Origin of the sequence: Microbacterium sp. SORGH_AS_0428 (genome assembly GCF_031453615.1) — a bacterium.
GTDB lineage: Bacteria > Actinomycetota > Actinomycetes > Actinomycetales > Microbacteriaceae > Microbacterium.
Window position 1 is genome coordinate 112,603 of record NZ_JAVIZT010000001.1, and the last position, 54,893, is coordinate 167,495.

The following is a 54,893-nucleotide window of genomic DNA, read 5'->3' on the forward strand; positions in this document are numbered from 1 at the left end:
TGACCTGCGCGAGGAAGCCGGCGATCGGAACGGCGAGCGTGACGACCGGGAGCACGAGGCCGGCGGGGTCGGCGCCGAGGCTCGTCGCGGGCAGGACGCGCCAGGTCGCTGCGAACAGCAGGATCAGCACCGCCCCCAGCCAGAACTGGGGCATCACGGTGGCGACCGTCTCGACGGAGCGCAGGACCGTGGACACGACCCGCGCCGCCCGCCCGCGCACCACCGTCACGATGACCGCCCCGATCAACGCCAGCAGCCACGCGAGCACAAGGGCGAGGGTTGCGAGCAGGAGGGTGGAGGGCAGCTGCGCGGCGATGAGCTCGCCGACGGGCTGCTTTCTGGCGTAGGAATCGCCCAGCTGCAGGGTCGCGATGCGCCCCAGCTGCAGCAGGTACTGGACGATCAGCGGCTGATCGAGCGCGTAGGTGCGGGTGGCCGCCGCCACGGTGTCTTGCCCCGCCTGGGATCCCGGGCCGCCGAGGATCGCCTCGAGCGGGTCGCCGGAGGCGCGCAGCGCGAAGAACACCACGGTGGCGACCAGCCACACCACCAGCAGCGCCGATCCGACGCGCGCCGCCACCCAGCGAAGCACCCGCACCGAGCGCTCAGCCGTTCAGGCGCGCGTCGATGAAGGTCGGTGTCGCCACCGTTCCGAGCGTCGTGACCCCGCTCGCGCCGCGCACCAGGAAGTGGTTCTGCTGGTCGTAGAGAGGGAGGATGGCGTAGCTGTCGAGGATGATGTGCTGCGCCTGGGCGTACAGATCGGCGCGCTGCTGCTCATCGGATGCGGCCGATGCCTGATCGAGAAGCGCGTCCAGTTTCGGATCTGACAGCTGCGCGTGGTTGGCGAAGTAGCCGCTGGGCGCGGGAACGATGCCGTCGGAGTCGTACAGGATGCGCAGGACGTCGGGTCCCACCTTCGTGTACGGCGCGCTCACCGCTTCGTACTCCTTCGCGCCGAGCGCGGCGTACCAGCCCGACAGGTCCAACGGCGTGATCTGGACGTCGAAGCCCGCGGCGCCGGCGTTCGCCTGGATCTGCTCGAAGAGCGACTGCTCGGCCGCCACCGACTGATTGGTGCTCACCGGGAAGCGCACGCTCAGGCGCGCTCCGTCCTTCATCCGGACGCCGTCCGCATCGCGCTCGGTCCAGCCCGCCTCGTCGAGCAGCTCTTCGGCGCGCGCCGTGTCGGTCGTGAACAGCGACTCGTCGCTGATGGCTGCGGGCTCCGTGCTCGCGAGCGGCGAGAAGGAGCGCGTGACCGTGCCCTGGTAGAGCGCCGTGATGCCGGGGTCCGGATCAGCGACTCGGACGAAGGCCTCCCGGACGCGGATGTCGTCGAAGGGGGCCTGAGCGGTGTTCAGCTCGATGCGGTTCACCGATCCGGGCCGGGGGGCGTCGATGTGGGTCGTGTCGGTCGAGCTCTCCGCAGCGACGATCGCATCCGGCTGAGGGTTGTCGATGACCTGCACCTCGCCCGACAGCAGTGCGGCTTGTCGCGTCGCGGCATCCGGGATGAAACGCCACTCGATCGCGTCGAGGTACGCGGGGCCGTCGTGCTGGGCCTCGGGGCCGGGGGAGGCGTAGTCCTCGTTGCGCACGAGGTGCACCGATTCCTGGGGCTTCCACGAGTCGACGACGAAGGGGCCCGTGCCGATGGGTGCCTTGCAGTTCTCCTCCTGCCCGCGGGCGATCCCGGCGGGGGACTCGATCGCGGTCCACTGCTGGCTGAGCGACTCCAGGAGGGCGGAGTCGGGCGCGGAGAGATGGAAGCGGGCGTGCGTCGCGTCCACCACCTCGACCTCGGTGACCTTGGCGACGGCCAGATAGCCCGTGCTGGATGCCGTGTCGGGATCCTTCAGATGCTCGATGTTGGTCTTGACCGCGGCCGCGTCGACGGGCGTGCCGTCGGTGAAGCTCAACCCGTCGCGGAGGGTGAAGTCCCACGTCAGGCCGTCGTCGCTGACCTGCCAGGACTGGGCGAGCCACGGCGTGATCGTCCCGTCCGCCGCGCGGCCCACGAGCGGTTCCAGGTACTGCGTCGAGATGAGCGCCTGCGGGTAGTTGCCGCCGACGTGGGGGTCGAGGCACGTCGGCTCGGCGTCGCCGGTCGCGTAGACCAGGGTTCCGCCGTCGCGCGGGGTGTCAGCGGTGCCGCCTGCCGCACACGCGGTGAGGGCGAGGGCGGCGGCCAGGGCCGCGGCCGCGCCGACGGCGCGACGAGGGCGGAGAGATGCAGAGATCATGGGAAGCCTTCGGCGAAGTGGGACGCACGGATGCGTGCGGACGGACTTGCTGTATCCGGTCCAAGAATGCAGCCTACCGCGGTTCTCGGGTGTCGCGCGGCCGCATCCGGGGTTCGGGCGCTGGCTAAGCTGCACGGATGACTGACGTGCCGCGCATGGGACGGCCTCGGGCGACCTCGCCCGAGACGATCGCTGAAGCCGCGTGCGAGCTGTTCTTCGAGCAGGGGTACGACGGGACCTCGATCGGCGACATCACCCGCCGTGCCGGGGTCGCGCGCGCCAGCTTCTTCAACTATTTCCGCGCGAAGAGCGACGTGCTCTGGTCGGGTTTCGATGCGCGGCTCGCGGCGGCATTCTCAGCCATGGCGGCGGGCGTACCCGTCGCGGACGCTCTTGCTCGCATCGGACGCGACCTCGCGCCCGACACACTGGCGCTCGCGATCACCAACGCGGACGCGATGGGGCTCGGCGAGGAGCTCGAGAGGCAGCGCGCGGAGCGGCTGGCGCTGCTCCAGCGTGAGATCTCCCGCCGTCTGACCGATGCGACCGGCGACGCGCTGCTCGCACAGATCCACGCCGCGGCCTACGGGGCGGGGGTTCTCGGAGCGGTGTGGATGTGGGCGGAGCGCGGCGCTGCGTCGGTGTCTGTGGAGGGACTCGTGCAGCACGCGCTGTCGCTCTGCGAACGCTTCGGAGCGTCCGGCGACTCATCCGCCGCCGCGCTCGCGTAAAATCGACGCATCATGGCGACTTTCGGCACCCTCTCCGACCGGCTCACTGAGACCTTCCGCAATCTGCGCACGAAGGGGAAGCTCAGCCCCGCCGACGTCGACGGGACGGTGCGCGAGATCCGTCGCGCCCTGCTCGACGCCGACGTCGCGCTGGTCGTGGTGAAGGAGTTCACCGGCAAGGTGCGCGAGCGGGCGCTCGGCGACGAGGTGAACCGGGCGCTGAACCCGGCGCAGCAGGTCGTGCAGATCGTCAACGAAGAACTCGTCGCGATCCTCGGCGGCGAGCAGCGTCGTCTGCAGTTCGCCAAGACGCCGCCCACCGTCATCATGCTCGCGGGTCTGCAGGGCTCCGGAAAGACGACCTTCGCCGGGAAGCTGGCACGTCTGCTGGAGAAGGACGGTCACACGCCGCTCCTCATCGCCGCCGACCTCCAGCGTCCCAACGCGGTGAACCAGCTGCAGGTCGTCGCCGAGCGCGCCGGAGCGGCGATCTATGCCCCCGAGCCGGGCAACGGCGTCGGCGACCCCGTGCGTGTCGCGCGAGACGGGGTCGAGTACGCCCGTCGTCACCAGCACGACACGGTCATCATCGACACCGCCGGACGTCTGGGCGTCGACGCGGAGCTCATGAAGCAAGCCGCCGACATCCGCACGGCAACCGACCCCGACGAAGTCCTGTTCGTCATCGACGCGATGATCGGTCAGGATGCCGTCAACACCGCGACCGCCTTCCAGGAGGGCGTGGACTTCACCGGCGTCGTCCTCTCCAAGCTCGACGGCGACGCGCGAGGCGGTGCGGCCCTGTCCGTCGCCTCGGTCACGGGCCGACCCATCATCTACGCGTCCACCGGTGAGGGTCTCGAGGACCTCGAGCCCTTCCACCCGGACCGCATGGCGAGCCGCATCCTCGATCTGGGTGACATCCTCACCCTGATCGAGCAGGCGCAGCAGACCTTCGACGAGGCCGAGGCGATGAAGGTCGCCGAGAAGCTGGCGAAGGAGCAGTTCACCCTCGAGGACTTCCTCGAGCAGCTGCAGCAGATGAAGAAGATGGGCTCGATGAAGAAGATGCTCGGGATGCTCCCGGGCATGGGCCAGATGAAGCAGCAGCTCGACAACTTCGACGAGCGCGAGATCGACCGCACCGAGGCGATCATCCGCTCGATGACTCCGGCCGAGCGCCGCAACCCCAAGCTCCTCAACGGCTCGCGCCGCCTGCGCATCGCGCGCGGATCCGGCATGACGGTCACCGACGTGAATCAGCTCGTCCAGCGTTTCGACCAGGCCGCGAAGATGATGAAGACGGTCGCGCGCGGTGGTGTGCCTAGCATGCCCGGTGTCGGATCGATGGGCCGCCCGGGGGCCTCCGCGAAGCGCGGCAAGCAGCAGAAGGCGAAGGGATCGCGCTCGGGCAACCCCGCCAAGCGCGCCGCAGAGAATGCGGGCCTGCCGGCGGCGGAGCCGACCGGGTCGGGCTTCGGCCTCGGTGGTGGCGGAAAGGCGCCGAGCGAGGCCGACCTCGCGGAGCTGCAGAAGCTTCTCGGCCGCGGCTGAGCGCGCCTCAGAGCACGATGCCTGCGTGCGCGAGCACCGCGCGCACGTGACGGGCAAGGTACTCCTGCCCCTCGGCGGTCGGATGCTCGCTGTCCCACTGCAGCAGCTCGGGATTCTCCTGCAGGGGCTGGCCGAGCCAGACGAACGTGCCGTCGGCGGCCTCCACCGCTGAACGCAGCGCGTCGGAGCTCCACGCGATCGACTGCGGCGCCTCCCACGGCTGGTTCCACAGCGTGCTGAGCCCGACGATCCGCGTCGAGGGGAGCGCCTCGTGCAGCTCCTCGACCGTCGCGCGCGTCGCCGAGTCGATGTCGTCGACGTCCTCGTCCGCGTCGTTGTCCGATGACTGCAGGATGACCATGGCGGGGTCGAGGCCGATGGCCTCCTGCGCGAGCGCGGAGAAGTTCGTGCCGCAGTCGCCGTCGACGACGAAGCCCGCGCCGCCGCACGAGAGGTTGACGATGTCGAGGTGCGTCTGCTCGCCCAGCAGTACGGGCCAGGCTTCGTCGGGGTCGAGGCCGTATCCCGACATGATGGAGTCGCCGATCGTGACGATGACGGCGTCCGAGGCGACCGTCGGGGTGCGCGTCGGAGCGGGCTTCGGAGCGGGCGACGCCGGATGCGGAGCGCTGCTCGACCCATGCGCGGGTTCAGCGGCGCACCCGGCCATCGTCAACGCCACGACGCCGACGGCGGCCCAGGCGGCTGCGCGGAGCCGGTGGCGGCGGCGGACGATCACGTGCACACCGTAGGCAGCGAGTTTATGAGTGCGGTACAGGTTCAGCCGCGGGCGGCCAGCGGCGCCCGGCGCTCGGGGCCGGCGCGGAACTCGCGGATGAGGTGCTGCACCACCTGGCGCAGGTCACCGCCCGACGCATCCGCGACCGCGAGTTGGCGCGCGTAGCTGGCTCCTTGCGCGAGCGTGGTGCGGACGCCCTCCAGCTCCTGGGCGCACTTGAGCTCGACGGCGATGTCGCCGACACGCTCGAGCGTCTCCTCCAGATGCTCGACCACGGGTTCCTGGCGTCCGGAGCGATCCACGATGACCCGTGCGTCCAGGCCGTACCGCGCGGCGCGCCACTTGTTCTCGCGCACGAACCACGGCTGGAGCGCGGGCAGTTCCTCGCCGGCGTCGAGCCGGCGCGAGAAGTCCTCGACGAGTGTCTGTGTGAGGGCGGCGACCGCGGCGAGCTCGGGCAGGGTCGACATCCCGTCGCATGCGCGCACTTCGATGGTTCCCCACCGTGGAGCGGGGCGGATGTCCCAGCGCACCTCTGTCGCATCCGCCATGACTTCGGTGCGCATCATGTCGTCGAGATAGGACTCGTACTCTGCCCAGTCGCCCAGACCCCAGGGCAGACCCGCCGTCGGCAACTGCTGGAAGACGAGCGCGCGATTGGAGGCGTACCCGGTGCGCTCGCCCGCCCAGAACGGACTGGATGCGGAAAGAGCCTGCAGGTGGGGCAGGTAGGTGGACAGGGCGTTGATGATGGGGAAGACCTTCGTGACGTCGTCGACGCCGATGTGCACGTGGATGCCCCAGATCATCATGTTGCGCCCCCACCACTGGGTGCGCTCGATGAGGGAGTGGTAGCGGGTCTTGTCGGTGACCTCCTGGTCATACCACTGTGCGAAGGGGTGGCTTCCTGCACACAGCAGCTCCACGCCGCGCGGATCCGTCGCGGTGCGCACGGCCGCGATCGCATCCGCGATGTCGTCGACGGCTGCCTCGACCGTGTCGCCGACCCCGCTGGTGACCTCGATCGTGTTCGTGAGAAGCTCGCCGGTGACCGCGAACCGTTCGGGGGCGACCGACTCCTCGAGCTCGTCGATGATCTCCGGCCCGCGGGGGACCAGATCGCCCGTGCGCCCGTCCGCGAGCATCAGCTCCCACTCGAGGCCGACGGTCGAGCGGCGCGACGGGGCGAAGGGGACGGTCACCGGCTCAGTCTGACACGCGGCGCGCGCTGGTTCGCGAGCCGCGTCATCATCTGGCAAAATAGACAGCTGGACCCCGCCCGACCCTCTATCCGGCCGGGTCCGAACCACAGAGCTTCCGCCGGGTGTGCACCCCACGCTCCAGGCGACCAGTTCGACCACCTTCCACACATTCAGGAGAATCGTGGCTGTCAAGATCCGTCTCAAGCGTCTCGGAAAGATCCGTGCGCCCTACTACCGCATCGTCGTCGCCGACTCGCGCACCAAGCGCGACGGTCGCGTGATCGAGGAGATCGGTCAGTACCACCCGACCGAGGAGCCCTCGGTCATCAAGGTCGACTCCGAGCGCGCGCAGTACTGGCTCGGCGTCGGCGCGCAGCCGACCGAGCAGGTCCTCGCCATCCTCAAGCTCACGGGCGACTGGGGTCGCTTCAAGGGCGACAAGGACGCTGTGAGCACCGTCAAGTACGCAGAGGGCAAGGCTCCCTTCGAGGTCGACGCGGCCAAGAAGTCGGTCATCAAGCCCAAGGCTGAGAAGAAGGCCGAGGAGTCTGCTCCCGCCGAGGCCGAGGCTGCCGACGAGGCTGCTGAGAGCACCGAGGCGTAATCATCGTGCTGGCTGCCGCGCTCGAACACGTCGTCAAGGGGATCGTCGACAACCCCGACGCCGTGCGCATCGTCTCGTCCACGTCGCCGCGAGGCGATGTGCTCGAGGTGCACGTCCACCCCGATGACCGGGGTCGCGTGATCGGGCGCGGCGGTCGCACCGCCAAATCTCTGCGGACCGTGGTCACCGCCCTCGCCGACGGCAGCCGCGTGCGCGTCGACGTCGCCGACGACTGATGGCGGCCGCATCCGCCGACGGAGCGCGCGCGTCCGCGCCGCGCCCCGGCAAGACCCAGCTTCGCGTCGGCCGCCTCGTCAAGGCCCACGGCCTCAAGGGCGCTCTCAAGCTCGAGCTGTACACGGACGATCCCGACGGCCGGTTCGTGCCAGGGGCGGAGTTCACCCTCCAGGTCCCCGATTCGTCGCCGTGGTTCGGCAAGACCGTCACCGTCCGCGAGTTCCGCTGGATGAACACGCACCCCGTGGCGTTCTTCGAGGGCGTCGACGACCGTGACGCCGCCGAGTCCCTCGTGCGCGCCATCCTCTGGATCGACCAGGACGAGCAGAGCACGCCTGACGAAGAGGACGCCTGGTTCGACCACCAGCTCGTCGGTCTCGACGTCGTTCGCGACGGTGTCGTCGTGGGGCGAGTCGCCCGTGTCGACCACCTTCCGGCACAGGATCTGCTCGCGGTCGCCGTGGGCGAGAGCGAAGTGCTGGTGCCGTTCGTCAAGGCGATCGTGCCCGAGGTCGACCCCGCCGCAGGGCGCGTGGTCGTGACGCCGCCCGCGGGGCTCTTCGAGGAGCTTCCCGCCGACGACGACCCCACCGGTGATGACGAAACGGCCGAGACCCGCGAGGACTGACGTGCGCATCGACGTCATCACGATCTTCCCCGAGTTCTTCGACGTCCTCGAGGTCTCTCTCCTCGGCAAGGCCCGTGGCAACGGGCTCCTGGACGTCCGCGTCCACAATCTTCGCGATTTCACGACCGACCGGCACCGCACGGTCGATGACACCCCCTATGGCGGGGGAGCGGGCATGGTCATGAAGCCCGAGCCCTGGGGTCTCGCCCTCGATGCGATCGCACGGGAGGCGGCCTCTGCCCCCACGTTCATCTTCCCGTCGCCGGCGGGAGAACGGTTCGTGCAGGCGACGGCTCGTGAGTGGAGCGGCAAGGACCACCTCGTCTTCGGCTGCGGCCGGTACGAGGGCATCGACGAACGGGTGTTCGCTTACGCGGCCACCCTCGGCGAGGTGCGACTCGCCAGTCTCGGCGACTATGTGCTCAACGGCGGCGAGGTGGCGTCGATGGCGATGATCGAGGCCGTCGGGCGTCTCGTGCCCGGCGTCGTCGGCAACCCCGAGAGCCTCGTCGAGGAATCGCACGAGGACGGCCTGCTGGAGTATCCCTCGTACACGAAGCCCTCCGAATGGCGCGGACTGGTCGTTCCCGACGTGCTCCTGAGCGGACATCACGGGCGTGTGGCCGAGTGGCGCCGGGAACAGCAGGTGGAACGCACGCGCGAGCGGCGCCCCGACCTGCTCGCCGACTGAGTCGGGATCAGTCGACGCCGAGGAACGCGCGGTCGGTCAGGACGACGGGACCGTCGGTCGTGACGGCCACGGTGTGCTCGGTGTGCGCCCCGCGCGAGCCGTCGGCGCTGCGCAGCGTCCAGCCGTCCGGGTCGGTCACGAGGCGATCTGTCGTCTCCAGGAGCCACGGCTCGAGCGCGACCACGAGACCTGCGCGCAGCGGGTAGCCGCGGCCAGGCTTGCCGTCGTTCGGGACGTGCGGGTCGCCGTGCATGACGCGGCCCACGCCGTGTCCGCCGAAATCGGTGTTGATGGAGTACCCCGCATCGTGCGAGACGGCCGCGATCGCGGCCGAGACGTCGCCGACCCGGTTGCCGACCGTCGCCGCCTGGATCGCCGCGTCCAAGGCGACGCGTGTGGTCTCGATCAGGCGCAGATCCTCGTCGCGCGGCACTCCGACCACGAAGGAGACGGCGGAGTCCGCGACCCAGCCGTCGACGGATGCGGCGAAGTCGAGGGAGACGAGGTCTCCGTCGCGCAGCGTGTAGTCGAAGGGGAGCCCGTGCAGCACGGCGTCGTTGATGGAGGTGCAGATCACTTTGCCGAACGGGCTGGCGCCGAAGGAGGGGTGGTAGTCGATGTAGCAGGACTCGGCGCCGGCCTTGCGGATCATGTCGTGCGCCCTGCGATCGAGTGTCAGCAGATTCGTGCCGACCTTCGTCTCGTCCCGCAGAGTCGCCAGCACTTCGGCGACGAAACGTCCGGCCGGTCTCATCTGTTCGATCTCGGCAGGCGTGCGCAGTTCGATCATGGTGCTCCCTCGTTCTCTCCTCCATTCTCTCCCGGCGACCGCATCGTGTGTCGCGGTCGCGACCTCCGGGTCCCGCTGGGCGTCCGCCCCGAGTGTCGGCGACGACCGGCGCCCACGCCGGACGGCCGCGTACGATGCAGTCATGTGGCTTCGTCGCGCCGGCTTCCACTGGCTTCTGCCGTCCGCCTTTCTGCTGCCGCTCTGGCTCTTCGTCGGCTGGACGGTGACGGGGGCGGGCGGTTGGGCTCTGCTGTGGGTGCTCTTCATCGCCATCCCCTCGGTGTTCCTCGGTCAGCTGCTGCTGACGCTGCTGACGCGTCTGCGGCCGACGGCTCGCGCTGAGCGCGCGCTGTCCTGGTGGGATGTGGCCGGCTACGGCCTCTGGCACGCATTGACGATCGCGCTCGGCCTCTTCGTGCAGCAATGGTGGGCGCCCGTCATGGTGCTCACGGTCCTGGTGGGTGTGGCGAACATCTGGCTGCAGCTCTGGCAGCTGTGGCGCGAGGCACGCCCGCGCGCGGCGGTGCTGCACACGAGCGACGGCACCGCCTACATCCCGTCGACGCGGCCGACCCGGCCTGCGACCGCGCCGGCGCACGAGGTCATCGTCGTCGAGGAGACGCTGCACCGCGACGCCTGAAGTTGGCGCCGCGGGCGGCGCATGGCAGAATGGTTGTTTGTGCCCTGACCGGTCTCTGCCTCAGGGGAGACAGCCGCGCATCCCGCGCGGTGCGGGCACCGCTTCAACTTTCATAAGAACAAGTTTCGCAGCCGACCTGTGGCGGTTGCAGGAAGAGATCCCTCATGCAGATCCTCGACGCCGTCGACGCGGCTTCGCTCCGCTCCGACATCCCCGACTTCGGTCCCGGCGACACCGTCAAGGTGCACGTCAACATCACCGAAGGCAACCGCTCGCGCATCCAGGTCTTCCAGGGCGTCGTCATCGGCCGCCAGGGCGACGGCGTGCGCGAGACCTTCAACGTCCGCAAGATCAGCTTCCAGGTCGGCGTCGAGCGCATCTTCCCGGTGCACTCGCCGATCATCGACAAGATCGAGGTCGTGACGCGTGGTGACGTGCGTCGCGCCAAGCTGTACTACCTCCGCAACCTCCGCGGCAAGAAGGCGAAGATCAAGGAGAAGCGCGACCGCTGATCGCGTTCTTTCACGAAGCCCCGACCGCTCCGGCGTCGGGGCTTCGTCGTGTCCGCGGCCGCGTCCGGATGTGCGACGCTAGAGTGCGGCTCGTGCCGCCTGTATCTCGAGGAACTGCATGAGCACCGACAATCCCTCCGTCGACGACGCATCGCTGCCCCGCCGATCCCGGCCCCGCCGGCGGCGCGGCGCGCTGATCTTCCTCCGCGACGTGCTGGTCATCATCCTCATCGCGCTGCTCGTGTCGTTCCTCGTCAAGACGTTCCTGGTGCGCTCGTTCTACATCCCGTCGGCGTCGATGGAGAACACGCTGATCGAGCAGGACCGCATCCTCGTCGATGAGCTGACGCCGCGTTTCGGAGGATACGAGCGCGGTGACGTGGTCGTGTTCCGCGACCCGGGTGGCTGGCTCGGCTCGTCGGTGTCCGCTCCGAGCCAGGGGCCGATCGTCGACGGCATCGAATGGGTGCTCTCGCTCGTCGGCCTCGCGGCGCCCGACAGCGACGACCATCTCATCAAGCGCATCATCGGCCTGCCCGGGGACCACGTCGTGTGCTGCAACGACCTGGGGCAGATCACGGTCAACGGTGCCCCGATCGACGAGTCCTCGTATCTGCTGCTGCCCGATCCCGGCGCCCCCGCATCGTCGCTCGACTTCGACATCACGGTGCCGGAGGGATCGCTCTGGGTGCTGGGGGACAACCGCTACCGGTCCAAGGACTCGCGGTACAACCAGGATCAGCCCGGTCGCGGGTTCGTCCCCATCGACAACGTGGTCGGACGCGCCTTCCTGATCACCTGGCCGTTCGACCGCTTCGGCGGCATCGACTTCCATCACGAGGTATTCGCCGACGTCCCGCGGCCGGAGGGGCAGTGAGCCCGGTTCAACCGACGCTGCGCCTGGAACGGCGCCTGTGGGCAGAGCAGCGCGTCGTCGTCGCCTGCGACGAGGTGGGACGAGGCGCTCTCGCCGGCCCTGTGGTGATCGGTGCGACGGTGATGGCGCCGCGGACCCGCCGCGTTCGGATCCCCGAGGGGCTGCGTGACTCGAAGCTCATTCCGGAGGCGCGGAGGGCGGATGTGGCCCGAGCCGCCGCGGCGTGGGTCGATGCGAGCGCTCTGGGCTGGGCTTCGGCTGCAGAGATCGACGCCGTGGGGATCACGCGGGCGCTCGGCCTCGCCGCGCACCGCGCTCTCGACGGGATCCGCGCGCAGGGCGTGGACATGACGGATGCGGTCGTACTGCTCGACGGCAACCACGACTACATCTCGCCGGCCGGCGCGACGCCGTACGAGGTGCGCACCGTCATCAAGGGCGATCGTGATTGCGCGAGCGCCGCGGCCGCGTCCGTGGTCGCGAAGGTCGCGCGTGACGCGCACATGGTCGCGCTGCACCCGGATGCGCCCGCGTACCTGTGGGAGCGCAACAAGGGCTATGCGAGCCCTGAGCACCGTGCCGCCATCGCCGCGCACGGGCTTCACGCGCATCATCGTGCCTCCTGGCAGATCGCCGCGGCGCCCACACTCTTCTGAGACCGCGCCGACCCGGACCGCAGCCGTAGAATGGACGCACCATGGATGACGATGTCTTCGAAGACTACGACCGCGAACTCGAGCTCGCTCTCTACCGGGAGTACCGCGACGTCGTCTCGCAGTTCCAGTACGTGATCGAGACCGAACGCCGCTTCTACCTCGCCAACGACGTCAATGTCGTGCGTCGCGACACCGAGCACGATTTCTACTTCGAGATCTCGATGACAGACGTGTGGGTGTGGGACATCTACCGCGCCGACCGCTTCGTGAAGGCCGTGCGCGTGCTGACGTTCAAGGACGTGAACGTCGAGGAACTCTCCCGCCGTGACTTCCAGCTTCCCGAGGAGCTCTCGCTCGACAACTGAGCGGCTCTCCTCACCCCGTGGGACGCGGCGGGTTCTCCCCGCCGACGCATCCGGCCTGAGGGGCGACCTCCTCGAGTCGGCACGCTGGGGGCATGGCAGCGAAAGACGACCTGGGGCGAGACGGTGAGAACCGTGCCGCATCCTTCCTGGCCGAGCGCGGGTACCGGATCCTCGACCGCAACTGGCGGTGTCCTCTGGGTGAGATCGACATCGTCGCGGCGGAAGCCGGCGAGATCGTCGTCGTCGAGGTCAAGACACGCACGAGCGAGCGTTTCGGGCATCCGCTCGAAGCCATCGACGCGCGCAAACGCGCCCGGCTGTGGCGACTCGCGGTGGCCTGGTGCATGGCGCATCCCGACGAGGCTCGAGGTCGCGCCGTGCGCATCGACGCCGTGTCGGTGCTGGGCATGGATGCGGGCACCGGACATGTCGAGCATCTGCGAGACGTGCGATGACCGTCGCGCGGACGTGGTCGATCGCGCTGAACGGGCTCGAGGGCGCCCTCGTCGAGGTCGAAGCCGATGTCAGCCAGCAGACCCCCGAGTTCCGCATCATCGGGCTGGGTGATCGGGCGCTCGGCGAGGCTGTGCAGCGCGTGCACAACGCGTGCGCGAACTCCGGGCTTCCGTTGCCCAGACGCCGTCTCACGGTCAACCTCTCACCGGCGAGCCTGCCCAAGCACGGGTCCGGGTTCGACGTCGCGATCGCGATCGCCGCGCTGACGGCAGACGGCGGATTGGATGCGGCGTCGGTCGCCGGTACGGTGCATATCGGCGAGCTGGGGCTGGACGGCCGGCTGCGGCCCGTCGCGGGCGTGCTCCCCGCCGTGGTGGCCGCCGCGCGTGCCGGGCGTCGCCGGATCGTCGTTCCTGCCGCGAACGGCGAGGAGGCCCAGCTCGTGACGGGCATCGAGGTGCTGCCGGCGGCGACATTGGCCGAGGTCGCGGCCCGGCACGGCGCGGACGTGGTCGTTCCCGACGCGCCCCCGCCGATGCGCGCCGCGGCGGCGGACGAGGAGCCGGAGCTGCTGGACCTGTCGGACGTCATAGGTCAGCGCGAAGCGGTCGAGGCGCTGGTGGTGGCCGCGGCGGGCGGGCATCACCTGCTGATGAGCGGGCCGCCCGGGGCGGGCAAGACGATGCTCGCGCGGCGCCTGCCGGGCATCCTGCCGCCGCTCGATCGCGAGGCGGCCCTCGCCGTGGCATCGATCCGGTCGCTGTCCGGCGAGGCCGTGACCTCGCTCACCCGCATCCCGCCGCTGGAGGCGCCGCACCATACGGCCAGCGTCGCGGCGCTCGTCGGCGGAGGCTCCCGCGTGATCCGGCCCGGCGCGATCGCCCGCGCCAGCGAGGGGGTGTTGTTCCTCGATGAGGCGGGGGAGTTTCCCGCGAGCGTGCTCGATGCCCTGCGACAGCCGCTCGAGCGTGGCGACATCCACATCCACCGCTCCGGGGTCAGCGTGCGCTACCCCGCACGGTTTCAGCTGGTTCTCGCGACCAATCCCTGTCCCTGCGGCAACTACGGAGTGCGTGGTGCGACGTGCGAGTGCCCGCCGGCCGCGATCCGCCGCTACCTGGGTCGACTGTCGGGACCGCTCCTGGACCGCGTGGACATCGATCTGCCGATGCGCCGCGTCGTGGCGGTGGGCGCCGACGCCGCGGTCGGGCGCGTATCGACAGCGGAAGCGGCCGGACGCGTCGCGGCTGCCCGTGCGCGCACCGCGGAGCGGTTGGCGCGGACGCCCTGGCGGCGAAACGTCGATGTTCCCGGCCGTTGGCTGCGCGAAGGACCCACGGCGCCGCCCGCCGCCGTGCGGGCGCCGCTGGATGCCGCGCTCGAACGCGGCCAGCTGACCTTGCGCGGGTACGACCGCGTGCTGCGGTTGGCATGGACGTTGGCCGATCTCGCGCAGCGTCCCCTTCCGACCCCGGAGGACATCGGCCGAGCGCTCTTCATGAAACGGGGGATCGCGGCATGAACGTCGCCGCCGCGATCGAGCGCATGCTCCCTCTGCTGGGGGAGCGGGCCACGCCGGAGCGGGCCGCCCGGGTCTTCTGGAGCGGTGTCGCAGAACCGGGCGATGCGATCGCGGGAGCGCTGCTGGCGCGCGTGCCCGCCGTGGCCGCGCTCCGCGTCGCCGCGCACGCGGCGGAGATCCAGCGGATCACCGGGACGGGAGCGCGCCCCGCGGCGGATGCGGCAGCACGCTGGCGTCCTCGACTGCGCGACGACCTCCTGAGCGACCCGCTCGAGCGGGCGGCGCGCTCGCGCGTGTCGATCCTCGTCCCCACGGACCCCGAGTGGCCCGAAGCGGTCGACGACCTGGGGCAGCACGCTCCGATCACGCTGTGGGTCCGCGGCGCTCCCGCTGCGCTCCGTGCGCCATCGATCGCGCTCGTCGGTGCACGGGCGGCAACCGCCTACGGCGAAACACGTGGCGGGTGAGCTCGCTGCGGGAGTGGCCGGCGCGGGCGTCTCCGTCATCTCGGGCGCCGCCTACGGGATCGACGGTGCAGCGCATCGCAGTGCACTCGCCACCCGCTCCGGGTCCACCGTCGCCGTCCTCGCCGGCGGCTGCGATCGCTCCTACCCCGCCGGGCATGAGCAGCTGCTGGAGCGGATCGCCGCGACAGGGGCGGTGGTCGCGGAAGTGCCGTGCGGGGCAGCGCCGACCAAGTGGCGATTCCTCGCGCGCAACCGCCTCATCGCGGCACTCTCGCTCGCGACCATCGTTGTCGAGGCGGGGCCACGGAGCGGGTCGTTGAACACGGCCGGGCACGCGGCGTCGTTGGGTCGCCCCCTGGGAGCCGTGCCGGGACCGGTCACCAGTGCGGCCTCCCTCGGATGCCACCGGCTCCTGCGCGAGTACGACGCGGTCTGCGTGACGGATGCGGCCGAGGCGCGGGAACTAGCCGGCCTCGGGATGGCTCGGCCACTCGCGGTGCCCGGGGCGCGGACGGATGAGCGGACGCGCGTGCGGGACGCGCTGAGCACGAGAGTCGGGCGCGATGCGACCGAGCTGGCGGCGCGATCGGGGCTCGCGACCGCCGAGGTCGAGGCCATCCTCGGCGTCATGCTCTTGGACGGATCGGTCGTGGGCATCGACGGCGGGTGGCGACGCGCTGCGGGGCGGTGACTGGCAAGCTGGCTGCATGTTGCTAGTGGCTGCGATCGAGGCGTGGTGCGATCACCTCGCGGACGTGCGTCGCCTGTCGCCGGCGACCGTGCGGGCGTATGGGGCCGATCTGCGCGATTTCGCCGCGCTGTCCGGGGTCCAAGAGGTCGAGAGTGCGGACCTGGAGGAGCTGCGCGAGTGGCTCTGGCAGGCCACGAACCGCGGCGATAGCCGCGCGACGATCGCCCGGCGTACCGCATCCGCCCGAGGCTTCTTCGGCTGGGCGCGCGAGCAGGGGATCATCCAGGCCGACCCGAGCCTGCGTCTCATCGCACCCAAACGCGGTCGCACGCTTCCGGCGGTCGCGAGCGCGCCCGCGCTGGGCGAGATGCTCGGCGCCATGGCCAGGGACAGCGCCGACGGTGACCCCGTCGTGTTGCGGGACCGGGCCGTGCTCGAACTGCTCTACGGCGCGGCTCTGCGCGTGTCGGAGCTGTGCGCACTGCGCAGCGGGGATCTCGACCGCGAGCGTCGCACTGTCCGGGTGACGGGAAAGGGCAACAAGGAACGAGTGGTTCCCTACGGGGCGCCCGCGGACGAGGCGGTCGCCGCGTATCTCGTCCGCGCGCGACCGGTCCTCGCCGCCCGCGCCCGGGATCAGCACGCGCAAGCCCTCTTCCTCGGGGTGAGAGGCGGCGCTCTGGGTCCACGCAGCGTGTACGACCTCGTCGCCCGCACCGTCGGCCCCGTCATCGGACGGGCTGCCGGACCCCACGCCCTGCGACACTCCGCCGCCACGCACCTGCTGGATGGCGGAGCCGACCTGCGCGCCGTGCAGGAGATGCTCGGGCATGCGAACCTCGGCACCACGCAGATCTACACGCACGTCTCGCACGAGCGACTCGCGGCCACCTACCGGCAGGCCCATCCGCGGGCGTGACGCAGACCGCGCACGACGCGTACCGTGAGGGCATGACACCGCGCCGGCTGGGCCAGATCGCGATCCTCGTCGCCGCGGCGGCGGTACTGACCGGATGCGGCGTCGTCGCCGGCCCTCGACAGACCGTCCTCCCGGAGCCGCCGACCACAGCGCGACCGTCGTCGCCCGCCCCCGCCCGTTCGACCACGCCCGCGCCGACCGCGCCGTCACCCGGAGTGGACGGTCGGCTCGTCTGCGGCAGTGGGACGACGGAGATCTCCGGCGCCGATCAGGACTTCGTGCTGTCCGGCGAGTGCGGGAGCGTGATGATCGGCGGAACGGCGCTGCGTGTGGATGCGACGCAGGCGACACTCGGCGTCGTTCAGCTCTCGGGGGATCGCAACGACCTGCGCGCATCCGACATCGCGGACCTCTCCGTGGGAGGACAGGACAACACCGTCGACGCGGGAACACTGTCGACGGTGACCCTCAACGGCGACCGCAACTCCCTGACGACAGCGGGCTTCAGCGCGCTGATCTTGTCGGGCAACGACAACACGGTGCGCGCGGCCAGCCAGGGTGCGGTGACCGACAACGGCCAGCGCAACACCGTCACCGGTCGCTGAGCTCAGCAGCACGGCAGCAGCACGGCTCCGGGTACCCCGCCCAGCAGGAGCAGCGGGTTGATGTACACGCCGTCGAGCCGAGCGCCGAGGTGGAGAGCGCCGCGGGCGGCGTGCCCGCCGTCGGCGAGCGTGCCCACGACGTCGCCGGCGGCCACCCTCGTGCCCGTCGGCAGGGAGGTGGTGACGGGCTCGAGCGTGCTCACCAGGCCCTCGCCATGGTCGATGGTGACGACGGGGCGGTCGACGACGACCCCCGCGAACAGGATCACACCGTCATCGGGGGCGACGACGGTGTCGGTGCCGGCATCGATGTCGATCCCGCGATGGCCGGCCGCGTACTCGTGCGCGGGCTGCCGATAGGCCTCGACCACGCGGCCGAGCACCGGCCACGTCCACGAGTGCTCCGCATCCGCAGCGGATGCGTCGGCCGAGGTGTCCGGTGACCATGTCGCCACGGCGGACGGGGTCGTGAGGACGAGCAGGGCGATGGCGACGGCGACGGCGCGGCGGATGCGGGTGAGGACGGACATGCCCTCACCGTGCCCGGCAACGCGAGGTGCGTGGGTCGCGGAGACGCTCGTGGGGATGGTTCGCCGGGGTGGGAGAACGGGGGAGGAGATGTCCTTCGGGTGCACCGCGGTGCGGGTCGGTGGCTGATACACTTGAGGCGCACCTCGCATGTCGAGGTGACTCCGCGTGCCCAAAGCGGCCACACCCGCGGCACATCCACCCTACGGTCCCGTCTTCGGACGGGTGGGTGCGTGCCGGGCACCAGGCTCGTCGACCGATCGGTTCGACGCGAACAACCGCAACAGAAGGAGAACGGCCATGGCCGTCGTCACCATTCGCCAGCTGCTCGACAGCGGCGTCCACTTCGGACACCAGACCCGCCGGTGGAACCCGAAGGTCAAGCGCTTCATCCTCACGGAGCGCTCCGGCATCCACATCATCGACCTCCAGCAGTCGCTGTCGTACATCGACAAGGCGTACGAGTTCGTCAAGGAGACCGTCGCCCACGGCGGCACGGTTCTCTTCGTCGGCACGAAGAAGCAGGCACAGGAAGTCATCGCCGAGCAGGCGACGCGCGTCGGCCAGCCCTACGTCAACCAGCGCTGGCTCGGTGGTCTGCTCACCAACTTCTCGACGGTCAGCAAGCGCCTCGCCCGCATGAAGGAGCTCGAGGAGCTCGACTTCGAGGACCCGGCGGCCAGCGGATTCACGAAGAAGGAGCTGCTGCTCAAGAAGCGCGAGCTCGACAAGCTGCACAAGTCGCTCGGCGGTATCCGCAACCTCACCAAGACGCCGTCGGCCATCTGGATCGTCGACGCCAAGCGCGAGCACCTCGCGGTCGATGAGGCCACCAAGCTCGGCATCCCCGTGATCGGCATCCTCGACACGAACGCCGACCCGGACGAGTTCCAGTTCCCGATCCCCGGCAACGACGACGCGATCCGCTCCGTCTCGCTGCTGACCCGCATCATCGCGGACGCCGCTGCCGAGGGCCTGCAGCAGAAGCACAACCCCGAGTCCGGCGCTGAAGAGCCCCTGGCCGAGTGGGAGCGCGAGCTGCTCGAGCAGGGTGCCCCCGTCGCCGAGGGTGCTGACGCGGTCGTCGCATCGACCGAGTCGGCCGCGGACGAGGCTGCCGCCGAGGAGCAGGTCGAGGCCGTCGCCGCCGCGTCCGGCGAGAGCGTCGAGGCCGTCGCTGAGGCCGAGGCCACCGACAAGTAATCAGCGCGTCCCCTGGACCCGCTACGATCGGCGCGGCCGCGAACCGGCCGCGCCGATCGGCATCCGCGAGAACTCTCCAACAGAAGGAGCCGCCACTCATGGCAAACTTCACCATCGCCGACATCAAGGCTCTGCGCGAGCAGCTCGGCACGGGCATGGTCGACACCAAGAAGGCGCTCGAGGAAGCCGACGGCGACCTCGAGAAGGCCGTCGAGATCCTCCGCCTCAAGGGCGCGAAGGGCAACGCGAAGCGTGCGGACCGTTCGACGAGCGAGGGCCTCGTGGCCGCGCGCGAGGTCGACGGCAAGGTCACGCTCATCGAGCTGAACACCGAGACCGACTTCGTCGCCAAGAACGAGCGCTTCATCGCTCTGGCCGACAAGGTCGTCGAGGCCGCCGCCGCCGTCTCCGCCGACTCCGTCGAGGCCGCCCTGGCTGCGCCGGTGGACGGCAAGACCGTCGAGCAGCTGATCTCCGACGAGGCAGCGATCATCGGCGAGAAGGTCGAACTGCGTCGCGTGCGCACCCTCTCGGGCGACCACGCCGAGGTCTACCTCCACAAGACCAGCAAGGACCTTCCGCCGCAGGTCGGCGTCGTCCTGATCTACTCGGGCGACGACGCGGAGACGGCGCGCAGCATCGCGCAGCACATCTCGTTCGCGAACCCCTCCTACCTTTCCCGCGACGACGTGCCCGAGGCCGACGTCGAGAAGGAGCGCGAGATCGTCACCGAGATCTCCCGCAACGAGGGCAAGCCCGAGGCTGCACTGCCGAAGATCGTCGAGGGCCGCGTGAACGCGTTCTTCAAGCAGGTCGCCCTGCTCGACCAGGACTACGCGCGCGACAACAAGCTGTCCGTCGCGAAGGTCGCCTCCGACGCGGGGCTCACCCTCACCGACTTCGCCCGTTTCAAGGTCGGCGCGTAAGTCGCTCGAAAGGCCCGCATCGTCGTCGGTGCGGGCCTTTCGCATGCCGTAGTTTTGACCCGACGAGAAGAGGACGCACACATGGACGAATCGACCGGGCGCCGTCGCGTCCTTCTGAAGCTCTCCGGAGAGGCCTTCGGGGCCGGCTCTCTGGGGGTCAACCCCGACATCGTGAGCCAGATCGCTCGTGAGATCGCCGCGGCGGTCGACGAGGTCGAGATCGCGATCGTCGTCGGCGGCGGAAACTTCTTCCGCGGGGCCGAGCTCAGCCAGCGTGGCATGGACCGGGGCCGCGCGGACTACATGGGGATGCTCGGCACCGTCATGAACGCGCTCGCCCTGCAGGACTTCCTCGAGCAGGCAGGTGCCGCGACGCGCGTTCAGTCCGCGATCGAGATGACGCAGGTCGCTGAGCCCTACATTCCGCGTCGCGCTCAGCGCCACATGGCCAAGGGGCGCGTCGTGATCTTCGGTGCCGGAGCCGGACTCCCGTACTTCTCCACCGACACCGTCGCCGCCCAGCGGGCGCTCGAGATCGGCGCGGACGAGGTCCTCGTCGCCAAGAACGGTGTGGACGGGGTCTACACGGCGGATCCCAACAAGGACTCCTCGGCGGTCAAGCTCGACCGGATCACCTACAACGATGCTCTCGTGCAGGGACTCAAGGTAGTCGACTCCACCGCCTTCAGCCTCTGCATGGACAACCGCATCGACATGCGGGTGTTCGGGATGGAGCCCGCCGGCAACGTCACACGCGCCCTGCGCGGCGACGAGATCGGCACGCTCGTCACGGCGTGACCTCCGCGTGCGGGGCTCACCCCGCCACTAGACTCGAAAACTGCTGGATATGAGGGAGTTACCGTGATCGCCGATGTGCTGACCGAAACCGCCGGACGTATGGAACGCGCCGTGGAAGCGGCCAAAGAGGACTTCTCGACCGTCCGAACCGGACGTGCGAACCCGCAGCTCTTCCAGAAGCTGAACGTGGAGTACTACGGCACCCCGACGCCGCTCGCTCAGCTCGCCTCGCTGAACAACCCGGAGGCGCGCACGATCATCGTGACGCCCTACGACAAGTCGGCACTGAAGGCGATCGAGCAGGCTATCCGCGACATGCCCAACCTGGGGGCCAACCCCACGAACGACGGCAACATCATCCGCGTCACGATGCCCGAGCTCACACAGGATCGCCGCAAGGAGTACGTCAAGCTCGTGCGCAGCAAGGGCGAGGACGCGAAGGTCCACGTCCGCGGGATCCGGCGCAAGGCCAAGGACGAGCTCGATGCGCTCAAGTCCGAGGTCGGCGAGGACGAGCTCGTGCGGGCGGAGAAGGACCTCGACGCACTGACGCGTTCCCACGTCGACGCGATCGACGAGGCGCTCAAGCGTAAAGAAGCCGAGCTCCTCGAGGTCTGAGAAGGCATGTCCGACGCATCCGATGCCGCCGGGGTCGCACCAGAGAGTGCGACACCGGGGCAGGGAGTGCCGCCGGGGCGCGATCGCGCCGGGGCGGAACGCCAGTCGTCGCCGATCCGGGCGCGACGGAACGAGTTCGAACTGCAGGTGGCGCACGCGCGCGCGGAGTTCGAAGAGGCGAACGAGCGCATCAAGCAGCGCACCGGCCGCGATCTGATCCTCGCGATCGTGATCGGTGTGGCCATCGGCGCCGTGGTTCTGGTGGCACTCGTCTTCGTGAAGTGGCCGTTCCTCATCTTCGGCGCCGGTGTCGCGCTGCTGGGGACGTTCGAGTTCGCTCGGGCGCTGCAGGCGTCGGGCCGGAAGGTCGACGTCGTCCCGCAGCTCGCGGGCGGGCTGATGATCTTGCTGTCGGCGTACTTCCTCGATCTCTGGCTCCACTGGGTGTCGCTGTTCGTCGCGGTCGTCCTCATCGTCGTGTGGCGTCTGCTCGGGCAGATGATCGCGCGGGACGGCCGACGCTACGCGGCCGTCGTCGACGACGTGCTGGCGGGCGCGCTTCTTCCCGTGTACGTGTCGTTCCTCGCGAGCCTCGCGCTGGTGCTGCTACGCCAGGATCACGGCGAGTGGTGGGTCATGGCCTTCCTCATCGTGGCGATCGCCTCCGACACGGGTGCCTACGTGACCGGTTTGACCCTCGGACGGCATCCGATGGCGCCGCGCATCAGTCCCAAGAAGACGTGGGAAGGGTTCGCGGGCGCCGCTCTCGCCGCGGTGATCGCCGGCGTGCTGCTCTCCTGGTTGATGCTCGGACTGCCCTGGTGGACAGGAATCGTCTTCGGCCTGGTGATCCTGGGCACGGCGACCGCGGGGGACCTCGGCGAATCCATGCTCAAGCGTGATCTCGGCATCAAGGACATGAGTTCCTGGCTCCCTGGTCACGGTGGCGTGCTCGATCGCCTCGACTCCATCCTCCCGTCGGCTCCCGCGGCTCTCGCTCTGTTCTACCTGCTGACACCTTTGGCGGTTTCATGACAGTCCACGACGGATCCGCGCTCGAGCAGCGAAACGACGCCGCATCGATCTCGACCTCCTCCCGTCACAACGCCTTCCCGCGTGTGCAGGGGCGGGCGAAGGGCTACGATCCCATCGCCGTGGATGCCTTCCTCTCCCGCGCGCGGGAAGCGTTCGAAGCCGACCTGCCGGAGGAGACGGCGGTTGCCGCATCCGACGTCCGCGACGTGTCGTTCGCGCTCGTGCGCGGCGGGTATGCGATCGCGCCGGTGGATGCCGCGCTCGGCCGTGTGGAGGACGCGTTCGCCGCGCAGGAGCGTCAGCGGAAGATCGCCCGGATGGGCGCGCGGGCCTGGGTGCAGCAGCAGCGTCAGGACGCGCAGGTCGTGCTCGACCGGTTGGGACGCGAGCGTCGGCACCGCTTCGAACGCGTCTCCTTCGTCCACTACGGATATCGCGTGGACGAGGTCGACCTCGTGGCCGATCGGATCGCCGGATACCTGGCGGACGGCACCGGTCTGACGGTCGAACAGGTGCGATCGGTCGCCTTCCGGATGCAGCGTGGCGGATACCGCGAGACCCAGGTGGATGCGGTCCTCGACGCCGTCGTCGAGATCATGCTGGCGGTCGGTTGAATGCCGGCGAGCGGGCCCGCATGGCGTTCTCAGGACCGAATCGTTACAATCGGGGGATCGTGACTTCCGGAGATGACACCCGAAACCCGGCGCCGCTGACCCGACGGTCCGCTCGTGCGCTGGCTGGCCCGGCGTCGGTACCCGCCTCGCGAGCGGTGACGAACGCGCGCTGGTCCCGGCGTCGCGGGGTCGTGGGAGTGTTCGCCGGCGTCGCCGCGCTGGCTTTCGCCGCCGCATCCGTCGGCCCTGCCGCGTTCGCGCTCACGGACGCTTCGCCCGCGCAGTCCGAGACGGAGACCGTCTACTCGAGCACGATCGACGACGCGCAGAGCCTCGTCGTGGCCTCGGGGGCCGTCGTGTCGCTCGATCGTGACTCCTACAGTGCGTTCGAGAAGCCCAAGCCGCCGCCCGCGCCGGAGCCGAAGGTGGCGGCGGCATCCCCCTCGACGCCGTTCTACTCGGGTGGCGGAGCGCCGTCGGAGTGGATGGCGGCGGCGGGCATCGCCGAGAGCGACTGGGGCTACGTGGACTACATCGTGTCCAAGGAGAGCGGCTGGAACCCCAACGCCACCAACCGCAGTTCCGGTGCCTGCGGCCTCGTGCAGGCTCTGCCGTGCAGCAAGGTCCCCGGCAACGGCTACGACCCGGTCGACAACCTCCGTTGGGGCACCGGATACGCCGTCGGCCGCTACGGCAGCTGGGCGGGCGCGTACGCGTTCTGGATCAACAACCACTGGTGGTGACGGTGGCGCGATCGCGTCGACGCCGCCCCGAGCACTCCGGCTCCGATGAGTCGTTCCAGCGCTTGCTGGCGGGCTTCAAGCGTACGGAGATGCGCGGCGGCCGCGAATGGACGGTGCAGCCGATCTCTGCGGTGCAGGCCGTGAAGGAGTACACCTGCCCCGGCTGTCACCGCGTCATCCCGACGGGGACGGCACACCTGGTGGTGTGGCGGGCGGACGGCGTCATGGGCGACGCCGCGGACCTCGCTGCCCGTCGGCACTGGCATTCTCACTGTTGGAAGGTGGCATGATGGCCGAGATTCGTGGAGCGAGTGTGCTCCCCGCCCGGCGTGAGGACATCGTCCTGCGCACGGCGGACGGACTCCAGCTGGTGGGGGAGTTGGCGCTTCCTCTCGAGAAGGAGCCCGTCGCCACTCTCGTGACGCTTCACCCGCTGCCCACGCACGGCGGGTTCATGGATTCCCACATCCTCCGCAAGGCCGCAGCCCGCCTTCCCGCCCTTGCGGACCTCGCCGTGATCCGCTTCAACACGCGGGGTACCTCGTCGCCGCGCGGGACGAGCGGCGGTCGCTTCGAGGAAGGCGTCGGCGAGGAGGCCGACGTCGCAGCGGCCATGGCACTCGTCGCCGATCGCGCACTGCCGCATCCGTGGTTCGTCGGTTGGTCGTTCGGCACCGAGCTGGCGCTCAAGTACGGTCGGCAGCACCCCGTCGACGGTGCGATCCTGCTCTCGCCTCCGCTGCATCGCGCCAGTGAGGAGGAGATCGCCGCCTGGCACGGTGATCCGCGTCGGCTGGTCGCGCTCATCCCCGAGTTCGACGATTACCTGCGTCCCGACGAGGCGCGTCGCCGGTTCTCATCGGTCCCCGACATGACGCTGATCCCCGTCGAGGGCGGCAAGCACCTCTGGGTGGGGGAGGCGCAGACCCGTCGGGTACTGGATGAGATCGTCGAGATCGTCAATCCCGCGGCCGCGCCCCTTCCCACGGAGTGGAACGGCCCGCACGCCTGATCAGCGCTCGTTCATGCGCGGGACGATCACCTGCCGGTAGATGATCAGGATGCTGGCGGCGACCGGGATCGCGACGAGCGCGCCGAGGAGTCCGAGCAGCGACCCGCCGGCGAGGGCGGCGATCACGACCACCGCGCCGGGGACGGCGACGGCCCGACTCATGATGCGCGGCGAGACCAGGTAGGCCTCGAGCTGCATGTAGATGACGTACCAGATGGCTGCGGTGAGCGCGGTCGTCGGCGATCCCAGCCCGGGAATGAGGCAGGTCAGGATGATGATGACCGAGCCCGTCAGCGTTCCCACGAGCGGGATGAGCGAGAAGAAGAACGCGATCACCGCGAGAACGGCCGGGAACGGTGCCTGGATGATCGTCAGGAAGATGGCACTCAACACGCCGTTGATCACACCGAGGCTGACCTGTCCCATGACGTAGTAGCCGACCGAGTCGGTGATCTGCTCGGACAGCTCGATGAATCGGGGGCGGCGCGAGGCGGGGACGAGGCTGTAGACCGCCGCCTTGAGGTTCGGCGTCGACGCGGTGAAGTAGATCGTCAGGATCAGGACGATGAAGGCGCCCGTCAGGCCACCCAGGAACGCGAGGCTCGCGTTGATGACGCCGCCGGTGATGTTCCCCCAGTTCGAGATCGCCCAGTTCTGGACGTTCGTCACCGTGTCGTCGATGCTGCTGTCCTGGATTCCCGGGAACACCGAGTGGATCCAATCCTTGACGTCCTGCCACGAGGTGCTCTGCAGGAACCGCGTGACCTCCTCGACGAGCTGGCTGACCTGGCTCACGATGATCGGGACGACCATCCACACGATGCCGGCGAAGATGGCGAGGACGCCGAGGACGGTGACGAGCACGGCCGACCAGCGCGGCAACCGTCTCCTGGTCAGCCATGCCACCACCGGTTCGAGACCGAGCGACAGGAACAGAGCCGTCCCGATGTAGAGCAGGATCGTCGACAGGGTCTGCACGCTGCCGATGAGCAGAAGCCCGAGACCGACGCCGAGCGTGCCGATGAAGGCGATGCGGAAAGGGTTGTGGAGCTTCACAGTGCCTCCTCGGCGAGCGGAACGTGCTGCACACACGATACGGGGCGCATCGCCGCGCAAGCGGGAGCGACCCCCTCTCGCGCAACACACAGGCGTCTCGGCTAGTCTCGAATGTCGGATCGTTCCGCTCCGCGGGCATGGGAGGAAGATTTCGTGCGTTTCGTCTGGGCCGTCGCGGCCTTCGTACTGGCCGCTCTGCTCATCGGGGCAGGCATCGCTCAACGGACCGTTTTCTACGGCCCGTCCACCCAGAGCGCCGAGATCCCCGCCGCCGAGGGTGCGGCGTACACCATGGTCGACGGTGCGGTCCTGACGTCGCTACCGGGCACGCAGACACTGCGCGTCTCCTCCTCCGACGGTGTCTTCGTCGCCTACGGCCGCACCGCTGACATGCGCGCCTGGCTTTCCGACCAGACGTACAACGAGGTCTCCGTCGGGCAGGACGGCGTCCTGAACGCTGCGGTGGTCGAGCCCCAGACCACCGAGACGACTGCACCCGCCGAGACAGCGGATGACGGCGGCCAGGCCTCAGCTACGACGACCGAGAACCGCAACCCCGCACAATCCGATCTCTGGCTCGCTCAGTACAGCGACGATCGGGCGGTCAGCGTTCCGCTGCAGTTGCCCGACTCGATGAGCGTGCTGATCGCCTCGGATGGGACGAAGGCCGCTCCCGCTGAGGCCAGCATCACCTGGAACATCGCGCAGACGACGCCGTGGGCCGGACCGCTCATGCTGCTGGGCGGCGTCGCGCTCGTCGCGGGCATCGTGTTGTACGTGCTGGCCATCAGACACGATCGGCGCTCCCGTGGACCGCGCCGCAAGGCGCCGCCGCCCCTGCCTGAGACGCAGCCGATCGATCTCGCCGTCGAGCCGGGTGCGAAGGGCGTGATCAGCGCCACGCCGTCGCGACGGTCCTCGCGTCGCCCGTTGCTCGCCATCCCGTTGGCGCTGGTGGGTGCGTTCGTGTTCACCGGTTGCTCTCCGGACGCGTGGCCCGATCTGGCGCCGACGCCGACGCCCTCCGGGACCGCGTCAATCGTCGACTCGGAGGACCAGCAGGCACCTGCCGTGACGGAGGCGCAGGCGCAGGCGATCCTGCAGCGCATCTCGACCACGGTCGCGTCGGCCGATGAGGCACGCGACTCGAACCTCGCCGCCACCCGTCTCGATGGAGCCGCACTGGCCGAGCGCAACACGAACTACGCGCTGCGCGGCGCCCTCGCCGACGAGGCGGCGCTGCCCCCGATTCCGGCCGGGCCCACGCAGATCATCCTGCCGCAGGCGTTCGACGAGTGGCCGCGCACCGTGATGGCCGTCGTGCAGAAGGAAGGTGCTCAAGGACCGGTCTCCACGATCATGTTCCTGACGCAGGCGGACCAGTGGGCCGACTACAAGCTGTCGTACATCGGGGATCTGCTGGGATCGGTCGAGATGCCCGATCTCGCCCCCGCGTACATCGGAGCCTCCCAGGTGCCGCCGGACTCGTCGTTCCTGACTGTCGCGCCGGACAAGCTGGCAGAGGCATACGCGGACGTGCTGAACAACGGCAAGGACAGCGCGTCCATCGCGCTGTTCGACGAGCAGACGGACCTCTTCGCCCAGAACGTCGCCGCGAACCGCCAGGAACGTCGGGACAAGTTCAACGAGACGGGAGCCTCGACCGGCACGATCGAGTTCGCGGCGCAGGCGGGCAGCCAGGCTCCGCTCGCCCTCGCGACCCTCGAGAGCGGGGCGATCGTCGCGGTCTCGGTCAACGAGGTCGACACGGTCACGCCGAACAGCGGCGACGTGGTCATCAAGCTCACCGACAATCCCACCGTTCAGGCGCTGACCGGTGTGTCGGAGTCCGCCACCGGCGTGAGCTCGACGTTCGCCGATCAGCTGTTCTTCTACGTGCCCGCGCAGGGCTCCTCAGAGAAGATCCGACTCCTCGGTTACACCTCCAACATCCTGGAAGCGAAGGTTCTGTGATGTCCGATCAGGCCCCCGGAGCCGTTCTGCGCGGCGCCGTCGATCTCTCCGCTCTGCGCAACCGGCCGGCGCCGGGTTCGGCTGCCGCTCCCTCCTCGCCGGCGTCCGGCTCTCTGGTGCAGGATGTGACCGACGCGACGTTCGGCCAGATCCTCGAGCTCTCGCGGACCGTCCCTGTCGTCGTGGACCTCTGGGCCGAATGGTGCGGGCCCTGCAAGCAGCTCAGCCCCATCCTCGAGAAGGTGGTGGGAGAACTCGCCGGTCGCCTCGTCCTGGCGAAGGTGGATGTGGACGCCAATCCGCAGATCGCGCAGGGTTTCCGTGCGCAGTCCATCCCGCTGGTGGTGGCTCTGGTCGGCGGCCAGCCCGTCCCGCTGTTCACCGGCGCCGTTCCCGAAGAGCAGGTGCGCGAGGTCTTCTCGCAGCTTCTGCAGCTCGCGGCGCAGAACGGCGTCACGGGGACGGTCGATGCCGGCACCGAGGGCGTGGCCGACGCTCCTGAGGACCCCCCGCTGCCGCCCCTGCACGCGGAGGCGTTCGCGGCGATCGAAGAGGGCGACTACGCGCGGGCGGCGTCAGCCTATGAGCGTGCGCTGGCAGAGAACCCGCGCGATGCCGACGCCCACGCCGGTCTCGGTCAGGTGCGTCTGCTGCAGCGGGTGCAGGGTGCGGACCTCCAGCAGGCCCGTGCAGCGGCCGCTGCCGCGCCCACCGACGTCGACGCGCAACTACTGGTTGCGGACCTCGACATCTCGGGCGGACACGTGGATGACGCCTTCGGACGGCTGCTCGATCTCTTCGCCGCGCTGCCGGCCGACGACCGCGCACCGGTCCGGGCGCGTCTGCTCGAGCTGTTCGGTCTCGTCGGCGACGCAGATCCCCGCGTCATCCGCGCGCGCGGACGCCTCGCCTCGCTCCTCTTCTGAGACCGAGGCGCCCGGATCGGGGGCGCGATTCGTGCTGTGGGGCGCGATACTCGCGCCCCGACGCTCCGATCGCGCCCCGAACCCGTTCTGTCACTCGGCGGGACGCAGCCAGAGCGCGCCGAGCGGCGGCAGGGTCAGGCGCGCACGCCCGGATGCGTCGGCGGTGACCGATCCGAGGTTGCCGACCCCTGAGCCTCCGAAGGCGGATGCGTCGGAGTTGAGCAACTCCTGCCAGACGCCGGCGAGGGGGAGATCCAGCTCGTAATCGTGCAGCGGCGCGCCCGAGAAGTTCGAGATCGCCACGAGAGGTCTTCCGTCGGCATCCCAGCGGACGAAGGCGGACACGTTCGGATTCCAGGTCGGCGCGCCGATTCGGGAGAACGCGGAGCCGTCCGCATCCCGCTGCCACAGGGCCGGGGTGTCGCGGTAGGTCGCGTTCAGGGCGGCGACGAAGTCGCCGAGCTCCCGATGGGCGGGCTGGTCGAGAAGCCACCACTCGAGGGAACGTGATTCGGACCACTCCGCGATCTGTCCGAACTCCTGACCCATGAACAGCAGCTGCTTTCCGGGGTGCGCCCACATGTAGGACAGGAAGAGGCGCATCCCCGCGAGCTTCTGCCAGTGATCGCCCGGCATCCGCGTGAACAGCGAGCCCTTGCCGTGCACGACCTCGTCGTGACTGATGGGGAGCACGTAGTTCTCGCTGAAGGCGTAAACGAAGGAGAAGGACAGTTCGCCCTCGTGATGCGCGCGGTAGAGCGGGTCGCGCGAGATGTAGACGAGCGAGTCGTTCATCCACCCCATGTTCCACTTGAAGCCGAAGCCGAGGCCGCCCGCGCTGGTCGGAGCGGTGACGCCCGGGTAGCTGGTGGACTCCTCCGCGATCATGGCGATGCCGGGGAACTTCTTGTAGACGGTCGCATTGGTCTCCTGCAGGAACTGGATCGCCTCCAGGTTCTCGCGGCCGCCGTAGATGTTCGGCTCCCATTCCCCGGCCTCACGCGAGTAGTCGAGGTAGAGCATGGAGGCCACCGCATCCACGCGCAGGCCGTCGACGTGGAACTCCTCGAACCAGTACAGCGCGTTGGCGACGAGGAAGTTGCGCACCTCGGCCCGGCCGTAGTCGAAGATCAGCGTGCCCCAGTCCTTGTGCTCGCCGCGTCGGGGATCGGGGTGCTCGTAGAGGGCCTCGCCGTCGAAACGGGCGAGCGCGAACTCGTCGCGCGGGAAGTGGCCCGGCACCCAGTCCATGATCACGCCGATGCCGGCGCCATGCAGCCGGTCGATGAGGTAGCGGAGGTCGTCAGGCGAGCCGAATCGGCTCGTCGGCGCGTAGTAGCCGCTCACCTGATACCCCCACGAACCGCCGAAGGGGTGCTCGGCGAGGGGGAGGAACTCGACGTGCGTGAACCCCTGAGCGCTCACGTACTCGATGAGCGGGTCGGCGGCATCGCGGTAGCCGAGCCCCGGCCGCCACGAGCCGAGGTGCAGTTCGTACACCGACATCGGACGCTCGAGCGGCTGGCTGGCGGCGCGCTCGGCGATCCACGCATCGTCGCCCCATTCGTAGGCCGACGCGGTGACCACGGATGCCGTCGCCGGCGGCAGCTCGGCCCGGCGCGCCATCGGGTCCGCCTTGAGGATCCACCGTCCGTCGCGCGTGAGGAGCTCGTACTTGTAGGTGCTGTCCGCGCCGACGCCCGGGACGAAGAGCTCCCACACCCCGCTCGCGCCCATCGACCGCATGCTGTGCGACTGGCCGTCCCAGCCGTTGAAGTCGGCGGCGACGCGGACGGCCTGGGCGTGGGGTGCCCAGACGGCGAACGAGGTGCCCGCCACGCCCTCGTGCTCGCGCACGTGGGAGCCGAGCACCTGCCACAGCTGCTCGTGGCGTCCCTCGCGGATGAGGTGCAGGTCGAGCTCGCCGATGGTCGGCGAGAACCGGTAGGGGTCGTCTGCGGTGTACGCGGTGGAGCCCTCATAGGTCGCGGTGATCCGGTACGCGCCCGCGTCGCCGCGGTACGCGCCCTCCCAGATGCCCGCGCGGACGTGTTCGAGCGCGACTTCGCGGCCATCCGCGAAGACGGCCGTGACGGACGCGGCCAATGGCCGCCGTGCGCGGATCACTCCACCCGCGGTGCCGTCGGGGTGCAGCCCCAGCACGTCGTGCGGGGCGTAGTAGGAGCCGGTGGCGACGGTGTCGAGCACCCGGGGTTCGATGACGCTCATGCGAGGCCCTTCACGTGCAGGATGTGTGCCGGCTCGCGGAACGCGTCCAGTCGCACATAGTTGTGGTCGGTCCAGGTCCAGGTGGCGCCCGTGACGAGGTCTTCGACGATGTACGGCGTCCCCGCCGGGATGCCCCATGCCGCGGTGTCCAGATGCACGGTCGTCTCACGCGCGGAGTGCGGATCGACGTTCACCACGACGATGATCGTGTCGCTCTCGCCGCTCTCGCTGAGGGCGCCCGCGAGGTGCTTCGTGTACACCAGGATCGCGTCGTCGTCGCTGTGCTGGATCTGGAGGTTGCGCAGCTGGCGCAGCGCCGGATGCTCGCGGCGGATCCGGTTGAGGAGGGTGAGGTACGGGGCGAGGGAGTCGCCGTCGGCCTCGGCCTGCTGCCAGTCGCGGAGCTTGTACTCGTACTTCTCGTTGTCGATGTTCTCCTCGCTGCCCGGGCGCGCGACGTTCTCGAACAGCTCGTAGCCGGCGTAGACGCCGTAGGTCGGCGCTGCGGTCGCCGCGATCGTCGCGCGGATGCGGTAGGCCGCGCGCCCTCCGTACTGGAGGTACTCGGTGAGGATGTCGGGGGTGTTGACGAAGAGGTTGGGGCGCAGGTAGTCGTCGGTCTCGTGGGCGAGCGAGTCGAGGAACTCCTCGAGCTCCGTCTTCGAGTTGCGCCACGTGAAGTACGTGTAGCTCTGCTGGAAGCCCGCCTGCGCGAGCCCGCGCAGGGGAGTGGGCCGGGTGAAGGCCTCCGCCAGGAAGACCACGTCGGGCGCCTCGTCACGGACCGTGCGGATGAGCCACTCCCAGAACTGCAGGGGCTTGGTATGGGGATTGTCGACGCGGAAGATCTTCACGCCCTGGGCGATCCAGTGGCGCACGATCCGCAGCACCTCGGCCCTGATGCCCGCGGGGTCGTTGTCGAAATTGACGGGGTAGATGTCCTGATACTTCTTCGGCGGGTTCTCCGCGTAGGCGATGGTTCCGTCGGGAAGGGTCGTGAACCACTCCGGGTGCTCCGTCACCCAGGGGTGGTCCGGAGACGCCTGCAAGGCCAGATCGAGCGCGATCTCGATGCCGGCGGATGCGGCGGCGGACACGAAGGCGCGGAAGTCGTCCAGCGAGCCGAGTTCGGGATGGACGGCATCGTGGCCGCCCTCCGGGGCACCGATCGCCCAGGGCGATCCGGGGTCGGCGGGGCCGGCGTTCAGCGTGTTGTTCGGGCCCTTGCGGTGCGTGCGGCCGATGGGATGGATCGGCGGCAGGTAGAGCACGTCGAACCCCATCGCCGCAACGCCGGGGAGACGGTCCGCAGCGGTACGGAAGGTGCCCGGCTCGATGGTCCCGTCGGCGCGTCGCCGCGCTCCCTCGGACCGGGGGAAGAACTCGTACCATGCGCCGACGCCTGCCCGTTCGCGCTCCACAAGGAGGTCGTGCGTCGCTCCGACGGTCCAGAGCTCGCCGAGCGGGCGGGCGGTGAAGGCCGCGGCGACGCGGTCGTCGTGGACGATCGCGAGGGAGGCGTCCGCGTCGGTGCCGCTCGCGCGCAGAAGCGCAGCCTGTTCTGTCAGCAGACGCCGTTCGGCGGCAGGGCGATCCTTCTCGGCAGCGGCCTCGTCGAACAGGCGCGCGCCGATCTCGCGCACGAGCGCCACATCCACGCCTGCGGGGATCTTCAGCTCGGCCGCATGACGCCAGGTGGCGTACCGGTCGGCGAATGCCTCGAAGCGGAAGGACCACGTGCCCTGCGCGAGCAGTGTCACCAAGACGCCCCACGTGTCCAAGCCGTCCTCGTGGGCGTCGAGCCGGTGCAGCGACTCGCTGCCGTCGGGCGCGGTCAGTCGCAGCTGCACTCCGATGAGATCGTGGCCCTCCCGGAACGCGCGCACGCGGAACGGGACGACCTCGCCGGCGAAGGCGGAAGGGTCGAAGCGCGCATCGGGCGTCGACGGTCGTTCCGCGCTGAGCGGGATGCGGCCGGTCAGCGTGTCTGAGGGCGCGGGCGCTACGACCGTGCGCAGCGGGATCTCGGCACCGCTTCGTTGAGTGCGGACGGGGAGCGATCGTGTCGGAGTGGCCACACAGCGAACCTATCGCGGGCGGGTGCGGCAGGACAGGCGTGACGCGGGCGGTGCGAACGTGCTATTCGGCGCGGAACAGATGCATCGAGGTCGGGGGAGTGGGAACGACGTCGCCGGGTGAGAGGACGGGAGCCTCCCTCGAGGGCGACTCCTCTGCACTGGACCAGAGCGACACGTAGCGGCTGACTCCCTCGATGACGGGAAGGCGCACATCCACCGGCGTCTCGTTGCCGTGGACGATGAGCAGGATGCGGTTGAACTCCTCGAACTCCGGGGTCGACGCCGCGACGTACTGGAGCGTGCGGTGCGCGGGATCGTTCCATCGCTCGCCCGACATGGTCTCGCCGCGCTCGTCGTACCACTCCATGACGGACGCGGACGGCGTCTCTTCGTCGAGGCGGGCGAAGCGGATCGGGCGCAGCGCCGGATTCTCCGCGCGCAGCTCGATCAGACGCCGTACGTGCGCGAAGAGCTCCTGCTGCCACGGGCGATGCTCCCACGACAGCCAGGTCAGAGCCGAGTCGTGGCAGTAGGCGTTGTTGTTGCCGCGCTGGGTCCGGCCGAACTCGTCGCCTGCGGTGATCATCGGGATCCCCGCCGACAGCAGGAGCGTGCCCATGAGGTTGCGCATCGCCTTCCGGCGGGTGGCGAGGATCCGCTCGTCGTCGGTCGCTCCCTCCGCGCCGTGGTTGAAGGACCGGTTCGTGTCGGCGCCGTCACGGTTGTGCTCGCCGTTGCCGAGATTGTGCTTGACGTCGTACGAGACGAGGTCGTTGAGGGTGAATCCGTCGTGGGCGGTGACGAAGTTGATCGACGCCAGCGGACCCCGCTCGGCGCTGAACGTGTTGGAGGAGCCCGCCAGCCGCGTGGCGAATCCACCGATGCCGACGGGCGCCGTGGAGGCGCGGCGCGCATAGTCGACGTCCGAGAGCCAGAAGTTGCGTACGCGGTCGCGGTACCGGTCGTTCCACTCGTGCCAGCCGTCGCCGAAGTTGCCGGTCTGCCACCCGCCCATGCCCACGTCCCACGGCTCGGCGATCTTCTTCGTGTCGGCGAGCTCCGGGTCCTCGGCGATGGCCCGCAGGACGGGATGATCCGGCGTGAAGCGGTGCTGATCGTCGCGCCCGAGCGTGGTGGCCAGATCGAACCGGAAACCGTCGATCTGCACATCGCGCGCCCAATAGCGCAGCGAATCCAGCACGAGTCGCGCGCCCGCATCCGTCGCCGTGTTGACGGAGTTTCCGCATCCGGTGACGTCGATGTACGTGCCGTCGTCCTGCTGGCGGTAGTAGGCGCGGTTGTCGAGACCACGCAGGCTCGAGTGCGGTCCGCCGATGCCCTCCTCCGCGGTGTGGTTGTAGACGACGTCGAGGACGACCTCGAGACCGGCCTGGTGCAGGAGCTTGACCATCCCCTTGACCTCGCGGAGAACCGCATCCGGTCCCTCGCGGCGCGCCTGGTCGGTCGCGTAGGCGGCGTGCGGTGCGAAGAAGCCGAGGGTGTTGTACCCCCAGTAGTTGTCGAGCCCCAGCTGCAGCAGGCGAGGCTCAGAGGCGAACGCATGGATGGGCAGCAACTCGATCGTCGTGACGCCCAGGTCGAGGAAGTGCTCGATCATGGCGGGATGGGCGAGCCCCGCGTAGGTGCCGTGCAGCGCTGCGGGGACACCGGGATGCCGCTTGGTCATGCCCTTGACGTGCGCCTCGTAGATCACCGTCCGATCCAGCGGGACGGCGGGCTTGCGCACCTCGCCCCAGTCGAAACCGCGATCGACGACGACCGAACGCCGGTCGCCGAAGCCGCCGCTCACGATGCCGCGGGCGTACGGATCGAGCAGCAGCGTCTGCGGATTGAAGATATTGCCGGCCCCGAACGGACCCGCGGCACGCAGCGCGTAGCGTGCGCCGGCGACGAGGAGCTCGGAGGTGATCTCCCACACCCCTCGCTCGAGACGCTGCATCGGCAGGATCGCCGTCGCCCAGTCGAGATCGTCGGCGTCGAAGATCACCACATCGAGGGAGTCGGCAGCCTGCGAGAAGACACGCAGAGTGCCGCCGTTCTCGTGCAGGCGCACGCCGAGGTTCTCCAGAGCGGGATCGAGGACCTGCGAGAGCGCGGGAGCTGAGGTCGTTGTCGGGCTGACCATGCCCACAACCCTAGCCATCGGCGCATGACGAACTGATGACGCCCGGGGACCCCGCGCGTGCGACAGTGGACGGGTGCACATCTATCTGGACCATGCGGCGTCGAGTCCGCTGCGTCCCGAGGCACGTGAGGCCTGGCTCGACGCGGCGACCACGACGGGGAACGCGTCTTCCGTGCACGGCGGGGGACAGGCGGCGCGGCGCGTGCTGGAGGACGCGCGAGAAAGACTCGCGGCGGTCGTCGACGCGGATCCCATCGAGGTCGTCTTCACCTCGGGCGGAACCGAGGCCGTGAACCTCGCGATCAAGGGCATGTGGGCCGCCCGCGCCGCCGGCGCGGAGGCGGTCGTACTCCCGGACGGCGAGCACCACGCGACGATCGATTCGGTCGCCGCTCTCGTCGATGCGCAGCACGCCGAGGTGCGATCCGTGCGACTGGACCCGCACGGCGCGATCGAGCTCGACGGCTTCGCGTCGGCCCTCGGCGGCGCCGCGTTCGCGACGGCGCTGGTCGCCAACAACGAGGTCGGCACCCTGTCCGATGCGGCAGGGCTGGCCGCACGCGCCGCGTCCGCCGAGGTGCCGCTGCATCTGGATGCCGTGGCGGCGTTCGGCCAGGTGCCCGTCGATTTCCGGCGGTGGCGGGGTGATGCCCCGGCGGGCGTCGGCCTGGTGGCGATGAGCCTGTCGGCGCACAAGGTCGGCGGGCCGGTGGGCACGGGCGCTCTCGTGAGCGCTCGCTCCGCGCGCATCGGCGCCCAGATGCACGGGGGCGCGCAGCAGCGAGGCCTGAGGGCCGGAACGCAGGACATCGCGGGGGCTGCGGCCTTCGCCGTGGCGGCGGAGCTCGCGGCGGCCGAGCGCGATGCGGAGGCCGTGCGCCTCGGCGCACTGCGCGACGAGCTGGTGAGGCGGGCGTGTGCGGCGGTTCCGGGACTCGAGCTGCTCGGCGATCCGGTGCACCGCCTCCCCGGCAACGCACATCTGCTCGTGCCGGGTGCGCTCGGGGAGACGCTCCTGTTCCTCCTCGACACCCGGGGCATCGCGGTCTCGACGGGTTCCGCGTGTCAGGCGGGCATCCCCGAGCCGTCGCACGTCGTGCGCGCGCTCGGGCGTGACGAGGATGCGGCGCGCTCGGTGCTGCGGATCACTCTGGGCCGCACGACGACCCCGGACGACGTCGACGCCTTCCTCGCGGCCCTGCCCTGGGCAGTCGAACGCGCGCGCGCTGCCGGAGCCCGCACCGCCTCGCCCTCGTAGACTGGAACGATGCGGATCCTGGCGGCGATGAGCGGTGGCGTCGATTCTGCCGTGGCCGCGGCGCGCGCCGTCGACGCCGGACACGAGGTCGTGGGAGTCCACCTCGCCCTGTCCCGCGCGGGCGGAACGCTGCGCACGGGCAGCCGGGGCTGCTGCACGATCGAAGATGCCATGGATGCCCGCCGCGCGGCGGACAAGCTCGGCATCCCCTTCTACGTCTGGGACTTCTCGGAGCGCTTCCGCGACGACGTGATCGAGGATTTCGTCGCGGAGTACCGGGCCGGTCGTACGCCGAACCCGTGCATGCGCTGCAACGAGAGGATCAAGTTCGCCGCGTTGCTGGAGCGTGCTCTCGAGCTGGGCTTCGACGCCGTCTGCACCGGGCACTACGCGTTGCTCGTCGACGGCCCCGACGGGCGAGAGCTGCACCGGGCGAGCGACCAGGCCAAGGATCAGTCGTACGTGCTGGGCGTGCTCACGGCCGAGCAGCTCGCGCATACCTACTTCCCGTTGGGCGACACCCCGTCGAAGGCGCTCGTACGTGCGGAGGCGGCCGAGCGCGGCCTGACGGTCGCCCAGAAGCCCGACAGCCACGACATCTGCTTCATCCCCGACGGTGACACCCGGGGCTGGCTCGCCGAGCGCGTGGGCGCCGAGCGGGGTGACATCCTCGATCGCGAGGGTGCCGTCGTCGGACGCCACGACGGGGCCCATGCGTTCACCGTGGGGCAGCGTCGCGGGCTGCAGCTCGGCGTCCCCGCATCCGATGGCAAGCCGAGGTTCGTGCTCGAAGTGCGTCCGGTGAGCAACACCGTGGTGGTGGGGCCGAAGGAGGCGCTGGCGACGGCCGAGATCGCCGGCGCGCGCTTCAGCTGGGCAGGCTCGGCGCCGACCGAGTCCGCGTTCTCCTGCGAGGTCCAGATACGCGCCCACGCCGATCCGGTCGCTGCCCATGCCGACGTCACGCACGAGGGCGTCGTCGTGCGCCCGGCGGAGCCGTTCGACGGTGTCGCACCCGGTCAGACGGCTGTTCTCTATGTGGGCACGCGCGTGCTCGGCCAGTTCACCGTGGACCGCACGGTCTCGGCCGTCCCGGTCGACTCCGTCGCCGCATCCTAGGTGCGGGCCCGGCGCCGCGCACCGACCTGGCGGTGTCGGAGGGCGGACCTAGACTCGATCCGTGACGCAAGCCGGTGACTCGATCGACGATGACACGACCCTCGCCCAGGCCCGCGCGGAAGCGGCGGAGCTGACCGAGCGCATCCTGCGCGCCCGCGATGCGTACTACGGCGAAGACGCCGAGCTCGTCGACGACGCCACCTACGACGGCTGGCTCCGCCGGCTGGAAGAGCTGGAGCGGCTGCATCCGGAGGTGCAGACGCAGGATTCACCGACGCTCAGCGTCGGCGCGGCGTCCACCACGATGTTCGCGCCGGTCGAGCACGCCGAACGGATGCTGAGCCTGGACAACGTCTTCAGCCCGGACGAGCTTCGGGACTGGTGCGTCAAGGCACAGGGCTCCGCGGGCCGGCCGGTGCGGTGGCTGACCGAGCTGAAGATCGACGGGCTCGCGATCAGCCTTCGCTATGAGAACGGGGTGCTCACCTCGGCCGCCACGCGCGGCGACGGGCGCATCGGCGAGGACGTCACCGTCAATGCGCTGCGCGTCCATGGCATCCCCGAACGCCTGAGCGGGACCGGCCATCCTCCGCTTGTCGAGGTGCGCGGCGAGGTCTTCATCCCGGTCGCGGCCTTCGAGGAGCTCAACGCCCTGCAGGCGCGGATGCGGGAACGCATCATCGACCAGGCCCGTGAGCGGGGCAACCTCACCGAGGAGCGCGCGCGGCTGAGCGCCGACCGCCGATTCCCTGCGTTCGCCAACCCGCGCAATGCCGCCAGCGGCGGACTGCGCCAACAGCTCGACAAGAAGGACGGCCTCGAGCTGGAGGCCGGCCGGGCGCGTCTGGCCTCGCTGCGGCTGTTCGTGCACGGCATCGGCGCGTGGACCGCGCCTCCGGTCGCCTCCCAGAGCGAGATCTACGACCTGCTCGCAGATTGGGGACTGCCGACGAGTCCCTACTACAAGACCTTCGACGACATCGACGGCGTCCTCGGATTCGTGGCGCACTACGGCGAGCATCGTCACGATGTGGAGCACGAGCTCGACGGCATCGTCGTCAAGGTGGACGAGCTCGCGCTCCACGACGAGCTGGGGGCGACGAGCCGAGCACCACGCTGGGCGATCGCGTACAAGTACCCGCCCGAGCAGGTGAACACCCGTCTTCTCGACATCGTCGTCTCGGTCGGGCGCACGGGGCGGGCGACCCCGTTCGCCGTCATGGCTCCGGCACGTGTCGCGGGCTCCGTCGTGCGGCAGGCCACGTTGCACAACCAGGATGTCGTCAAGGTCAAGGGCGTGCTGATCGGCGACATGGTCGTGCTGCGCAAGGCCGGTGACGTGATCCCCGAGGTGCTCGGGCCGGTGGTCGAGCTCCGCGACGGCTCGGAGCGCGCGTTCGTGATGCCGAAAGACTGTCCCGTGTGCGGCACTCCGCTCGCACCCGCGAAGGAAGGCGACGTCGATCTTCGCTGCCCGAACGCCCGCTCGTGTCCCGCGCAGGTGCGCGGTCGGGTCGAGCACATCGGTTCACGCGGCGCGCTCGACATCGAGGCGCTCGGCGAGGTGACCGCGGCGGCACTGACGCAGGCGGAGGGCGACGCGCGCGCGCCACTGGACACGGAGGCGGGGCTGTTCGATCTGACTCTCGACGAACTCGTTCCGATCGAGGTCGTCGTCCGAGATGCCGAGACCGGTGAGCCGAAGCTGGACGACGCGACCGGCGAGCCGGTGCGTCGCGCGCCGTTCCGCCGGAATCCGACGCCCGCAGAGCGCAAGTCCGGACTGCTGATCCCGCAGCCGTCAGCCCAGGCGCTGACTCTGCTGGACGAGCTCGAGAAGGCGAAGACGAAGGAGCTGTGGCGTTTCCTCGTCGCCCTCAACATCCGTCATGTGGGACCGGTGGCGGCTCGGGCGCTGGCACAGTGGTTCGGATCCGTCTCGGCGATCCGATCCGCGGGCCGCGAGGAGCTGGCTGCCGTCGAGGGTGTGGGTGGGATCATCGCGGATGCGGTCATCGCCTGGTTCGAGGTCGACTGGCACCGCGAGATCGTCGAGCGCTGGGAGGCGGCGGGAGCGCAGCTGTCCACACCCGGACACCCCGGTCCCGGCGCCGCCGTCGTCGAGGGCGGCGTGCTCGAGGGGCTGACGGTCGTGGCGACGGGCACGCTCGATGGCTACACGCGAGAGGGCGCGCAGGAGGCCATCCTGGCAGCCGGCGGGAAGGCCGGCTCCAGTGTCTCCAAGAAGACCGACTTCGTGGCGGCGGGCCCGGGCGCCGGGTCGAAGCTGGCGAAAGCCGAACAACTCGGAGTGCGCATCATCGACGCCGCCCAGTTCCGCATCCTCGTGGAGCAGGGCCCGGCGGCACTGGACGCGCTGGCACCCGATGCGGGCTGAGCCCGGTCAGCGCGTCGTCTCGGCGAGGAGGTGCTCACGCACCTGCTTGCGCAGCACCTTCCCGATGAGCGACTTCGGCAGCTCCTCGACGATGAACAGACGCCGCGGCACCTTGTAGGGCGTAAGGATCCCGCGGGCGAAGCTGCGGATCGCCTCGGTGTCGACCTCGGCGCCGGGGGCGACGACGATGGCGGCGACGACCTCTTCGCCGGCGTGCTCGTCGGGGAGGCCGACCACGGCCACATCTTCGACCTGCGGGTGCTGGCGCAGCACGTTCTCCACCTCGGTGGGTGCGACGTTGAAGCCGCCCGTGATGATGAGCTCCTTGATGCGGTCGACGATGCGCACGAAGCCGGCCTCGTCGATCGTCACGATGTCGCCCGTCCGGAACCAGCCGTCGACGAAGACCTCCTCGGTCGCCTCCGGCTTGCCGTAGTAACCCGAGAACACCTGCGGCCCGCGCACGAGCAGCTCGCCCGCGGCGCCGGGAGTGACGTCGACCCGAGGGTTCTCCGGGTCGACGACGCGGCACTCCGTGCCTGGCAGCGGAAGCCCCACGGTGCCGGGCACCCTGTTCTCGGCAACGGGGTTGGCCATCAGTACGGGGGAGCACTCACTGAGACCGTAGCCCTCGACCAGGTATCCGCCGGTCGCCTTCTCGAACGGTACGACGAGCTCGTGCGGGAGCGCCATGGCTCCGGAGATCGCGATCCGGGTCCCCGCGAGCGAGACCCCCTTCGCCTGTGCCGCCCGCAGCAGCCGGTCGGCGATGGGCGGAACCAGCGGCAGGAAAGTCGCGGGGTGCTTCTTCGTCACGGCGAGGACCATGTCGGGGTCGAAGCGCGGGAACAGCACGAGCCGCGCGCCCATCGACATGGCGAAGGTGAGACAGAGGGTGAGCCCGTAGGCGTGGAACATCGGCAGCACGGCATAGACGACGCACCCCTCGCCGCGGTGGATCGAGGGCACCCACGCCCTCGACTGCGCCGCGTTGGCGAGCAGGTTCCGGTGCGTGAGTCTGGCGCCCTTCGGTGTGCCGGTGGTGCCGCTCGTGTACTGGATGATGGCGAGATCGTCCGACGTCGGAGCGGGATGCGAGGCCGGAAGCGGCTCGCTGCGCAGCAACTGGTCCCAGTCGATACCGCCGCGGACCTTCGCGTGCAGCGCGGCGCGGGACTCGCGGGCCTTGGCGATGGGCAGGCGGAGCGCGGCGCGGGTCGTGAAGGGCATCGCGCGCGTCAGATCCACCGTCACGAGCGTCGAGACGCGGACATCCTTGGGGAACGCCTGCACGGTGGCCGCGACCTTGCTCCAGACGATGGCGTGCTTGGCCCCGTGATCCTCGAACTGCTTACGCAGCTCGCGCGCCGTGTAGAGCGGGTTGTGCTCGACGACGACGGCACCGAGGCGCAGGACGGCGTAGAAGGCGATGATGTGCTGCGGGCAGTTGGGCAGGACGATCGCGACGGGGTCGCCCCGGCGGACGCCCTGCGCGTGGAGTCCGGCGGCCGCGCGGGAGATGGCCCGGTCGAGCTCTCGGTACGTGGTCTCTCGCCCGAAGAACTGCAGTGCGACGGCATCCGGATACTCGTCTGCCGAGGCCTGCACGATGTCCACGAGGGAGCCCGAGACCGGTTCGAGGTCGTCGGGTACTCCGTCGGCGTAGCTGCGGACCCAGGGGCGGGGAGGATCGAAGGTCGTCACCCGGCACAGCCTACGGGCGCAAGGCTGCCGGGCGCGGCCGAACTAGACTGTCGGGGTGTCGGAAATCACCCCAGATCTCGTGCGCCATCTCGGCGTCCTCGCCCGGATCCAATTGAGCGACGAGGAGGTCGGGCGCCTCACCGGTCAGCTCGACGCGATCGTCGACAACATCGCGAAGGTGTCGGAGGTCGCGACGCCCGATGTCGTCGCGACGAGCCACCCGATCCCGCTGCAGAACGTCTTCCGTGACGACGAGCACAGCGAGGCGCTGTCTCTCGCCGAGGTCCTGCAGAACGCGCCGGATGCGGCCGAGGACCGCTTCCGCGTGACGGCGATCCTGGGGGAGGAGCAGTGAGCGACATCATCCGTCTCAGCGCGGCTGATCTCGCCGCCAAGCTCGCCGCCGGCGAGGTGTCCAGCGTCGAGGCGACCCAGGCGCACCTGGATCGCATCGCCGCCGTCGATGGCGATGTCCACGCGTTCCTGCACGTCAACGAGGGTGCGCTGACCGCGGCCGCGGACATCGACCGCCGCCGCGCGAGCGGCGAGGTCCTGGGTGAGCTGGCCGGTGTGCCGCTGGCCATCAAGGACGTCCTCGTCACCACCGACATGCCCTCCACGAGCGGATCCAAGATCCTCGAGGGCTACATGTCGCCCTACGATGCGACCGTCGTCGCGCGGGCTCGCGCTGCGGGCCTCGTGCCGCTGGGCAAGACCAACATGGACGAGTTCGCGATGGGCTCCTCGACGGAGCACTCCGCGTACGGCCCCACTCGCAATCCGTGGGACCTCGATCGGATCCCCGGAGGCTCCGGCGGTGGCTCGGCGGCCGCCGTCGCCGCCTTCGAAGCTCCGCTGGCGCTCGGCTCCGACACCGGCGGCTCCATCCGTCAGCCCGCGCACGTGACGGGCACGGTCGGCATGAAGCCGACCTACGGCGGTGTCAGCCGCTACGGCGCCATCGCGCTCGCATCGAGCCTGGACCAGGTGGGGCCTGTCACGCGGACGGTTCTCGACTCTGCGCTGCTGCACGACGTCATCGCCGGTCACGACCCTCACGACTCCACGTCGCTCACCGACGCCTGGCCGTCGTTCGCGGCCGCGGCGCGCGAAGGTTCCACCGGCGAGAGCCTCAAGGGACTCAAGGTCGGCGTCATCCGTGAACTCGACGACCGCGGCTTCCAGCAGGGCGTGTCGGACTCGTTCCGCGCGGCTCTCGCGGCGATGCAGGCACAGGGTGCGGAGATCGTCGAGGTCAGTGCTCCGCACTTCGAGTACGGTGTCGCGGCCTACTACCTCATCCTGCCCGCCGAGGCATCGAGCAATCTCGCGAAGTTCGACTCCGTCCGCTTCGGGATGCGGGTGAGCCCGCACGCCGCGGCCACGGTCGAGGACGTGATGGCCGCCACCCGGGAGGCCGGCTTCGGCGACGAGGTGAAGCGTCGCATCATCCTCGGCACGTATGCGCTCTCCGCGGGCTACTACGACGCCTATTACGGCAGTGCCCAGAAGGTGCGCACCCTCATCCAGCTCGACTTCGACGAGGCCTTCGCGAAGGTCGACGTCATCGCGACGCCGTCCGCGCCCACGACGGCGTTCCGCCTGGGCGAGAAGATCGACGACCCGTTGCAGATGTACCTCAACGACGTGACGACCATCCCCGCGAACCTGGCCGGCGTGCCGGGGATCTCCGTGCCGTCGGGCGTCGCGGCCGAGGACGGACTGCCGGTGGGCATCCAGTTCCTCGCCCCCGCGCGTGAGGATGCGCGTCTGTACCGCGTGGGAGCGGCGCTCGAAGCGCTGCTCGTCGATTCGTGGGGCGGGCCGCTGCTCGATCGCGCCCCTGTTCTGGGAGGGACCCGCTGATGGCCAAGGACAAGCTGATGGACTTCGATGCGGCCCTCGAGCTGTTCGAGCCCGTGCTGGGCTTCGAGGTCCACGTGGAGCTCAACACGCGCACGAAGATGTTCTCGGCGGCGCCGAACCCCGCGCACCCCGGCAACCATCAGGCCGCTCCGAACACGCTCGTCGCACCCGTGGACATGGGCCTGCCCGGAGCGCTGCCGGTCGTCAACGCCACCGCCATCCGGTCCTCGATCAGCCTGGGGCTCGCGCTCGGCTGCTCGATCGCCCCGTCCAGCCGCTTCGCGCGGAAGAACTACTTCTACCCGGACCTGGGCAAGAACTACCAGATCTCGCAGTACGACGAACCGATCGCGTTCGACGGTCAGGTCGAGATCGAGCTCGCCGACGGAACGCTCGTGACGGTTCCCATCGAGCGCGCCCACATGGAAGAGGACGCGGGTAAGTTGACCCACGTCGGTGGCTCCACCGGTCGCATCCAGGGCGCCGAGTACTCGCTCGTCGACTACAACCGCGCCGGTGTGCCCCTCGTGGAGATCGTCACGCGCCCCATCTTCGGCGCCGAGCACCGGGCCCCGGAGATCGCCAAGGCCTACGTCGCCGCCATCCGAGACATCGTCCTGTCCCTCGGCATCTCGGAAGCCCGCCTCGAGCGCGGCAACCTGCGCTGCGACGCGAACGTCTCGCTGCGTCCGCGCGGGGCGGAGAAGCTCGGCACGCGTACCGAGACGAAGAACGTGAACTCGATGCGCTCCGTCGAGCGCGCCGTGCGGTACGAGATCCAGCGCCAGGCGGCGATCCTCGCCGCCGGCGGCACAATCACGCAGGAGACGCGGCACTGGCACGAGGACACGGGGACGACGTCGCCGGGTCGTCCCAAATCGGATGCCGACGACTACCGGTACTTCCCGGAGCCCGACCTGCTGCCCGTGGTCCCCGCCCCGGAGCTGATCGAGCAGCTGCGCGCCGCGCTCCCCGAACCGCCCGCGGCCCGCCGACGCCGGTTGAAGACCGAATGGGGTTTCACCGACCTCGAGTTCCAGGACGTCGCCAACGGCGGACTCCTCGCCGAGGTCGAAGCCACGATCGCCGCGGGTGCGAGCCCGGCCGCCGCGCGCAAGTGGTGGACCGGAGAGATCACGCGTGTCGCGAACGCCCAGGAGCGGGAGGCGGCGGACCTCGTGACGCCGGCCGACGTCGCCGCCCTGCAGGCGCTCGTGGATGCGGGCACCCTCACCGACAAGCTCGCACGTCAGGTGCTCGAGGGCGTCATCGCCGGTGAGGGCTCGCCGCAGGAGGTCGTCGATGCCCGCGGGCTCGCGGTGGTCTCGGATGACGGCGCGCTCATCGCCGCGATCGATGACGCCCTCGCGGCCCAGCCCGACGTGCTGGCGAAGATCCGCGACGGCAAGGTCCAGGCCGCGGGCGCCGTCATCGGCGCCGTCATGAAGGCGATGAAGGGGCAAGCCGACGCGGCCCGCGTCCGTGAACTGGTGCTGGAGCGCGCCGCGCAGTGACCCTGCTCTCCCGCGGGCCGCGATGTCGGCGGTCCGCGGGAGAATGATCGTATGGGACGCGGCGACGGATCCGGGCGCATCGTGTCGCCGGCCGATGCCGACGACACCGGCGCGGGCATCCTGCACGTCGACATGGACGCGTTCTATGCCGCCGTCGCCGTGCTCGACGATCCATCGTTGGCGGGCAAGCCGCTGATCATCGGATCGCCCGAAGGTCGCAGCGTCGTCTCGAGCGCGTCGTACGAGGCCCGTCGTTACGGCGTGCGCTCCGCCATGCCGGTGTCACAGGCGATGCGTCTGTGTCCATCGGCGGTGATCGTGCCGCCGCGCTTCGACCGCTACACGACCCTCTCGGCGCAGGTCATGGACATCTTCCGCGAGTTCACTCCTCTGGTCGAGCCGCTGTCGATCGACGAAGCGTTTCTGGACGTGCGCGGTTCGCGCCGCCTCTGGGGCAGCCCCGGGACGATCGCGCGGCTGCTGCGTGCCCGGGTTCTCGAGCGCACCGGGCTCGTGTGCAGCGTGGGAGCAGCGGCGACGAAGCACGTCGCGAAGATGGCATCGACGCTCAGCAAGCCCGACGGGCTGCTGATCATCGCAGCCGCCGACACCGCCGCTTTCCTCGCGCCCCGACCGGTTCGTGCGATGTGGGGCGTGGGCCCCCGCTCCGCGGAAGTCCTCGAGGCCCGCGGCATCCGCACGATCGGCGACGTCCTGCAGACCCCGCGGCCGGTGCTCGAGAGAGCACTCGGTCCCGCCATGGGGGAGCGCGTCTGGCATCTGGCGCGCGGCGAGGATGCGCGTGAGGTCTCCGTCGAGCGGATCGACAAGAGCATCGGTCACGAGGAGACCTTCCACGACGACGTCGACGACGACACGGTGCTCCGAGCGGAAGTGCGCCGTCTCGCCGACCGGGTGGGCGCGAGACTTCGGGCGCACGATGTCGAGGCGGCGACGGTGGCCATCAAGGTGCGTTTCGCGGACTTCCGCACCCTGTCGCGGTCGGTGACCCTGCCCGAGCCCACCGCAGTGGGACAGCGGATCGGCGATGCTGCGCTGCGTCTGCTCGCGGGCATCGACAGGTCTCTTCCCGTGCGGCTCATCGGGGTGCGGGGCGAGAACCTGCGCTCGTCCGGCATGATGGCCACTCTCTGGGACGACGACGCCGAGTGGCGGCGCGTCGAAGAGGCTCTCGACGACGCTTCGAGCCGTTTCGGCCGCGGAGCGGTCACCCGCGCGGCCCTGCTGGGCGCGCCGCGTGCCGGCGGCTCCTTGCCTTCGCACCCCCGCCCACCCCGGTCCGAGTGAGTCAAGGCGTAGGTGTCGTGCGTTTCTGCCGTTAGCGTGGGGGCATGGCCAACTTCGTTCTCGATCTCGGTAAGCAGTCCGCATCCCTGGGCGTCACCTCCGTCTACGGCGAGCAGCAGGACGTCGACGGCGTGCGCTTCATCCCGGTCGCGCTCGCGTGGCACGGCTTCGGGGGAGGCTCCGACGACAGCGGCAACGAGGGCGGTGGGGGCGGCGGCTACACGGTTCCGTTGGGCGCGTACATCCGCAAGGGCGACGACCTGCGCTTCGAACCGAACCTGGTGTCGCTGCTCGCGGTGGCGATTCCGTTCGTCTTCGTCGCCGGTCGCGCGCTGAGCCGCGTGATCCGCGCCCTCAAGAAGTAACGTGGCGCAGGTCGGCGCATCGCTGGCCGACATCGCCGCATCCGTCGACGCATGCGGGCCGACGTGTCTCGTCGTCATCGACGGTCGGTCCGGAGCGGGCAAGACGACGCTCGCACGCGAGCTCGCGGCAGCGCGGCCCGCTTTCACCGTCCTGTCGCTCGACCAGCTCTATCCCGGATGGGACGGGCTGCGCAGTGGTGCGGATGCGGCGATCACCGGCGTGCTGGGGCCACTGGCGGAGGGTCGTGCCGGGCGGTGGCGGGGCTGGGACTGGGAGGCGGACGCGCCGGCTGCCTGGCACGAGGTCGCGCCCGGAACGCCGCTGATCATCGAGGGCGCGGGTGTCCTGACGCCGGCGGCGGCCGCTCTGGCGCCCGTGCGCGTCTGGGTCGAGGCGGACGACGCCGTGCGACGGGAGCGCGCACTGCGACGCGACGGTGCGACGTACGAGCCCCATTGGGACCGGTGGGCGGCCCAGGAGCGGCAGCACCTGCGCACGCACGACCCGCGGTCGCTCGCGACGCACCTGTTCCGCCTCTGAATCAGAGGTCGTCGGTAGCGCTGATCAGCAGCTCGAGCCGATAGCCGAGCCACTCGTACACGCCGAAGCGGGGATCGTCTGCCGGATGATCCTCCTCGTCGTCGATGCCCAGTCGCGCAGCCAGGACGAGCCGTACGGCATTGAGCGTCCGCATCCACGCCGCCACCTGGCGCGGCTCGAGCGAGATCTCCATCTGTGCGAGCGCCTCGTCGAAGGCGTCGTCGTCGGACGGGTCCAGCTCACCCGCGCTGGCGAGGTCGGCCAGGACGGTGCCGGCCTCCGCGCTTCGCCGGCGAAGGAGGTCAGCGCGGGTCGTGGCGTGGAACTGATCCGCCGACGCCGCGTCTTCGGGGTAGGCCGAGGGTGTCAGGCGTGCGATCGCCGGGTCGGATGCGGCATCCGCATCCGCCAGCAGATCGACGAACTGCCCGACGAGGCCTCGCAGGTGGACGGCCTCGACGCGCGTGAAGGACAGGGTGACGGTGTCGCTCATGCGCCGGGTGCCCGTCGGACCGTCGCCCAGAGCCCGTAGTCGTGCATGGCCTGCGCGTGCAGCTCCATCTGTTCCCGCATCCCCTCCGCGACGACGGCATGTCCGTCGTTGTGCACCGCCATCATGCGCCGGGTGGCCTCCTCCCGGGAGAAGCCGAAGTACTCGCGGAAGACGCGGACGACGTAGCTCATGAGGTTGACGGGGTCGTTCCAGACGACGGTCTGCCAATGCGGGTCGAGGGCCCCGGCCGCGCCGAGATCGACTCGTTCATCGAGGTCGGGGTTCGCGAGCGCGGCCATCATGCCCACCCCAGTTCGTGCAGACGGGCGTCATCGATGCCGTAGAAGTGCGCGATCTCGTGCACGAGTGTCGTGTGCACCTCATCACGGAGCTCCTGCTCGTCGGCACACGCGTTCAGGTGGGGCTCGCGATACACCACGATCCGATCGGGCAGCTCGCCGACGCCGTAGCGGTCGCGCTCGGTGAGCGCCCACCCGTCGTACAGTCCGAACAGTTCGCCCTGCTCGTCGTCCGAGCGGTCCTCGACCACGAACACGACATTGTCGAGCCCGTCGACCATGTCGTCGGGGAGACGGTCGAGCTCCTCGACGACGAGGCGTTCGAAGCTCTCGCGATCCATCTCAAGCATCAGGCGACCCTGCCTCGCAGCGGAGGGAAGAAGTGGGGTGGCTAACGGGGCTTGAACCCGCGACCCCCGCGACCACAACGCGGTGCTCTACCAACTGAGCTATAGCCACCATGTCTCCCGCTCGCGCGGGCAACCAAACGATTCTCTCACACCTCTGGGGCAAATGATGACACGACGTTCGCCGCGACCGACTTCGCGTCGTCGCTGGACGGACCGGGCTGTGAGACGAACACGGCTTCGCGGTAGTAGGCCAGCTCGCGGATGGATTCGCGGATGTCGGCGAGGGCCCGGTGGCCGCCGTTCTTGGCGGGTGCATTGAAGTACACCCGCGGATACCAGCGGCGCGAGAGCTCCTTGATGCTGGAGACGTCGACGTTGCGGTAGTGCAGCCACCGGTCGAGTCGCGGCATGTAGCGAGCGAGGAAGGCGCGGTCCGTGCCGATGGTGTTGCCCGCCAGCGGCGCCTTGCCTTCGATCGGCGCGAAGCGCTGCACGTACTCGAGCGCCTGGAACTCGGCCTCGGCGACGCTCACGCCGGAGGGGATCTCCTCGAGAAGCCCGGAGGATCGGTGCATCTCGGTGACGAAGTCGTTCATGTTCGCCAACGCGGAGGCGTCGGGGCGGATGACGATCTGGAAGCCCTCGTCGAGGATGTTCAGCTCGAAGTCCGTGATCACGATCGCGATCTCGACGAGCTCGTCGATCTGAGGATCGAGACCCGTCATCTCGCAGTCGATCCACACCAGCCGGTCGCCATCGGTCGTACTCACGTGCACATCCTCCTCGTGTGTTCCGACACGGACGAGTCGGAGACGGTGGTCCCCCCGGCAGGAATCGAACCTGCGACCAAGAGATTAGAAGGCTCCTGCTCTATCCGCTGAGCTACGGGGGGCCGCATCCTCCAGCGTAGCGCGATGGGCCTGGTGCCCGACCGCCGGACGGCGTAGCGTCGGGGCCATACGGACGAGGAGGTTCGGCATGAGTACGACCGAAGCGCTCTGGGTGGCCTACGGGAACGCCGGCGTGGTGGGCAGCATCCGCAAGGATGCCGGGGGATACGTCGTCACGATGAGCGGGGCGGACGCCCATCTCGGAAGCTATCCCAGCATGGAGATCGCGAAGGGCGCGCTGCGCGCGCACCTCAAGCCCGGCTCGGCGCGGCCGGAGTTCCGTCAGCACTGATCGGCACGCCGGCGGCGCGTGGACGGCGCGCCAGCAGCGGCAGGGCGCGGTGCACGAGCGGTCCGATAAGCAGCGCGAAGGCGACGGTCCCGAGTCCGACGGAGCCGCCGAGCAGCCAGCCCGCGCCGAGGACCGTCAGTTCGATGGCGGCGCGCGCGATCCAGATGGGGATGCCGAGGCGGGTGTGGAGTCCTGTCATCAGACCGTCGCGCGGGCCGGGTCCGAGCCCGGCACTGATGTAGAGGCCGGTGGCGAACGCCACCAGGACGATGCCGGCGAGAAGCACCAGGATCTGCGCGAGGATGCCGTCGGCGTCCGGTACGAGATCCAGCACCACCTGCATGCTCGTTCCGAGAAGGAGGATGTTGGCCAGGGTTCCGACGCCGGGCCGCTGGCGTAGCGGAATCCACGCGAGCATGACGGCCAGCCCCAGCAGATTGACGATCCAGCCGATTCCCCAGCCGGTGTGCAGAGCGATGCCCTGGGCGAGGACCGTCCAGGGGTCCACGCCGAGTCCCGCGCGAACGATGAGCGCTTCGCCGGCGCCGTAGATCGCCAAGCCGACGCCGAGTCGGATCAGTCGTGTGGTCATGTCGTCTAGGACACCGCACAATTGGATACTGTCAAAGGTGCCAATCTCGATATACTGGCTTGCATGGACTCCCGGGTGAGCGCGAGGGCACTGACGACGCGATTGGGTGGATGGCGCACGAGCGAGCCCGCATACGAGGCCCTCGCCGACGGGATCCGCCTTCTCTGTCTCGACAACCGGCTCCCCGCCGGCACCGCGCTCCCTGCGGAGCGGGAACTCGCGGCCGTGCTCGGCGTGAGCCGCACGACGGTCGCGGCCGCCTACCGGAGCCTTCGCGACAGCGGTCACATCCGCAGCCTCAGAGGCTCGGGCAGCGTCACGCAGGGAGCGCCGCAGCGCGCCGCCACGAGAACCGTCTCCGACCCTCGCGCCGTCGATCTCCAGCAGGCGAGCCCCGCGGCCTGGCCCGGCCTGGCGGGTGTGTTCGCCGAGGCCGCCACACAGGCGCCCGCATTGCTGGCACGCCCCGGCTACGACGTGGTCGGGCGCGAAGAGCTGCGCGCCGCGCTGGCCGATCGGTACACGCGACGCGGCATTGCGACCACATCGGCCCAGATCCTCATCACGAGCGGGGCGCAGAGCGCCCTCCACCTCTTGGCCACCGTGCTCGTGCGCCGCGGTGACCGGGCGCTCATCGAGAGCCCGACGTATCCGCACGCGGCCGAAGCGCTCCGTGCGGCCGGCGCTCGGCTGGTGAGCGTTCCTGTGACCCCTGATGAGGGGTGGGATCTGGATCGCGCCGAGCAGGTGTTCGCTCGCGTGCGCCCCAGCCTCGCGTACCTGATGCCGGACTTTCAGAATCCGACGGGGCGCTCGATGAGCGTGAACGAGCGCGAGTTGTTCGTGACGATGGCCGAGCGGGTGGGGACGACGCTCATCATCGACGAGACCACCGCCGATCTCGACATCGACCGCGCGATCGACCCGCCTCCGTTCGGGGCGGGTGGTCAGGACGATCAGATCGTGCGTGTCGGTTCGTTCGGGAAGACGGTCTGGGGCGGTCTGCGCGTCGGGTGGGTGCGCGCCCCGGAGCAGCTCATCCGTCGGCTCATCGCGGCCCGCTTCCCGATCGAACTCGGAACCCCGGACTGGGAGCAGCACGTCGCGACGCTTCTCCTCCCGCATCTTCCGCAGGTCATCGCGCAGCGCGCGCATCTTCTGCGGACGGGACGTGATGCCGTCCGCGCGGCATTGGCGGAGCAATTGCCCGAGTGGAACGTTCCTGCGGTCGACGGCGGGGTGGCGCTGTGGGTGGAGCTCGACCGCCCGTTCAGCAGCGCACTCGTGCTCGCGGCGCGCGCCGAGGGCGTGCTCTTGTCCGCCGGGCCCCGGTTCGGGGTGGACGGGGGATTCGAGAAGCATCTGCGCATCCCGTTCACCGCGGCCGCGCCCGACCTCGAGCGCGCCGTCGATGGGATCGCTCGTGCGTGGCGGCGGACCATCGGGGGAGCGACGCCTCTCAGAGAGGGGGCGCTGGATGCGGTGGTGTGAGGTTCAGCCGCGGCGGAGCACCGCGACGGCGTCATCACGTCGCCAGAACTCGCCGACGTCGATGAAGGCCCGCGAGGACCACCGGTAGCGACGGGCGCGGTAGCGCATCCCGTCGGGGCGCGCGAGCGCATCGATCACGCCGATCACCCCGCCTGCGGCGTCGAGCACGCGCCATCGATCCAGTCCGAGGGCGACCAGAGCCGGAGCGGTCGCGGTGTGCGTTCCTGCGTTCATCCGTGTTCCTCTCGTCGTATCGACGGTATCGACGGCCACCGACACCGCATCCTCCCTCCTCCCCAGCGGGAGACGAACGGCGCGTTTGCCGCATCCGCGTCCGCGGGGCGTTACGGGATCTGATCGGACCGGCACAGTTGTCTTCGCTGCGGCGCCCGTCGGGCACCCGGGCGCCGCAGCGTCGCCCCACGTGCCCGGCTGAGAGGAGACACACCATGAAGGAACGCATCACGATCGTCGGGAATGTGGCGGCGACGCCCGAACTGCGGCGGATGCCCTCGGGCGACGCGGTCGTCAGCTTCCGCGTCGGCGTGACCGAACGTCGCCAGGACAAGCAGACCTCGCAGTGGGTCGACGGGAACACCAGCTGGTATCGCGTGAGCGCCTACCGCGGACTGGCCGAGAACATCCACCGCTCGATCGGATCGGGCGAGCGGGTCGTCGTGAGCGGTCGTTTCTCACTGCAGGAGTGGGAGACCGACACGAAGAAGGGCGTCTCGGCGGAGATCGAGGCGGAGGCCGTGGGCCATGACCTGCGGTGGGGCACGACTGTCTACACGCGCACCGCCGCGCGGTCGGGGGAGGCCGCCGGGCACGACGTCATCCCCCTCACGGGTCCGGTCGACGAAGACGGATGGGCGGCGCCCGGTGCGGTGAGCGAGGAGGTGAGCGTCGGGTCCACTCCGTTCTGATGCCTAAACTGGCCCCGTGACCCCGCCCCGCGCCGTCCGACTGTCCGCCCTCGTCCTCGTGGCTGCGGCCGGCGCCGTGATGCTCGCGGCGTGCACGCCATCGCCTGAGCCGAGCCCGACCGTGTCGGTCTCGACTCCCACCGCCACGACCCCGGCTCCGAGCGCGGCACCGACTCTCGTCCCGGAGGGGTCGGCCGAAGACAACCTGCCGCTGTTCACGAGCGTGGTCGATGGGGTGTGGGCCGGCCCCGACCAGGTTTCGGGGCGCGCCTACATCGACGCTCTCACGGCGGCCGGCTTCGACAAGGCCGCGATGCAGGTCACCCCTGATCAGTCGACGGTGAACAATCCTGCAGAGAGCATCCAGTTCTCGGTGCGCTGGGGCGACGAGTGCCTGATCGGCCAGGTGGGTCCCGCCACACGCGAGGCCGTGACGGTCGTGGAGCCGGGCCTCTCCGACGGCACGTGTCTGATCGGTCGCACCCGCGCCATCGACTGGTAGACCGGCGGCAGGCCGGGTGAGCGCCGTCTAGACTGGAGCGGATATGGCCGAATACATCTACTCCATGGTCCGTGCCCGCAAAGCGGTCGGCGAGAAGCTCATCCTCGACGACGTCACGATGGCGTTCCTCCCCGGTGCGAAGATCGGCATGGTGGGTCCGAACGGCGCCGGCAAGTCGACGATCCTCAAGATCATGGCGGGTCTCGACCAGCCCTCGAACGGCGAGGCCAAGCTGAGCCCGGGCTACAGCGTCGGCATCCTGATGCAGGAGCCCGAGCTCGACGAGACGAAGACCGTGCTGGAGAACATCCAGGACGGTGTCGCGATCAAGGCCAAGCTCGATCGCTTCAACGAGATCTCCGGTCTGATGGCCGATCCCGACGCCGACTTCGACGCGCTGCTGGCCGAGATGGGTGTGCTGCAGGAAGAGATCGACGCGGCCGACGGCTGGGACCTCGACTCGCAGCTCGAGCAGGCGATGGATGCGCTGCGCACCCCGCCCGGCGATGCCGCGATCGGCCCGCTCTCCGGTGGTGAGCGCCGTCGCGTCGCGCTGGCGAAGCTCCTGCTGCAGAAGCCCGACCTTCTCCTGCTCGACGAGCCCACGAACCACCTCGACGCCGAGAGCGTGCTCTGGCTCGAGCAGCACCTGCAGTCCTACAAGGGTGCCGTCATCGCGATCACCCACGATCGGTACTTCCTCGACAATGTCGCGGAGTGGATCGCCGAGGTCGATCGCGGTCGTCTGATCGGCTACGAGGGCAACTACTCGACGTACCTCGAGAAGAAGGCCGAGCGGCTCGATGTCCAGGGCAAGAAGGACGCGAAGCTCGCCAAGCGCCTCAAGGACGAACTCGAATGGGTCCGTTCGAGTGCGAAGGGCCGCCAGACCAAGTCGAAGGCGCGTCTCGCGCGGTATGAGGAGATGGCGGCGGAGGCCGAGCGCACGCGGAAGCTGGACTTCGAGGAGATCCAGATCCCTGCCGGTCCCCGCCTCGGAAACGTGGTCATCGAGGCGAAGAAGCTCCACAAGGGCTTCGGCGACCGCGTCCTCATCGACGGACTCAGCTTCAGCCTGCCGCCGAACGGCATCGTCGGCGTCATCGGCCCGAACGGCGTCGGCAAGACCACGCTGTTCAAGACGATCGTCGGGCTCGAGTCGCTGGACGGCGGCGATCTGAAGGTCGGCGAGACGGTCAAGATCAGCTACGTCGACCAGTCTCGCGCGAACATCGATCCCAACAAGACGCTGTGGGAGGTCGTCTCCGACGGACTCGACATCATCACGGTCGGCAAGACCGAGATCCCGTCGCGCGCCTACGTCTCGAAGTTCGGGTTCAAGGGACCGGACCAGCAGAAGAAGGCCGGCGTCCTCTCGGGTGGTGAGCGCAACCGTCTGAATCTCGCGCTGACGCTCAAGGAGGGCGGCAACCTGCTGCTGCTCGACGAGCCGACCAACGACCTCGACGTCGAGACGCTGAGCTCGCTCGAGAACGCGCTGCTGGAATTCCCCGGCTGTGCCGTGGTCATCACGCACGACCGGTGGTTCCTCGACCGCATCGCGACCCACATCCTCGCCTACGAGGGCACGGACGACAATCCCGCCCAGTGGTACTGGTTCGAGGGCAACTTCGAGGCGTACGAGCAGAACAAGATCGAGCGCCTCGGTCCGGATGCGGCCAACCCGCACCGTTCGACGCACCGCAAGCTGACACGCGACTGATGCCGGATGCGGATCGCCCCTCACGGGCGGTCCGCATCCTGCATTCGAGCAGTGGGAGAGACCATGACCGAGGGCGATCGCCGGCTTCACGTGCCCATCCACCTGCGATGGGGAGACCTCGACGCGTTCAACCACGTCAACAACACCTCGATGCTGAAGCTTCTCGAGGAGGCGCGCGTGCGTGCCTTCTGGGCAGCGGATGACACCGAGCCGCAGTATCCGACCGCGGTCGTGCCGGCCGGGG

Annotated in this window: 60 protein-coding genes and 2 tRNA genes (2 of these 62 only partly in view); 43 read left to right on the forward strand and 19 right to left on the reverse strand. The window is 69.6% G+C overall.

The features are described 5' to 3' along the window. Both QE374_RS00565 and QE374_RS00570 read right to left on the reverse strand, forming a co-directional pair. On the reverse strand, positions 1 to 598 hold the 5' portion of the coding sequence (locus QE374_RS00565; RefSeq protein WP_309731286.1) for an ABC transporter permease. Its footprint begins 389 nt before the window's first position; 598 of the gene's 987 nt are visible here — the first part of the coding sequence; the start codon lies at positions 596 to 598; the stop codon falls past the left edge of the window. 7 nt (positions 599 to 605) lie between these two features. Continuing rightward, positions 606 to 2,246, reverse strand: a complete 1,641-nt coding sequence (locus tag QE374_RS00570) for an ABC transporter substrate-binding protein (protein ID WP_309731287.1) — start codon at positions 2,244 to 2,246, stop codon at positions 606 to 608. Positions 2,247 to 2,383: 137 nt separating this feature from the next. Here QE374_RS00570 and QE374_RS00575 point away from each other — a divergent pair, with 137 nt between their 5' ends. Both QE374_RS00575 and ffh read left to right on the forward strand, forming a co-directional pair. Then, on the forward strand, positions 2,384 to 2,977 hold the full coding sequence (locus tag QE374_RS00575; protein WP_309731288.1) for a helix-turn-helix domain-containing protein: 594 nt from the start codon (positions 2,384 to 2,386) through the stop codon (positions 2,975 to 2,977). A 12-nt stretch (positions 2,978 to 2,989) separates the two neighbouring features. Continuing rightward, a complete protein-coding gene (ffh, locus tag QE374_RS00580; RefSeq protein ID WP_309731290.1) occupies positions 2,990 to 4,531 on the forward strand; it encodes a signal recognition particle protein in 1,542 nt (513 codons plus the stop codon). A gap of 7 nt (positions 4,532 to 4,538) precedes the next feature. Here the strand turns inward: ffh and QE374_RS00585 are convergent, their stop codons facing one another. Next, positions 4,539 to 5,270, reverse strand: a complete 732-nt coding sequence (locus QE374_RS00585) for an SGNH/GDSL hydrolase family protein (RefSeq protein WP_309731291.1) — start codon at positions 5,268 to 5,270, stop codon at positions 4,539 to 4,541. Positions 5,271 to 5,311: 41 nt separating this feature from the next. Then, complete coding sequence (locus QE374_RS00590) at positions 5,312 to 6,472, reverse strand: glutamate--cysteine ligase (RefSeq protein ID WP_309731293.1); 1,161 nt, start codon at positions 6,470 to 6,472, stop codon at positions 5,312 to 5,314. 181 nt (positions 6,473 to 6,653) lie between these two features. On the opposite strand from QE374_RS00590, the gene rpsP reads away from it, so the two are divergent. The 4 genes from rpsP to trmD are packed head-to-tail and all read left to right on the forward strand — an operon-like array spanning position 6,654 to position 8,632. Further along, on the forward strand, positions 6,654 to 7,076 hold the full coding sequence (gene rpsP / locus QE374_RS00595; protein WP_309731294.1) for a 30S ribosomal protein S16: 423 nt from the start codon (positions 6,654 to 6,656) through the stop codon (positions 7,074 to 7,076). A gap of 5 nt (positions 7,077 to 7,081) precedes the next feature. After that, the gene (locus QE374_RS00600; protein WP_137417151.1) at positions 7,082 to 7,312 is read left to right on the forward strand and encodes an RNA-binding protein; all 231 of its coding nucleotides are present in this window, start codon (positions 7,082 to 7,084) and stop codon (positions 7,310 to 7,312) included. After that, positions 7,312 to 7,941 (forward strand): ribosome maturation factor RimM, encoded by a 630-nt coding sequence (gene rimM, locus QE374_RS00605; protein ID WP_309731295.1) that lies wholly within the window; start codon positions 7,312 to 7,314, stop codon positions 7,939 to 7,941. The genes QE374_RS00600 and rimM overlap by 1 nt, the downstream gene beginning before the upstream one ends. A gap of 1 nt (position 7,942) precedes the next feature. Next, entirely contained in the window at positions 7,943 to 8,632 is a 690-nt protein-coding gene (trmD, locus tag QE374_RS00610) for a tRNA (guanosine(37)-N1)-methyltransferase TrmD (RefSeq protein WP_309731297.1), read from the forward strand. 7 nt (positions 8,633 to 8,639) lie between these two features. Here trmD and map read toward each other — a convergent pair whose 3' ends face one another. Continuing rightward, positions 8,640 to 9,422: a type I methionyl aminopeptidase gene (gene map, locus QE374_RS00615; RefSeq protein ID WP_309731298.1), complete on the reverse strand. Its 783-nt coding sequence runs from the start codon at positions 9,420 to 9,422 to the stop codon at positions 8,640 to 8,642. A gap of 142 nt (positions 9,423 to 9,564) precedes the next feature. On the opposite strand from map, the gene QE374_RS00620 reads away from it, so the two are divergent. The 11 genes from QE374_RS00620 (at position 9,565) to QE374_RS00670 (ending at position 17,132) form a co-directional block, all read left to right on the forward strand. Next, complete coding sequence (locus QE374_RS00620) at positions 9,565 to 10,062, forward strand: MFS transporter permease (protein ID WP_309731299.1); 498 nt, start codon at positions 9,565 to 9,567, stop codon at positions 10,060 to 10,062. A 164-nt stretch (positions 10,063 to 10,226) separates the two neighbouring features. Further along, positions 10,227 to 10,574, forward strand: a complete 348-nt coding sequence (gene rplS, locus QE374_RS00625; RefSeq protein WP_137417146.1) for a 50S ribosomal protein L19 — start codon at positions 10,227 to 10,229, stop codon at positions 10,572 to 10,574. Between the two features lie 118 nt (positions 10,575 to 10,692). Then, a complete protein-coding gene (lepB, locus tag QE374_RS00630; protein ID WP_309731300.1) occupies positions 10,693 to 11,451 on the forward strand; it encodes a signal peptidase I in 759 nt (252 codons plus the stop codon). Continuing rightward, on the forward strand, positions 11,448 to 12,107 hold the full coding sequence (locus QE374_RS00635) for a ribonuclease HII (RefSeq protein WP_309731301.1): 660 nt from the start codon (positions 11,448 to 11,450) through the stop codon (positions 12,105 to 12,107). Before lepB ends, QE374_RS00635 begins: the two co-directional genes overlap by 4 nt. A 41-nt stretch (positions 12,108 to 12,148) precedes the next feature. Then, positions 12,149 to 12,472, forward strand: coding sequence for a DUF2469 family protein (locus tag QE374_RS00640; protein ID WP_137417143.1), 324 nt, complete (start codon positions 12,149 to 12,151; stop codon positions 12,470 to 12,472). 92 nt (positions 12,473 to 12,564) lie between these two features. Then, positions 12,565 to 12,927, forward strand: coding sequence for a YraN family protein (locus QE374_RS00645; protein ID WP_309731303.1), 363 nt, complete (start codon positions 12,565 to 12,567; stop codon positions 12,925 to 12,927). Further along, positions 12,924 to 14,450, forward strand: coding sequence for a YifB family Mg chelatase-like AAA ATPase (locus tag QE374_RS00650; protein WP_309731305.1), 1,527 nt, complete (start codon positions 12,924 to 12,926; stop codon positions 14,448 to 14,450). The genes QE374_RS00645 and QE374_RS00650 overlap by 4 nt, the downstream gene beginning before the upstream one ends. Continuing rightward, positions 14,447 to 14,917, forward strand: a complete 471-nt coding sequence (locus QE374_RS00655) for a DNA-processing protein DprA (RefSeq protein ID WP_309731307.1) — start codon at positions 14,447 to 14,449, stop codon at positions 14,915 to 14,917. The genes QE374_RS00650 and QE374_RS00655 overlap by 4 nt, the downstream gene beginning before the upstream one ends. Continuing rightward, positions 14,907 to 15,608, forward strand: a complete 702-nt coding sequence (locus QE374_RS00660) for a DNA-processing protein DprA (protein WP_309731309.1) — start codon at positions 14,907 to 14,909, stop codon at positions 15,606 to 15,608. Before QE374_RS00655 ends, QE374_RS00660 begins: the two co-directional genes overlap by 11 nt. Before the next feature lie 16 nt (positions 15,609 to 15,624). Further along, entirely contained in the window at positions 15,625 to 16,527 is a 903-nt protein-coding gene (locus QE374_RS00665) for a tyrosine recombinase XerC (protein ID WP_309731311.1), read from the forward strand. 32 nt (positions 16,528 to 16,559) lie between these two features. After that, positions 16,560 to 17,132, forward strand: coding sequence for a hypothetical protein (locus QE374_RS00670; protein ID WP_309731312.1), 573 nt, complete (start codon positions 16,560 to 16,562; stop codon positions 17,130 to 17,132). A gap of 2 nt (positions 17,133 to 17,134) precedes the next feature. Here QE374_RS00670 and QE374_RS00675 read toward each other — a convergent pair whose 3' ends face one another. Continuing rightward, positions 17,135 to 17,662, reverse strand: a complete 528-nt coding sequence (locus tag QE374_RS00675) for a M23 family metallopeptidase (protein ID WP_309731313.1) — start codon at positions 17,660 to 17,662, stop codon at positions 17,135 to 17,137. Between the two features lie 298 nt (positions 17,663 to 17,960). Here QE374_RS00675 and rpsB point away from each other — a divergent pair, with 298 nt between their 5' ends. The 9 genes from rpsB (at position 17,961) to QE374_RS00720 (ending at position 24,609) form a co-directional block, all read left to right on the forward strand. Further along, the gene (gene rpsB, locus QE374_RS00680; RefSeq protein ID WP_309731315.1) at positions 17,961 to 18,863 is read left to right on the forward strand and encodes a 30S ribosomal protein S2; all 903 of its coding nucleotides are present in this window, start codon (positions 17,961 to 17,963) and stop codon (positions 18,861 to 18,863) included. 98 nt (positions 18,864 to 18,961) lie between these two features. Then, the gene (gene tsf / locus QE374_RS00685) at positions 18,962 to 19,789 is read left to right on the forward strand and encodes a translation elongation factor Ts (protein ID WP_137417135.1); all 828 of its coding nucleotides are present in this window, start codon (positions 18,962 to 18,964) and stop codon (positions 19,787 to 19,789) included. Positions 19,790 to 19,870: 81 nt separating this feature from the next. After that, the gene (pyrH, locus tag QE374_RS00690) at positions 19,871 to 20,587 is read left to right on the forward strand and encodes a UMP kinase (RefSeq protein WP_137417134.1); all 717 of its coding nucleotides are present in this window, start codon (positions 19,871 to 19,873) and stop codon (positions 20,585 to 20,587) included. A 63-nt stretch (positions 20,588 to 20,650) separates the two neighbouring features. Beyond that, complete coding sequence (frr, locus tag QE374_RS00695) at positions 20,651 to 21,205, forward strand: ribosome recycling factor (RefSeq protein WP_137417133.1); 555 nt, start codon at positions 20,651 to 20,653, stop codon at positions 21,203 to 21,205. A 6-nt stretch (positions 21,206 to 21,211) separates the two neighbouring features. Continuing rightward, positions 21,212 to 22,240, forward strand: coding sequence for a phosphatidate cytidylyltransferase (locus QE374_RS00700; protein ID WP_309731318.1), 1,029 nt, complete (start codon positions 21,212 to 21,214; stop codon positions 22,238 to 22,240). Next, positions 22,237 to 22,854 (forward strand): DivIVA domain-containing protein, encoded by a 618-nt coding sequence (locus QE374_RS00705; protein WP_309731320.1) that lies wholly within the window; start codon positions 22,237 to 22,239, stop codon positions 22,852 to 22,854. Before QE374_RS00700 ends, QE374_RS00705 begins: the two co-directional genes overlap by 4 nt. A 59-nt stretch (positions 22,855 to 22,913) precedes the next feature. Beyond that, positions 22,914 to 23,597, forward strand: a complete 684-nt coding sequence (locus QE374_RS00710; protein ID WP_309731322.1) for a transglycosylase SLT domain-containing protein — start codon at positions 22,914 to 22,916, stop codon at positions 23,595 to 23,597. Between the two features lie 2 nt (positions 23,598 to 23,599). Next, a complete protein-coding gene (locus QE374_RS00715; protein WP_309736547.1) occupies positions 23,600 to 23,887 on the forward strand; it encodes a hypothetical protein in 288 nt (95 codons plus the stop codon). Further along, the gene (locus QE374_RS00720) at positions 23,884 to 24,609 is read left to right on the forward strand and encodes an alpha/beta hydrolase (RefSeq protein WP_309731324.1); all 726 of its coding nucleotides are present in this window, start codon (positions 23,884 to 23,886) and stop codon (positions 24,607 to 24,609) included. Before QE374_RS00715 ends, QE374_RS00720 begins: the two co-directional genes overlap by 4 nt. Here the strand turns inward: QE374_RS00720 and QE374_RS00725 are convergent, their stop codons facing one another. Next, entirely contained in the window at positions 24,610 to 25,665 is a 1,056-nt protein-coding gene (locus tag QE374_RS00725) for an AI-2E family transporter (RefSeq protein WP_309731325.1), read from the reverse strand. Positions 25,666 to 25,818: 153 nt separating this feature from the next. Between QE374_RS00725 and QE374_RS00730 the strand changes: the two genes are divergently transcribed. Next, positions 25,819 to 27,639 carry a glycosyl transferase gene (locus tag QE374_RS00730; RefSeq protein WP_309731327.1) on the forward strand — a complete coding sequence of 607 codons (1,821 nt, stop codon included), beginning with the start codon at positions 25,819 to 25,821 and terminating at the stop codon, positions 27,637 to 27,639. Then, positions 27,639 to 28,565 (forward strand): tetratricopeptide repeat protein, encoded by a 927-nt coding sequence (locus QE374_RS00735; protein ID WP_309731328.1) that lies wholly within the window; start codon positions 27,639 to 27,641, stop codon positions 28,563 to 28,565. The genes QE374_RS00730 and QE374_RS00735 overlap by 1 nt, the downstream gene beginning before the upstream one ends. 90 nt (positions 28,566 to 28,655) lie before the next feature. On the opposite strand, the gene glgB is transcribed toward QE374_RS00735, so the two are convergent. From glgB to glgX, 3 genes are all read right to left on the reverse strand, one after another. Next, positions 28,656 to 30,794, reverse strand: a complete 2,139-nt coding sequence (glgB, locus tag QE374_RS00740; protein ID WP_309731330.1) for a 1,4-alpha-glucan branching protein GlgB — start codon at positions 30,792 to 30,794, stop codon at positions 28,656 to 28,658. After that, positions 30,791 to 32,872, reverse strand: coding sequence for a maltotransferase domain-containing protein (locus QE374_RS00745; RefSeq protein ID WP_396653300.1), 2,082 nt, complete (start codon positions 32,870 to 32,872; stop codon positions 30,791 to 30,793). Before QE374_RS00745 ends, glgB begins: the two co-directional genes overlap by 4 nt. Positions 32,873 to 32,933: 61 nt before the next feature. Beyond that, on the reverse strand, positions 32,934 to 35,018 hold the full coding sequence (glgX, locus tag QE374_RS00750; RefSeq protein WP_309731332.1) for a glycogen debranching protein GlgX: 2,085 nt from the start codon (positions 35,016 to 35,018) through the stop codon (positions 32,934 to 32,936). A gap of 73 nt (positions 35,019 to 35,091) precedes the next feature. Between glgX and QE374_RS00755 the strand changes: the two genes are divergently transcribed. The 3 genes from QE374_RS00755 to ligA all read left to right on the forward strand — a co-directional run bounded on the left by QE374_RS00755 (position 35,092) and on the right by ligA (position 39,793). Then, positions 35,092 to 36,276: a cysteine desulfurase family protein gene (locus QE374_RS00755; RefSeq protein ID WP_309731334.1), complete on the forward strand. Its 1,185-nt coding sequence runs from the start codon at positions 35,092 to 35,094 to the stop codon at positions 36,274 to 36,276. A gap of 9 nt (positions 36,277 to 36,285) precedes the next feature. Then, positions 36,286 to 37,395, forward strand: a complete 1,110-nt coding sequence (gene mnmA, locus QE374_RS00760) for a tRNA 2-thiouridine(34) synthase MnmA (protein WP_309731336.1) — start codon at positions 36,286 to 36,288, stop codon at positions 37,393 to 37,395. Positions 37,396 to 37,456: 61 nt separating this feature from the next. After that, positions 37,457 to 39,793: an NAD-dependent DNA ligase LigA gene (gene ligA, locus QE374_RS00765; protein WP_396653302.1), complete on the forward strand. Its 2,337-nt coding sequence runs from the start codon at positions 37,457 to 37,459 to the stop codon at positions 39,791 to 39,793. Between the two features lie 6 nt (positions 39,794 to 39,799). On the opposite strand, the gene QE374_RS00770 is transcribed toward ligA, so the two are convergent. Next, positions 39,800 to 41,497, reverse strand: a complete 1,698-nt coding sequence (locus QE374_RS00770) for a long-chain-fatty-acid--CoA ligase (RefSeq protein ID WP_309731338.1) — start codon at positions 41,495 to 41,497, stop codon at positions 39,800 to 39,802. A gap of 55 nt (positions 41,498 to 41,552) precedes the next feature. Here QE374_RS00770 and gatC point away from each other — a divergent pair, with 55 nt between their 5' ends. The 6 genes from gatC to QE374_RS00800 are packed head-to-tail and all read left to right on the forward strand — an operon-like array spanning position 41,553 to position 47,091. Next, on the forward strand, positions 41,553 to 41,852 hold the full coding sequence (gene gatC / locus QE374_RS00775) for an Asp-tRNA(Asn)/Glu-tRNA(Gln) amidotransferase subunit GatC (protein ID WP_137417120.1): 300 nt from the start codon (positions 41,553 to 41,555) through the stop codon (positions 41,850 to 41,852). Next, positions 41,849 to 43,363, forward strand: coding sequence for an Asp-tRNA(Asn)/Glu-tRNA(Gln) amidotransferase subunit GatA (gene gatA / locus QE374_RS00780; protein ID WP_309731341.1), 1,515 nt, complete (start codon positions 41,849 to 41,851; stop codon positions 43,361 to 43,363). The genes gatC and gatA overlap by 4 nt, the downstream gene beginning before the upstream one ends. Next, positions 43,363 to 44,877 carry an Asp-tRNA(Asn)/Glu-tRNA(Gln) amidotransferase subunit GatB gene (gene gatB / locus QE374_RS00785; protein ID WP_309731343.1) on the forward strand — a complete coding sequence of 505 codons (1,515 nt, stop codon included), beginning with the start codon at positions 43,363 to 43,365 and terminating at the stop codon, positions 44,875 to 44,877. The genes gatA and gatB overlap by 1 nt, the downstream gene beginning before the upstream one ends. 51 nt (positions 44,878 to 44,928) lie before the next feature. Further along, entirely contained in the window at positions 44,929 to 46,185 is a 1,257-nt protein-coding gene (gene dinB / locus QE374_RS00790) for a DNA polymerase IV (protein ID WP_309731345.1), read from the forward strand. Positions 46,186 to 46,229: 44 nt separating this feature from the next. Beyond that, positions 46,230 to 46,550 (forward strand): hypothetical protein, encoded by a 321-nt coding sequence (locus QE374_RS00795; RefSeq protein ID WP_309731347.1) that lies wholly within the window; start codon positions 46,230 to 46,232, stop codon positions 46,548 to 46,550. 1 nt (position 46,551) lies between these two features. Next, complete coding sequence (locus QE374_RS00800) at positions 46,552 to 47,091, forward strand: hypothetical protein (RefSeq protein WP_309731348.1); 540 nt, start codon at positions 46,552 to 46,554, stop codon at positions 47,089 to 47,091. 1 nt (position 47,092) lies between these two features. On the opposite strand, the gene QE374_RS00805 is transcribed toward QE374_RS00800, so the two are convergent. The 6 genes from QE374_RS00805 to QE374_RS00830 all read right to left on the reverse strand — a co-directional run bounded on the left by QE374_RS00805 (position 47,093) and on the right by QE374_RS00830 (position 49,125). Beyond that, on the reverse strand, positions 47,093 to 47,584 hold the full coding sequence (locus QE374_RS00805; protein ID WP_309731350.1) for a DUF2017 family protein: 492 nt from the start codon (positions 47,582 to 47,584) through the stop codon (positions 47,093 to 47,095). Continuing rightward, the gene (clpS, locus tag QE374_RS00810) at positions 47,581 to 47,892 is read right to left on the reverse strand and encodes an ATP-dependent Clp protease adapter ClpS (protein WP_309731352.1); all 312 of its coding nucleotides are present in this window, start codon (positions 47,890 to 47,892) and stop codon (positions 47,581 to 47,583) included. The genes QE374_RS00805 and clpS overlap by 4 nt, the downstream gene beginning before the upstream one ends. Further along, on the reverse strand, positions 47,883 to 48,233 hold the full coding sequence (locus QE374_RS00815) for a metallopeptidase family protein (RefSeq protein ID WP_309731354.1): 351 nt from the start codon (positions 48,231 to 48,233) through the stop codon (positions 47,883 to 47,885). The genes clpS and QE374_RS00815 overlap by 10 nt, the downstream gene beginning before the upstream one ends. A 33-nt stretch (positions 48,234 to 48,266) precedes the next feature. Next, a tRNA-His gene (locus QE374_RS00820) sits at positions 48,267 to 48,342 on the reverse strand. Positions 48,343 to 48,379: 37 nt separating this feature from the next. After that, positions 48,380 to 49,003 carry an oligoribonuclease gene (gene orn, locus QE374_RS00825; RefSeq protein ID WP_309731356.1) on the reverse strand — a complete coding sequence of 208 codons (624 nt, stop codon included), beginning with the start codon at positions 49,001 to 49,003 and terminating at the stop codon, positions 48,380 to 48,382. 46 nt (positions 49,004 to 49,049) lie between these two features. Next, positions 49,050 to 49,125: transfer RNA gene (locus tag QE374_RS00830), tRNA-Arg, on the reverse strand. Positions 49,126 to 49,211: 86 nt separating this feature from the next. Between QE374_RS00830 and QE374_RS00835 the strand changes: the two genes are divergently transcribed. Then, positions 49,212 to 49,415, forward strand: a complete 204-nt coding sequence (locus QE374_RS00835) for a methyltransferase (protein ID WP_309731357.1) — start codon at positions 49,212 to 49,214, stop codon at positions 49,413 to 49,415. Here the strand turns inward: QE374_RS00835 and QE374_RS00840 are convergent. Continuing rightward, the gene (locus QE374_RS00840; RefSeq protein ID WP_309731358.1) at positions 49,375 to 50,007 is read right to left on the reverse strand and encodes a hypothetical protein; all 633 of its coding nucleotides are present in this window, start codon (positions 50,005 to 50,007) and stop codon (positions 49,375 to 49,377) included. The genes QE374_RS00835 and QE374_RS00840 overlap by 41 nt on opposite strands. A gap of 63 nt (positions 50,008 to 50,070) precedes the next feature. On the opposite strand from QE374_RS00840, the gene QE374_RS00845 reads away from it, so the two are divergent. Further along, a complete protein-coding gene (locus QE374_RS00845) occupies positions 50,071 to 51,498 on the forward strand; it encodes a PLP-dependent aminotransferase family protein (RefSeq protein WP_309731360.1) in 1,428 nt (475 codons plus the stop codon). 3 nt (positions 51,499 to 51,501) lie between these two features. On the opposite strand, the gene QE374_RS00850 is transcribed toward QE374_RS00845, so the two are convergent. Further along, positions 51,502 to 51,732 carry a hypothetical protein gene (locus QE374_RS00850; protein ID WP_309731362.1) on the reverse strand — a complete coding sequence of 77 codons (231 nt, stop codon included), beginning with the start codon at positions 51,730 to 51,732 and terminating at the stop codon, positions 51,502 to 51,504. Between the two features lie 215 nt (positions 51,733 to 51,947). Here QE374_RS00850 and ssb point away from each other — a divergent pair, with 215 nt between their 5' ends. From ssb to QE374_RS00870, 4 genes are all read left to right on the forward strand, one after another. Then, the gene (ssb, locus tag QE374_RS00855; protein ID WP_309731364.1) at positions 51,948 to 52,424 is read left to right on the forward strand and encodes a single-stranded DNA-binding protein; all 477 of its coding nucleotides are present in this window, start codon (positions 51,948 to 51,950) and stop codon (positions 52,422 to 52,424) included. Between the two features lie 16 nt (positions 52,425 to 52,440). Beyond that, positions 52,441 to 52,926 carry a DUF6993 domain-containing protein gene (locus QE374_RS00860; protein ID WP_309731366.1) on the forward strand — a complete coding sequence of 162 codons (486 nt, stop codon included), beginning with the start codon at positions 52,441 to 52,443 and terminating at the stop codon, positions 52,924 to 52,926. A 43-nt stretch (positions 52,927 to 52,969) separates the two neighbouring features. Beyond that, complete coding sequence (gene ettA, locus QE374_RS00865; RefSeq protein ID WP_309731368.1) at positions 52,970 to 54,649, forward strand: energy-dependent translational throttle protein EttA; 1,680 nt, start codon at positions 52,970 to 52,972, stop codon at positions 54,647 to 54,649. Positions 54,650 to 54,712: 63 nt separating this feature from the next. Then, a protein-coding gene (locus QE374_RS00870) for a thioesterase family protein (RefSeq protein WP_309731370.1) crosses the window boundary here: on the forward strand, positions 54,713 to 54,893 show its beginning. 308 nt of this gene lie beyond the right edge of the window; the window shows 181 of its 489 coding nt (coding positions 1-181); it begins with the start codon at positions 54,713 to 54,715; its stop codon lies off the right edge, out of view.

What these genes read in the sequence shown, in the direction of transcription:
- QE374_RS00570 (WP_309731287.1), bottom strand. Translation starts at nt 2,246, where the DNA reads ATGATCTCTGCATCTCTCCGCCCTCGTCGCGCCGTCGGCGCGGCCGCG.
- QE374_RS00575 (WP_309731288.1), top strand. Translation starts at nt 2,384, where the DNA reads ATGACTGACGTGCCGCGCATGGGACGGCCTCGGGCGACCTCGCCCGAG.
- ffh (WP_309731290.1), top strand. Translation starts at nt 2,990, where the DNA reads ATGGCGACTTTCGGCACCCTCTCCGACCGGCTCACTGAGACCTTCCGC.
- rimM (WP_309731295.1), top strand. Translation starts at nt 7,312, where the DNA reads ATGGCGGCCGCATCCGCCGACGGAGCGCGCGCGTCCGCGCCGCGCCCC.
- map (WP_309731298.1), bottom strand. Translation starts at nt 9,422, where the DNA reads ATGATCGAACTGCGCACGCCTGCCGAGATCGAACAGATGAGACCGGCC.
- QE374_RS00620 (WP_309731299.1), top strand. Translation starts at nt 9,565, where the DNA reads ATGTGGCTTCGTCGCGCCGGCTTCCACTGGCTTCTGCCGTCCGCCTTT.
- rplS (WP_137417146.1), top strand. Translation starts at nt 10,227, where the DNA reads ATGCAGATCCTCGACGCCGTCGACGCGGCTTCGCTCCGCTCCGACATC.
- lepB (WP_309731300.1), top strand. Translation starts at nt 10,693, where the DNA reads ATGAGCACCGACAATCCCTCCGTCGACGACGCATCGCTGCCCCGCCGA.
- QE374_RS00640 (WP_137417143.1), top strand. Translation starts at nt 12,149, where the DNA reads ATGGATGACGATGTCTTCGAAGACTACGACCGCGAACTCGAGCTCGCT.
- QE374_RS00645 (WP_309731303.1), top strand. Translation starts at nt 12,565, where the DNA reads ATGGCAGCGAAAGACGACCTGGGGCGAGACGGTGAGAACCGTGCCGCA.
- QE374_RS00650 (WP_309731305.1), top strand. Translation starts at nt 12,924, where the DNA reads ATGACCGTCGCGCGGACGTGGTCGATCGCGCTGAACGGGCTCGAGGGC.
- QE374_RS00655 (WP_309731307.1), top strand. Translation starts at nt 14,447, where the DNA reads ATGAACGTCGCCGCCGCGATCGAGCGCATGCTCCCTCTGCTGGGGGAG.
- QE374_RS00665 (WP_309731311.1), top strand. Translation starts at nt 15,625, where the DNA reads ATGTTGCTAGTGGCTGCGATCGAGGCGTGGTGCGATCACCTCGCGGAC.
- QE374_RS00670 (WP_309731312.1), top strand. Translation starts at nt 16,560, where the DNA reads ATGACACCGCGCCGGCTGGGCCAGATCGCGATCCTCGTCGCCGCGGCG.
- QE374_RS00675 (WP_309731313.1), bottom strand. Translation starts at nt 17,662, where the DNA reads ATGTCCGTCCTCACCCGCATCCGCCGCGCCGTCGCCGTCGCCATCGCC.
- rpsB (WP_309731315.1), top strand. Translation starts at nt 17,961, where the DNA reads ATGGCCGTCGTCACCATTCGCCAGCTGCTCGACAGCGGCGTCCACTTC.
- tsf (WP_137417135.1), top strand. Translation starts at nt 18,962, where the DNA reads ATGGCAAACTTCACCATCGCCGACATCAAGGCTCTGCGCGAGCAGCTC.
- pyrH (WP_137417134.1), top strand. Translation starts at nt 19,871, where the DNA reads ATGGACGAATCGACCGGGCGCCGTCGCGTCCTTCTGAAGCTCTCCGGA.
- QE374_RS00700 (WP_309731318.1), top strand. Translation starts at nt 21,212, where the DNA reads ATGTCCGACGCATCCGATGCCGCCGGGGTCGCACCAGAGAGTGCGACA.
- QE374_RS00705 (WP_309731320.1), top strand. Translation starts at nt 22,237, where the DNA reads ATGACAGTCCACGACGGATCCGCGCTCGAGCAGCGAAACGACGCCGCA.
- QE374_RS00720 (WP_309731324.1), top strand. Translation starts at nt 23,884, where the DNA reads ATGATGGCCGAGATTCGTGGAGCGAGTGTGCTCCCCGCCCGGCGTGAG.
- QE374_RS00735 (WP_309731328.1), top strand. Translation starts at nt 27,639, where the DNA reads ATGTCCGATCAGGCCCCCGGAGCCGTTCTGCGCGGCGCCGTCGATCTC.
- glgB (WP_309731330.1), bottom strand. Translation starts at nt 30,794, where the DNA reads ATGAGCGTCATCGAACCCCGGGTGCTCGACACCGTCGCCACCGGCTCC.
- glgX (WP_309731332.1), bottom strand. Translation starts at nt 35,018, where the DNA reads ATGGTCAGCCCGACAACGACCTCAGCTCCCGCGCTCTCGCAGGTCCTC.
- mnmA (WP_309731336.1), top strand. Translation starts at nt 36,286, where the DNA reads ATGCGGATCCTGGCGGCGATGAGCGGTGGCGTCGATTCTGCCGTGGCC.
- gatB (WP_309731343.1), top strand. Translation starts at nt 43,363, where the DNA reads ATGGCCAAGGACAAGCTGATGGACTTCGATGCGGCCCTCGAGCTGTTC.
- dinB (WP_309731345.1), top strand. Translation starts at nt 44,929, where the DNA reads ATGGGACGCGGCGACGGATCCGGGCGCATCGTGTCGCCGGCCGATGCC.
- QE374_RS00795 (WP_309731347.1), top strand. Translation starts at nt 46,230, where the DNA reads ATGGCCAACTTCGTTCTCGATCTCGGTAAGCAGTCCGCATCCCTGGGC.
- QE374_RS00805 (WP_309731350.1), bottom strand. Translation starts at nt 47,584, where the DNA reads ATGAGCGACACCGTCACCCTGTCCTTCACGCGCGTCGAGGCCGTCCAC.
- QE374_RS00815 (WP_309731354.1), bottom strand. Translation starts at nt 48,233, where the DNA reads ATGCTTGAGATGGATCGCGAGAGCTTCGAACGCCTCGTCGTCGAGGAG.
- QE374_RS00835 (WP_309731357.1), top strand. Translation starts at nt 49,212, where the DNA reads ATGAGTACGACCGAAGCGCTCTGGGTGGCCTACGGGAACGCCGGCGTG.
- QE374_RS00840 (WP_309731358.1), bottom strand. Translation starts at nt 50,007, where the DNA reads ATGACCACACGACTGATCCGACTCGGCGTCGGCTTGGCGATCTACGGC.
- QE374_RS00845 (WP_309731360.1), top strand. Translation starts at nt 50,071, where the DNA reads ATGGACTCCCGGGTGAGCGCGAGGGCACTGACGACGCGATTGGGTGGA.
- QE374_RS00850 (WP_309731362.1), bottom strand. Translation starts at nt 51,732, where the DNA reads ATGAACGCAGGAACGCACACCGCGACCGCTCCGGCTCTGGTCGCCCTC.
- ssb (WP_309731364.1), top strand. Translation starts at nt 51,948, where the DNA reads ATGAAGGAACGCATCACGATCGTCGGGAATGTGGCGGCGACGCCCGAA.
- ettA (WP_309731368.1), top strand. Translation starts at nt 52,970, where the DNA reads ATGGCCGAATACATCTACTCCATGGTCCGTGCCCGCAAAGCGGTCGGC.